The following is a 56,362-nucleotide window of genomic DNA, read 5'->3' as shown; positions in this document are numbered from 1 at the left end:
TCGGGTGGAGCCGGGATGCCCGGAGCGGGTCGGTCGTCCGCGCGGGTGCGGCGGCCGGGCCGGCGGCGAGTGCGCTGCCCGACAGCCAGGCGCGCCAGTCCAGGTTCCAGTCGCCGATGCCGTTGCTGAAGGGGGGCATCGCGTCGCCGCCGCTGTTGACGACCTCCACGATGTCGCCCTCGCGCACGGTCTCGAAGAACCAGGCGGCGTCCTCGGTGCTCATGCCCGTGCAGCCGTGGCTGACGTTCTCCTCCCCCTGCGACTCGACCGACCAGGGCGCGGCGTGGACGTACTCGCCGCTCCAGGTCACCCGGGTCGCGTAGTGGACGGGCAGGTCGTAGAACTCCTTGGTGCCGCGCCGGATCCCGACGGAGTCCCCGCGCATCCGGACCTTGCGTTCCTTGCCGAGGACGACCTTGATGCCGCTGCGGGTCAGGAAGCCCGCCTTGCCGGTGGTGACCGGGATCGTCCTGATGACCCGTCCGTTGCGGCGTACGGTCATCTCGTGCGCGGCCGAGTCGGTGACCGCCTCGATCCGGTCGCCGACGGTGAACTCGACCGGCTCGGACGGTCCTCCGTGGCCCTGCTCGCCGAGCTCCACCCCGTCGAGGCCGCTGCGGACGCGGACCACCGTGTGGGCGGGCCAGTACGCACGGGGGCGGAAGTGGAGCGTCGAGTCGTCGACCCAGTGCCAGGCGCCCTCGACGTGCGGCTCCGACGTCACCTGGAGGCCCTGCTCCAGCCGGCTGCGGGCCCTCGTGTCGTCCGACGGGACGGGCCGGCTGAGTTCGGCCGTGACGATCTCGCCCGCCCCGTACGTGCCGGGCCGGGGTCCGAAATCCACGGTGAGGGGGACGCCGTCGACGGCGGAGGCGGCGGGACGCGCGGTCCTGAACGCCATCGTCGCGGCGACCGGTGCGCCGGATCCGTCCTGGGCGCCGACGCGCACGGTGTAGTGCTCGCCCGCCCGTAGCGGCTCGGTGTTGCGCCAGTGCCCCGTGCCGGGGTCCGGTGCGCCGGCCAGGTGTCGGCCGCGGGAGTCGTGGACGGTCACGTCGGTGAGCCGTCCCGGGGCCTCGGCTGCGATCTCCAGCGGGCCGTCGGCGTCGGTCGGCAGCACGTCCCCCGCGACCGCGTACGGGCCGCGCAGCACGGCTCCCTCGCCGCGGGCGGTCGCCAGCACGCGCTGCTCCCGCCAGGCACCGCACAGGCCGGCCCGGAACGTCCCCGCGGTGCACCGCGCCCCGCCGGTCCCGGTACCGCGGCCCACGTCGAGCGCGCGCGACACCAGCAGTGTCACCGCCGCCCCGGGGGCCGTGCCCGCACCCTGTCGCGGAGTGCCCGCCGCCGGCGCCCCGCCCGGGGCCACCGCCGTGACCAGCACGGCGCCCGTCACCGCGGCCACGACGCTCCAGGCCTTCGTCCGCTTCTTCCGCGGCATCGCCACGCAGGCCTCCCAGATCTCGTACGCCGGATGGCAGCATCAAAACGATCGGGAGTCGAAACGATGATCACACACTCGGTCCTGGGGCCGAACGGGTTCCCCAAGTGAACCCGGACGGAGCACTTCTGGTTGCGGAACCGGTGGGTTCGCGCCGGCGCCGACCGCGCCCCCGGCCCGGTCGGCCGGCGACCGAACGGAAGGTTCCGGTCCCGTAGGCTCGGTGGATGGCGAAGTACTTCGACGTGCACCCCGAGAATCCTCAGCGGCGCACCATCAGCAGCGTGGCCGACAGCATCCGTTCCGGGGCGCTCATCGCGTACCCGACCGACTCCTGTTTCGCTCTCGGATGCCGACTGGGCAACCGGGAGGCACTCGGCCGGATCCGGTCCATCCGTGACCTCGACGACCGGCACCACTTCACCCTCGTGTGCCAGAACTTCGCACAGCTGGGCCAGTTCACGCACGTGGACAACGACGTCTTCCGCGCCATCAAGGCGGCGACGCCCGGCCCCTACACCTTCATCCTGAGAGCGACCTCCGAGGTGCCCCGCCAGCTGATGCACCCCAAGAAGAAGACGGTCGGCGTCCGGATCCCCGACCACATCGTGACGCAGGCACTGCTCGCGGAGCTCGGCGAGCCGCTGGTCTCCAGCACCCTGCTGCTGCCGGACGAGGAGGAGCCGATGACGCAGGGCTGGGACATCAAGGAGCGCCTCGACCACGAGGTGGACGCCGTCCTCGACTCGGGCGACTGCGGTACCCGCCCGACGACCGTGATCGATTTTTCGAGCGGCGAGGCCGAGATCGTGCGCCGGGGCGCGGGCGACACGACGCGATTCGAGTAACCGTCTCTCGTCCCCATCAGGGCGGATTCCGGTTCACGGGCCGGAATCCGCCGGGCGGAGTGCTTCGATCCGGTCACGGCGGAGTATGCGCAAGGCAAATTGCTCCATTGAAACTCAAGCGATCCGGCCATCGAAACTCGTTTACGTATGAACAGTCTTGGCTCATCGCCAGTAACTCGGTGAGGCGCCGGGGTTACCGAGGAGGGAAGTCCGTATGCAGGGTTCGAATTGAGCCGACCCACGACTCGACTTTCACAAGATCCGTTATGTAGGGTTCCAGTCATTCACCGCCCAACGGGGGGCGGCGAGCAACCCCATGCGCTGGTCCGGACTATTTCGGGAGTGTGTCAGGGCGGGGCTCGGCGACCACCACCCCCCGGCCACGCTCCATCGACACATTCGTGACCCGACACGGGGGACCATCATGCGGTTCCAGCTATTGGGGCCCCTGAGCATTGCGCACGGCCCCGAGACAGTAGTGCTCAAACCGTCCAAGCCGACCAGTTTGTTGGCCGCGCTCCTCCTTCATCCCGGTACGGTCGTTTCCACCGACTACCTGCTGCGCGCGGTATGGGACGAGGAACCGCCGGCCACGGCCCGAGCGGCCCTCCAGACCTGCGTGCTCCGCTTGCGACGGCTATTCGCGAAATACGGCATATCCGCGACCACCATCGAGGCCGTGCCCGGTGGATACCGCATGCACAACGACACGGGGACGTTGGACCTCGTGCTCTTCCGCTTACTGGCCGCCAAGGCACGGGCCGCCGCCGGGACCGACGAGGAGTTGTACCGGCTCAGGGAGTCCCTCTCCCTCTGGCAGGGCCAGCCGTTGGCCAACGTCGCCTCGCGCATGCTCCAGCGGGACGCGGTGCCCGCACTGGAACAGGAGCGGCTGCGCGTCCTGGAGCGGATATGCGACCTCGAACTCGCCGCCGGGAACTGCCATCAGGTCCTCGTGGACCTCTACGAGAGCGGCCGCCGACACCCCGTACGGGAACGGTTCACCGAGCAGCTCATCGAGGCCCTCTACCGCACCGGCCGGCAGGCGGAGGCGCTGGCCGAGTACCGCACGGTGCGCGACCGGCTCCGCGACGAGCTCGGCGTCGACCCCGGGCCGGGACTGCGTCGTCTGGAGCTGGCGATCCTGCGCTCCGAGGAACTGGGGCCGCCGCGCCCCGAGGAACCGGCGCCGACCCCGGCGACGCCCCCGCCCACCCTGCCTCCCGTACGCCCCCGGGGGCACGGCGGGCTGCCGTCGGTACCGGGCTTCGCCGGGCGGGCGTCGGACCTGCGGACGATGGCGCTGCGGCTCACCGACGCGGACGGACCCCGACTGCTCGTCGTCTCCGGCGCCCCCGGGATCGGCAAGTCGGCGCTGGCCCACCAGTGCGCCCACCAGGTCCAGGACGCCTTCCCCGGTGGGGTGTTCAGCATCGACCTGGGCGGGACCGAACGGGGCGGCGTCACGGCGGAGGAAGCCCGGGAACTGCTGCCCGAGCCGGGCGACGGGCGACGGCTGCTGATCCTCGACAACGCCACCGGCGCGGGGCAGGTGCTGCCACTGCTACCGGCCTCCGGTGACGTGTCCGTCCTCGTGACCAGCAGGCGCGGGCTCGCGGCGGTCGTCGCCACGCACGGCGGCGCGGTCCACCGGCTCGACGTGCTCGGCCCGTCCGAGGCGCACGGGCTGCTCGCCGGTCTCGTCGGGACCGACCGGATCGCCGCCGAGGAACACGCCGCCCGTGAACTGGCCTCGGTGTGCGGGTACTTCCCGCTGGCCCTGCGGATCGCCGCGGGGCGGCTGCTCACCCGTCCCGGGCTCTCCGTCGCGGACTGCGTCGCCTGGCTGTCGGAGGACGCACCGGGACGGCTGGCCCTCGCCGAGGACGCCCGGCTCTCCGTCCCGGAGGTCTTCGGGCAGGCCCTCAGCACCCTGGCACCCGAACTACGGGAGACCTTCCTGCGGTTCGGCTCCCTGGAGCCGGGCCCCGGGCCCTGTTCCGCGGGATCCGGGGTCGTGCTGGAACAACTCGTGGAGGCGGGGCTGCTGGAGGACGGTCCGCCCGGCCAGCCGTACCGGATCCATGCCTTCCTCCGGGTCTACGCGCGGTGGTTGTCCCGGGGACGGGACGGCGCGCCCGCGCTACCCGCCGCCCGCTGAACCCTTCCCGTTCCCCCTTCGGTTCCACCGCCCGCCGACCGCACCGCGTTCCTCCGCCCGCTCCGGGCGTCGGTCCCGCACACCCTCCCACGGCATTTCCCACCTCGCATCACCGTCCCGACAGACCGCAATCAGAGGTGTTCCATGTCTCAAGCCAGCTACGAAGCCGTCGCCACGTCCCGACCCCGGATCCGCCGGGACGTGCTCTTCACGCAGACACCCGAGGGTGTGCTGTTCCACAATTCCGACGGTGGGTTCCGTCTCAACGCCAAGGCGGCGTACCGGTTCGCCACGCTGATCGTCCCGCACCTGACCGGTGAGCACTCCGTCGCCGATCTCTGTCAGGGTTTGGGCGAACCCCAGCGCGCGATGGTCGGTGACCTCGTCAAAACCCTGTACGAGCGGGACTTCGCCAGATCGGTCGCGGAACCGGGGCCCGCGGCGGGGTCCGCCACCCCGGACCCGGACGTCGCCCGCCGGTTCGCGCCCCAGATCGCCTACGCCGACCACTACGCCGACGACGCCGAGGCCCGCTTCCTGCGGTTCCGCGGCACCCGCGTCGCCGTCCTCGGCGACGACCGGGTAGCCCACTGGTGCGCCCTGAGCCTGATCCGCAACGGATGCGCAGACATCGGCCTGCTGCCCGGACCGGACCCCGCCCGGATCCTCGCCGAGGCCGAGGAGGCCCGGGCGGACGGCGCCCCCGTGGAGGTCCGCACCCTGCCCGACGCGCGGGGCCCGCTCGACTGGGACGGATTGGAGGGGTACGACTTCGTCGTGGTGACCGGCGGGACGGCCGCTCCGGGCCGGCTCCTCCCCCTGCTGCGCGCCGGCATACCCGAGGGGCGCACCCTGCTCGCGGCCTGGTCGTACGGGGACGACTGCGTCGTCGGCCCGTTGATGACGCCGGGCACCGCAGGCTGCTGGGCCTGCGCGGCGCTGCGCCTCGGCGCGGCACGGGGCGGTAGGGGTGCGGCCGAGCTGTGGAGCTCCCTCGCGCTGCCGGACGCGGCACCGGACGCGGGTTCCGTGCCCGGGCGACCGCAGGCCGCGATGATCGGGAACCTGCTCGGGTACGAGGTGTTCCGCGCGACGTCGGGAGCGCTGCCGGCCGAGACCGCCGGCCGGCTCCTCATCCAGGACACGGACTCCCTGGACGTGGCGGCCGAGCCCCTGTTCCCGCACCCCCGTTGCCCGTTCTGCGCGGAGGGGGAACCGGCCGCGCCGATCGACCTCACCGCCGCCGGAACGACGGGCACGCCCGCGCTGCCGACGCTGGAGACCGCCCGCGACGCGGACGAGCTCGTCGCGGAACTCAACCGGCGCTCCGCCGTGGTGCAGCCGCTCGCCGGGGTGTTCACCCGGTACGCGGACGAGGAGCTCACGCAGATCCCGCTGAAGCTCGGGGTCGTGGAGCTGGGCATCGGGCACGCCGGACCGCGCTCGGTGGCCGCCTTCGACATCCACCACGTGGCCGGGGCCCGGATGCGCGCCCTGGACGCCGCGGCCCTGGTCCACGCCGAACACGTCGTGCCCGCGCGGGAACTCGTCACCGACGCCGGGGACGGGCCGGTCGTGCCCCCCTCGGCGCTCGCCACGTCCAGCGGGATACCCGGTGGGGCCGAAGTCCTCCAGCGGGCCTTCTCCCTGCTGACGAAGGAACCCGTACTGGTTCCGGCGGGAGCGGTGCGGCCGTTCGGGCCGCACAACGCCGAGCGGCTCTTCGAGCGGACCCGGGCCGGGGCGGGCGCGGGCCCCTCCCCCGCCGACGCCGCCGCCGCGGGCCTGCTGTCGGCGCTCGGACACGCCGCCCTGATCAGGGCGGTACGCGGCGGCGCCGCGACCCCGGTCGCGCTGCCGGATCCGGACGGCGATGACGCCGAACTCGGCTTCCTCGTACGGTCGGCGGACCGACTGGGGATGAAGCCGGAGCTGCTGGACCTGGGCGAGGGGGCGCGCAGCGGGGTGCAGGTGCTGCTGGCCCGGTCCGGCGGGCGTTGGGCGCTCGGGGAGGGTTTGGACCGGCGTACGGCGGCCGTCGCCGCCCTGCGGGAGCTGCTGGGCGTGGCGCAGTACCAGGCGGACGGTTCGCGCGGTGGCCTGCCGGCCGACACCGGGGATCCGCTGGTCCGCGACCTCGACGCCCGGGCCCTGGCGGTGACGGGTGCGGCCCGCCCCCTGGGCGGCGTGCCCCCGCTCGCGTGGGACGGGGTACTGGAACGGCTCGCGGCGACCGGGCTCGACGCGTACGTCGTCGTGACGGGCTCGCCGGAGTTGGTCGGCGTCGGCATCCACACGGTGCGGGTGCTGCTCGCGACGGTACGGGAGCCGGGCGATGACGCGTAACGGCCGCCGCCCGCTGGTGCGGGTCGGGGCCGGCGTCGCCGACGGGCTCGGGGCGGACGCCGCGGGGCGGTTCACCGCCCTGCTGGAGCGGTCCCTGTCGGCCCTCGACGGCCCGCCGGTCGCCCTGTCGGTGCTCGGTCTGCGGAACGCCTTCGCGGCCCCCGCGCCGGCCTCCGGGGCGGGCGACGGTGGGGTGCCGGTGGCGCTGTACGGCCACCAGGCGGTGGTCGGGCCGCTCGCGCCCGCGGCGGGCGGGCCCGGGTGCGCCCGGTGCCTGGAGCGGCGTTGGCAGGCCGTGCGGTCCGTCGCGCTGCGGGACGCCCTGGAGTTGGGAGGGGGGACCCTGCCGGCGGGCGAGTGGCCGTACGCGCACGCCTTCGCCGCCGACGCGCTGGCGGCGCTGGTCACGCTCGTCGTGTCCCGGGCCGACGGGGACGTCCCCGGGGGCTCCGGGCCGCACGGCGGGGTGTTCCCCGAGGTGCGGCTGTTGGACCTGCGGGGCGGCGCCGTTCGGCGCTACCCGCTGGTGCCCGACCCCGAGTGCCCCGGATGCGGCGCGCCCACGGTGGACGCGCCGGTCGAGTTCGCGCCGGAGCCCGCGCCCAAGTACCGGCCGGGGGCGTTCCGCACCCGTCCCGTGGAGGCGTACGCCATCGAGGTCGCCGCTTTCGCGAACCCGCTGTGCGGGGCACTGGGGCCCTCGCTCGTGCAGGACGTCTCCTCGACCTCCACCTCGGCGACCATCGGCTGCTTCTCGATGCGTTCGGGCGAGTACCTGCGCGAGACGTTCTGGGGCGGGCACACCGACACCTTCGACCGCAGTGCCCGCGTCGGGGTGTTGGAGGGGCTGGAGCGGTACGCGGGCATGCGCGCGCGGTCCCGTACGACCAGCGTGACCGGTTCCTTGCGGGAGTTCGGGGCCTCGGCGGTCGACCCGCGTCTGGTGGGTCTGTACAGCGAGGAGTTCCACCGGGACAACCCGAGGGTGCGCCCGTTCGATCCGGACCGGACGATCCCGTGGGTGTGGGGGTGGTCGCTGCGCGACCGGGAGCCGCGTCTGGTTCCGGAGGTGTTGACGTACTACCACGCGCCCGGCCTGGAGAACCGCTTCGTCCAGGAGAGTTCCAACGGGTGCGCCTCGGGCGGGAGCGCGGCCGAGGCCTGCTACTTCGGGCTGATGGAGGTCGTCGAGCGCGACGCCTTCCTGCTCGCCTGGTACGGGCGCCAGCCGCTGCCGGAGATCGATCCGACGACCAGTTCCCGGGCGTCGACCCGGGCCATGGTCGACCGGCTGGCGCTGTACGGGTACCGGGCCCGGTTCTTCGACACCCGGATCAGCTTCCCGATCCCGGTGGTGACCGCGGTCGCCGAACGGTTCGACGGCGGGCCGGGGCGGATGTGCTTCGGGGCCGGTGCCGGGCTGGATCCGGAATCGGCGCTGGATTCGGCGCTGTGCGAGATCGCGACGGACGCCGTGAACCTGGCCGGGCGCACCGAGCGGGACGAGGAGCGGCTGCGGGCCATGGCCGCCGATTTCGACCTGGTGACCGCGCTGCACGACCACCCGTTGGTGTACGGGGTGCCGGAGATGGGCGCCCACGCGGATTTCCTGCTGCGCGGCGCAACCGGTGGGCCGTTGCGGTCCGTGTCGGACCTGGCCGCCCCGGGGGGCGTGGCGTCCGACGTCCGGGAGGACCTGGACCGGTGCGTGGCGGCCGTCGCCGCCGCGGGGTTCGACGTGGTCGTCGTCGACCAGACGCTGCCGGAGCAGCGGGCGCTGGGCCTGCACACGGTGAGCGTCCTGGTGCCCGGTCTGCTGCCGATCGACTTCGGCTGGTCGCGGCAGCGGGCGCTCGGCATGCCGAGGCTGCGGACCGCGCTGCGCGAGGCGGGTCTGCGGGAGCGGGACCTGGAGCCCGCCGACCTGAACCCCGCCCCGCACCCCTTCCCCTGACCCGGCAGCCGTCGTGTCCGACATGAACCGAGGAGGACTTGTGGGCTACGCCCATGACTACGCCAGCGCCATCATGCACCGGGGCCGGATCCCGATGGAGCCCGTCGACTTCGTGCCCGACTGGTCCGATCGCCCCCGCAAGGCCAAGTTCTACCCGGAGGCGGAGACCCTGCCGCTGCCCGAGCCCGTCCGCGCGGTGGACCCCGCGGGGGCGGCCGATGGCTTCAGCCTGCCGCTGCTGTCCGGGATGCTCCAGGACTCGTACGGGCTGAGCGGGCGCCGGCTGGGGGTGCAGGCCAACACCGACCTCGCGGCGCTCCCCCACTACACGCAGGCGAACTGGTCACGGGGCACCTCCTCGGGGGGCGGGCTCTACCCGGTCGGGGTGTACTGGGCGGCCGGGCCGGGCGGGCCGCTGACGCCCGGGGTGTACCACTACGCGCCGCACCGGCACGGGCTGCGCCGGCTTCTGACAGGTGACGTGACCGGTGACGTCCGCGAGGCGCTCGGCGGGGGCCCTGACGGGGTCTCGCAGTACCTGGTGCTGAGCGTCAAGTACTGGCAGAACGCGTTCAAGTACAACAGCTTCTCCTTCCACGCGGTGAGCATGGACATCGGCACGGTGCTCCAGACCTGGCGGTTGTGGGCGCGGGAGCACGGGCTGCGGATCTCGCCCGTCCTCTGGTTCGACGAGGAGCGGCTGGCCCGATTGCTGGGCGTGGCCCCCGAGGAGGAGGGCGTCTTCGCGGTCGTCCCGCTGGAGTGGGAGGGCGGGGCGCCGGCCGTCCGGGCCGAGGGGGCGGCCGTCCCCGCCGAACGGCCGCGGGTGCGTCACCGGGACGCGGAACGCTCCCGTGAGGTGATCGCCTTCGAGACGCTGCGGCGGATCCACGGGGCGACCCTCGGGCACGCCGCCGACCGTCCGGCGCCCGGCGCCCTGGACGCGGCGGCCGCGTACCCGCCCCGTGGTACGGACCCGGTGGCGCTGCCGGCCCCGGCGTCGGCCGGACTGCCGGTGGCCGAGGCGCTGCGGGCCCGCCGCAGCAGTTTCGGCCGGTTCGACGCGACCCGGCCACTGCCGGCGGAAGGCTTGGCGGCCGTCCTCGCGGATTGCGCCGCGACCGTGGTGGGCAGCGAGGCGGAGGGCCCCGACGGGCCCCGGCTGACCTCCCTGTACGTGTTCGTCAACCACGTGGAGGGCATCGCGCCGGGCAGCTACGCCTACGACCCGCAGGCCCATGCCCTGCGCCTGGTGGTGCCGGGGGCGCCGGGCCCCTTCCTCCAGAGCAACTACTTCCTGTCCAACTACAACCTGGAGCAGGCGGGCGCGGTGCTCGTGCCCACCGTCCGTACGACCGCCGTCCTCGACGCCGTGGGCGACCGCGGCTACCGATGGGTGGGCGCCGCCGTCGGGGCCGTCGCGCAGACCTTCTACACCACCGCCTCCGGGCGGGGGCTCGGCGCGGGCGTGGCGCTCGGCTTCGACAACATCGCCTACCGCGAGCAGTTGGGGCTCACGGAGACCGACGAGGCGCCGCTACTGATCATGCTGCTGGGTCACGAGCGGCCGCAGCCCGCCGACTTCCGCCACGAGATCGCCTGAGCGGGCGACGAGAGAAGCAGGAAGACCAGGATGAACACCACCACCCCATGGCACACCGGCGAGCGTTTCATGCTGCGCGTGGCCGGTCTGCCCCTGTCCGCGGCCGACGCGCTGCGCTGTCCGGACACCGGCCGCTGGGCGGCCGACGTCCTCGCGGCGGAGGAGGTGCTGCGCGCGGACGCGCAGTGCCTGAGCGAGGCCCTGCACCGCGCGGTCGGCGCCACCGATCCGGAGCCCGGCGGGCCGGGCGCGGCCCTGCGCCGGGACCTGCTGACGCTGCGCCGGCAGATCCACAACGGCCGGCTGCCGGCCGACCCGGACGCCGCGCTGCGCACGGTGGCGGCCCTGAACGGTCCGGACGCGGACTCCGTCGGCGAGCGGCTGGCCGGCTGGCTGAACCGGCTGCGCGAGCTGGAGAAGCTGCTGGCCGAGGGCGAACCGCTGCTGGCGGCCGATCTGGGCCGGGGCCGGGAGGCGCTGCGGGGCCTCCTCGGTGACGAGCGGCTGCGCCACGGACTGCTGCTGGCCTCGCCGGTCCTGGAGGGGCAGCTCGACGCCTACGCGGCGGCCACCGCGGAGGGCCGCGTGCCCGGGGGCCGGGCGCGGAAGGCGGAACGGTCGGTGCTCTCGTACCTGTACCGCACCGCCTGCAAGACCAGCCCCTTCAGTACCTTCACCGGGGTGGCGACGGGCCGCTTCACGGACGGGGAGCCGGCGGCGGCGGACCGGGCGTACGGGATCCGGGTCGAGGACCGGTGGGAGAGCCACGTCCGGCTCAACGTGGTCGTGCTGGCGCGGCTCGCCGAGCTGATCCTCGCCGATCCGGTGCGCCGGCGGGACCTGCCGCTGCGGCCTGCCTCGGGCTGGGGCCGCGAGGACGATCGGATCCGGTACGTGCGCCGACAGGTTACGGCCGGGGACGACGCGGCCGCGGTCACCTTCGACGCCGTCAAGGACCGACTGTTCTTCCTGCGCCGCAGCGGCACCCTGGACCGGCTGCTGGCCCTGTTCGCGGAACGGGCCGAGGAGCCCGGCGGGGGCGACCTGCGCCACCAGGAGCTCGCCGACTGGCTGGCGCGGGAGCACGCCGCGGAACCGGCCGAGTGCGAGGCGTACGTGGGCGCCCTGCTGCAACTCGGCATGGTCCGGGTGCCCTGTCTGGACACGGAGGTGCACGGCGGCGATCCGCTGCGTGCCTTCCAGCGGTCGCTGACGGGGCTGGAGCGGCCCTGGGCCGACCGGCTCGCGGAGTTGCTGGAGGAGCCCGCCCGCGTGCTGGAGCGCTATCCGCGGGCGGACCGGGACGAGCGCGCGGCGCTCCTGCCGGCGCTGCGCGCGGGTCTGCGCCGGGCCCAGGAGGAGCTGGGAGCGGCGCCGGACACCCCGTTGCCCCAGACGTTGGTCTACGAGGACGTCAGCGCGGGCCGTGACCTCACCGCGCGGCGGCCGGCGTGGGCGGAGGCCGGGGGTGGGGCGCTGCGCTCGGTGGAGCGGATCCTGCCCGCGTTCGACCTGACCCTCGCGCAGCGGATCACCTTCGAGGGATTCTTCACCGCCCGCTACGGGCAGGGCGGTCGGTGCGAGGACCTGCTGGGTCTGGTCCACGACTTCCACGAGGACTTCTTCGACCAGTACCTGTCGTTCTCGGCCCGGCGCACCCCCTTCGACGCGCAGGGCGAGTACGTGCCGGAGGAGAACTGGCTCGGTCTGCCGGGCATCCGGGCCCTGGACGCGGCGCGGCGCGCCTTCGTCGGCCGGATGCGGGAGCACTGGGCGGCGTACGAGGAGCACGGCGGGGACGAACTCCGGCTTCTGGAAGTCGACATGGCGGCGGTCGCCGCCGAACTGGATCCGGTGGTGCCGGGGTTCGCACCGCGCTGCCACCACCTCCAGTTCGCCCGCGACCCGGGTACGGGCGAGCGGCTGACCGTGCTGAACCGCTCCTACGGCGGGCTGTCCTTCCCCTTCAGCCGGTTCACCCACGTCTACGAGGAGCGGGACGGACGGGCCGCGCTCGACGGACAGCTGCGCGCATCCGCTGCCGAGGTCACCCCTTCCGGAGCGGTGTTCGCCGAGGTCACCGGGGGTCCGGTCACCACCAACCTGAACCTGCACGGGCGCCTCACCGAGTACGAGATCGTCTGCCCGGGCGAGAGCGGCACCCTGCCCGAGGACCGGCTGCTGCGGCTCGACGACCTGTACGCGGAGCACGTGCCGGCCACGGGCCGGGTCGTGCTGCGCTCGCGTCGGCTCGGGGTGGAGGTGATCCCGGTCTACCTGGGCTACCTGGTGCCGTTGGCCCTGCCCGCCGTGCCGCGCACCCTGCTGCTGCTGTCGCCGTCGTCGATGTCGCCGCTCGACGTCTGGGCGGGAGTGCCCGAGGCCATGTCGCACGGCGGGGTGAGCGGGCGGCCCCGGGTCGTGCACGGCGACCTGGTCCTGAGCCGGCGCAGTTGGAGCACGACGGCCGGCGCGTTGCCGGCGCACGGCGCACGGGACGCGGCGCACTTCCTGGAGTGGCAGCGCTGGCGGCGTGCGCACGGGCTGCCGGAGCGCGTCTTCGCGACGGTGTCGGCCGGTCCGTCCGCGCTCGGTGCGAAGCCCCAGTACGTGGACTTCGCGAGCCTGCTGTCGTTGGCCGCCTTCGAGCCGCTGCTGCGGGAGCCCGAGCACCGGGTCGTCTTCCGCGAGATGCTCCCCGATCCCGGCGGCCTGCACACCCGTTCGGCGCGTGGGGAGCACGTCGCCGAACTCGCCGTGGAGACCTTCACGACGACCACGAACGCAATCATCCCGAGCCCGGAGGACGGTCCCCGATGTCAGAGATGACCCCGACGCGCGGCGCGTGGCAGGCGATGCACGTCTTCTACGCCGCCAACCCGCAGCCGCTGCTGGTCAACTGCGTGCGCCCGCTGATCGCCTCGCTCACCGAGGACGGGCTGTTGGCCGGGCACTTCTTCATCAACTACTGGTTGGAGGGGCCGCACGTACGGCTGCGGCTGCGTCCGGTGGGCCCGGAGGCGGAGCCGGAGGTGCGTCGCCGCGCGCAGGAGGCGGTGTCGGCGTTCCTGAAGGCCCGGCCGGCCCTCTACGAGGTGGATTCCGGCTTCCTCAACGAGTTCTACAACACCCTGTTCGACATCGAGTTCCCCGAGGGCGACCGCGCCGCCTTCATGGGCGCCGACGGCAGGATGAACCTGCGGCCCAACAACTCCTACAGTTGGGAGCCGTACGAACCGGAGTACGGGAAGTACGGCGGCCCGGCCGGGATCGAACTGGCCGAGTGGCACTTCGCGCACTCCAGCGACCTCGTCATGGAGGCGCTGGGCGGGATGAACCTGCACGTCCGCACGGTCCTGCTGGGGACCTCGGCCCAGTTGATGATGGTGATGGCCGGGGTGTTCCTGCCCGACCGCGAGGAACTGGATGGCTACCTCGACCGGTACTACCGGTTCTGGCACCAGGCCTTCCCCGGGACCGGGTTCATCGGGTCGGCCGAGTACGACCGCACCTACGCGCAGACGGGTCCGGGCCTCGGGCGTCGCTTCACCGCCGTGCTGGAGGCGGTCGGCTCCGGTGAGACCGGGCGGCTGCCGGGGTTCCTCGCGGGTTGGGCCGAGCACTGCCGGGAGTTGCGCCGGCGGGCCGAGGCCCTCGCCCTCTCGGGCGAGCTGGTGTTCCGCTCCTGGGACGGCTCCCGTGACGAGAAGGTGACCGACCCGGCGGTGGCGCTCCCGCTGCTGCTGTCCCCGTACATGCACATGACCAACAACCGGCTGCACGTGACCATCCGCGACGAGGCCTACCTGGCACACCTGCTGGGCCGGGTCCTGCGCGAGGGCGAGGCCGCGGCGGCCGGGGCGGTCGGGTCGTGACCTCCCCGTCGCCCGCGCCCTCCGGGATGCTGGGGCACCGGCCGGCGCTGCGGGCGGGGATCCTGCTGTCGCCGCCGCTGCTGAACGGCGCGGCGGTCGTCCATCTGGTCAAGGACCCGAGGTCCGGGGCATCGTTCGAGATCGGGCCGAAGGAGCACTTCCTGGTCTCGCGGCTGGACGGGTCACGCAGCCTGGCGGAGATCGGCGAGGCGTACGGGGAGGCCTTCGGGCGGCGCCTCGGCGAGGGCAACTGGAAGCAGTTGCTCGGGCTGCTCGGCAGCCGCCGGCTGCTCGCCGGCGGTCCGGACCCCGAGCCGGTGCCCGGACCGGGCCCGCAACGCACCGGAACCCTGCTGAAGGGCACCCTGCGGCTGGTCGCGGACGCCGACGCGACGACGGCCCGGCTGCACGCCTTCCTGCGGCCGGTGCTGCGGCCGGTCGTCCTGGGCCTCCTGCTGTTGGTGTGCCTGATCGTCGAGGGCGTCCTCGCGGCGTCCGCCGGCCGCCTCCTCGGTGACCTGTGGTGGCTGCTGGCCCGCCCGGTGCCGCTCGTGGCGGTGGCCACCCTGCTGTGGCTCAGTACGGCCGTGCACGAGTTCGCACACGGGGTCGCCGCCCGCCACGTCGGGGGGACGGTCGGGGAGATCGGGCTGCGCTGGCGGCTGCCCGTCGCGATCATGTACTGCACCGTGGACAACTACCGTTACCTGCGGCGCCGTCGGGACCAGCTGGCCGTGGCCGGGGCGGGCGCCTTCGCCAACCTCCTGTTCCTGCTGCCCTTCTTCGCCTGGTGGACGGCCCTGCCGCCGGGTGACGCGACCGGCCGGGTGCTGGGCGCTCTCCTGCTGCTAGGCAGCGCGCAGGCCCTGGTCAACCTGGTTCCGTTGCCGCCGCTCGACGGCTACACGATCCTCGGGCACGCCCTGCGCGTGACCCGGCTGGCCCCCGCGAGTTCGGTCTACCTCCGGCTGCGGCTGCGCGACCGGGCGGCGGCGGCCTCGTACCCGGCGCGGGCCCGCCGGCTCTACCTCGGCTACGGGATCGGCTCGGCCGTGCTCGTCCTGCTCCTCGCCGGGACGGTGGTGACCGCCGTGCTCCTCGCCATCGGCCGCGCGGGCCCCTGACCCCGCGGGCCGTCCACCGCCCCGCTCCCGTACCCGCTTCCGTCCGCCTCCCGTCCTCCTCCCCCGTCCTCGTCCCCCGTCACCGACCGCTCCACCGTCCCGACCTCCCGCCCGACACACGTCCCGACACCGAGGGAACCGCACCGCCCATGACGACTCACCACACCCCACCGCCCGAATCCCCCGCCGTCTCCGTCCACGAGGTCCGCAAGCGCTACGGCGACCGCCAGGCCGTGGACGGAATCTCCCTCGACGTGCACCGCGGCGAGTTCTTCGGCCTGCTCGGACCCAACGGTGCGGGCAAGACCACCCTCATCGAGATCATCGAGGGCCTGCGCCAGGCCGACTCGGGCACGGTCCAGGTGCTCGGCCACAGCCCCTGGCCCCGCGACACGGCGCTGCTGCCGCGCATCGGCGTCCAGACGCAGGCCTCGGCGTTCTTCGTCCGACAGTCGGCGCGCGAGCACCTGGCCACCGTCGCCGGGCTCTACCGCAAGGACGCCGCCGCCGCCGACCGCACCCTGGAAACGGTCGGACTGACCGAGCAGCGCGACGTGATGGTCGAGAACCTCTCGGGCGGGCAGCGCCAGCGGCTCGCCATCGCCTCGGCCCTCGTCCACGACCCCGAGCTGATCTTCCTCGACGAACCGACGGCGGCTCTCGACCCGCAGGCCCGTCGCGACCTGTGGGAGGTGCTGCGCGCCCTCAAGGGCGAGGGCCGCACCATCGTCTACACCACCCACCACCTCGACGAGGCCGAGGCCCTGTGCGACCGGGTGGCCATCCTGGTCGCCGGTCGCGTCGCCGCCCTCGACTCGCCCCACCAGTTGGTCAGTGCCGCGGGCGCGCCGGCCCGGCTGCTCGTTCCCGCCGGCCGGATCGCACCGGACGAGGCCGCCGCGCTGCCCGGCGTGGACCGCGTCACCGAACAGGGCGGTTCCATGGTGCTGGAGACCTCCGCACCCGGCCGCGTCCTCCAGGCCGTCGACGCCCTGACCGGGCTCGACGGGGTGATGACCCGGACGGCGACCCTGGAGGACGTCTACCTGGAACTCACCGGCCACACCACGGGCCCCACCACCGCACACACCACGGAGCACCGGGCATGAGCGCATACACGGCACTGACCGCCGCCGGCTACCGGGCCCAGGTCCGGGACAAGGCGACCCTCTTCTTCACCTTCGCCTTCCCCCTCCTCTTCCTCGTCGTCTTCGGCCTGATCTTCAGCGGGCAGGACGTGGAGGAGAGCGGCCGCCCGTACATCTCGTACATCGCGCCCGGCGTGATGTCGTGGGGCGTCGCCAACGCCGCCGTCTTCGGGATCGCCTTCACGCTGATGCAGTGGCGGCGCGACGACCTGCTGCGCCTGATCCGGCTCACACCCACGCCGCTGACGACCGTCCTGGCCTCGCGGTACGTCCTGGCCCTGGTGGTCGGCGTCGTGCAGGCCATGGTGTTCGTGGCCGTGGCGATGCTGCCCGGCTTCGGGCTGGTGCTGGACGGCCGTTGGCCGCTGGTGCTGCCCGCGCTGGTCCTGGGGATCACGGCGTTCATGGCCATCGGGGTGATCGTCGGAACGTACGCCAACACGCCCGAGGCCGTCGCCGCGATCGCCAACTGCATGATGGTGCCGATGGCGTTCCTCTCCGGGTCCTTCCTGCCCCTCGACATGATGCCGTCCTGGCTGCAGGGCGTCTCCCGGGTGCTGCCGCTGCGCTACCTCAACGACGCCGCCACCGGGGCCCTCACCGGCTCGGGCTCGATGTCCGCCATCGGCATCGGCTGCGCCGCGCTGCTCGGCTTCGCCCTGTTGTTCGGGGGCATCGGGCTGAAGACGTTCCGTTGGAGCAACTCGTCATGACGGCGACCGAGTCGAGGCCCGTCCGGGCCGAAGCGCCCGATGGCGCCCCCATGGAGACGGCCCGACGCCAACTGGAAGGGGCCCTGGCGGGCACCGGCCCGGGGGCGCCGCGTGTGGTCACCCTCGGCGTGCACGACGCCCTCGGGCCCCGCGCCTGCGACCCCTTCGCGGCGGTGCGGCCGGGCGCCACCGTCCACCTGACCGCCCGGGCCGTGCTGATCGGCCCGTGGGGCGGCGACGGCTCGGCTCCCGCCTGCGGGCAGTGCCTGGCCATGCGCTGGCAGCGGCTGCGCAGCCGCAGCGAACGGGACGCGCTGGAGACGGGCAGCGGTCCGGTCACCGCCGTCGCCGCGGACTGGCCCCGTCTCTCCCCGTACGCGCTGGACGCCACGGCGGCGCTGCACGCCGCCGTCCACGGGCCCGGCTCCCCCGTCCTCGCCCCCGGCCCGTCGGCCGCCGACCGGGCGCTGCCCCAGGTGTCCCGGCTGGACCTGGAAACCCTCCAGGTGCGGACATACCCGCTCGCAGCCGACCCGCTCTGCCCCGACTGCGGGCCGGGCGGCGCAGACGGCCCCGCTCCCTTCACGCCCGCGTCCCGGCCCAAGCCCGCCCCCGGCGCGCAGCGGCTGCGGAAGGCCTCCTCGTACCCGATGCCGCGGACGGCGCTGGCCAATCCGGTGACCGGGGTGCTCGGCGGGGGGACCTGGATCAACGTCACCTCGCCGACGACCGCGCCGGTCGCCGGGAGCGTCTTCATGCGCGGCTACGCCGGGCTGACGGACGTCACCTGGAGCGGGCAGGCCAACAGCTTCGCGGCCAGCCGTGACCTGGCCTTCCTCGAAGGACTGGAGCGGTACGCGGGCACCCACCGCCGCACCGGCGCCTCGGTGCTCACCGCTTCGTACGCGGAGCTGGGCGAGCGGGCGCTGGATCCGGCGGAGTGCGGCTTCTACTCCCGGGAGACCTACCGCGACGATCCGCTGGTCTCGCCGTTCGACCCGGATCGGCCGATCCCCTGGGTGTACGGGCACTCCCTGCGCGACGACCGCCCGGTGCTGGTGCCGGCCCGGCTGGCGTACTACAGCGCCGGGCTCGCGTCGGACAACTTCGTCTTCGAGTGTTCCAACGGCTGCGCCATCGGCAGCTGTCTGGAGGAGGCCCTGCTCGGCGCCCTGCTGGAACTGATCGAGCGGGACGCCTTCCTGCTCGCCTGGTACGGCGGACAGCGCCTGACGGAGATCGACCTGTCCTCGGTTCCGGGGCCGGCGGTGCGGATGATGGTGGACCGGGCGGCCCTTCAGGGATACGACGTCCACGCCTTCGACAACCGCATCGACCTGGCCGTCCCCGTGGTGACCGGCCTGGCCGTGCGGCGCGACGGCGGCCCGGGTCTGTACTCGTTCGGCGCGGGCGCGGCGCTGGATCCGGCGACGGCGGTGGAGGCGGCCCTCTCGGAGGTGTTGACCTACATCCCGCACCTGCCGGGCCAGGTCGCCGAACGACAGGGCGAGTTGGAGGCGATGAGCCGGGACTTCGGGCTGGTGAAGCACCTCAAGGACCACGCCCAGTTGTACGGACTGCCGGAGATGGCCCCACACGTGCGGACGTACCTGGAACCGACGGGCTTCGCGCCGATGGCGGACCTCTACCGGGAGTGGGAGTCGCGGCTCCGGCCCGCGGGCGGGGACCTGCGGGACGATCTGTTGTTGTGCGTGAAGCAGTTGACCGTTGCGGGGCACGACGTGATCGTGGTCGACCAGACGACGCCGGAGCAGCGCGCGATGGGGCTGCGGACGGTCTGCGCGGTCGTGCCGGGGTTGTTGCCGATCGACTTCGGCTGGTCGCGCCAACGGGCGCCGTTCATGCCGCGGCTGCGGACGGCCGCCCGGCGGGCGGGCCTGCGGGACTCCGATCTGACCCGGGAGGGGATCCGCCTGGTGCCGCACCCGTTCCCCTGACCGGGCACGAAACCGAATGCCCCGGACCCCCACCTGCGCGGGGTCCGGGGCATCGGTGTGGCGCTGGGGTCAGGCGCTGCAGGAGGTGGTGCTGGTGGTGGAGGAGCACGTCGAGGTGGAGCTGCAGCTCGTGGAACCGGCGAGCACGACCTCGCTGGCGTCCGAGTAGTCCGAGATCTCGAAGGTCTCCGACTCCAGCTCCAGGATCTCGTCGGCGAGCGAGGCCAGAGGCGACTTCTGCATGGGGACTCCTTGGGTTGGCGGTCACCGGGCGGTGCCCGTTGCCTTGGTGCTTCGGCGTGCCTCAAGCAAAGCCGGTCCGACCGTCACATCACCTGTCCCGTTCCTGTCACACCGCTGACATGAAGTGTCAGCACCCTGACGTCCGCGACCGGAACGGGTGTCCGAGGATGACCGTATGACCGTCACCTCCGCGTACGCCGGACTGCCCGCGCTCCTCAGGCCGCTGACGGCCTTCTACCTGGACCTGCACCGGCATCCCGAGCTGTCGGGCGAGGAGGCCCGCACGGCCGACCGGTTCGCCGGCCGGTTGGAGTCGGACGGGTACGAGACCGTCCGCGGGATCGGCGGCCACGGCGTGGCGGGGGTGCTGCGCCGGGGCGCGGGCCCGACGGTGATGCTGCGTGCGGAACTGGACGCGCTGCCCGTACGGGAGACGACCGGGCTGCCGTACGCGAGCGAGGGCGAGGTGGCGCACGCCTGCGGGCACGACCTGCACCTGGCCGCCGCCGCCGGGACGGCCTCGCTGCTGGCCGGGCCGGACGCCCCGCACTGGGAGGGCACCCTGATCGTGGTGGGCCAGCCCGCCGAGGAAACCCTGGAGGGTGCGCGGGCCATGCTCGCGGACGGGCTGTACGAGCGCGTCGGCCGCCCCGACACCGTCCTCGCGCAGCACGCGGCGCCGCTGCCGGCGGGCATGGTCGCGCACGGGTACGGGCCGATGACGGCCGGCAGCGTCACCTTCCGGGTCGTCGTCCACGGACGCGGCGGGCACGCGGGGGCGCCGCACCTGACGGTGGATCCGGTGGTGACGGCCGCGCACCTGGTGACGCGGCTCCAGACGGTGGTGGCGCGCGAGGCGGCCCCGTCCGAGCAGGTGGCCGTCACCGTGGGGTCGTTCCGGGCGGGTGAGCGGGCGAACATCGTGCCCGACCGGGCCGAACTGGGCATCACGGTACGGGCCGCCGGGGAGGCGGCCCTCGCACGGGCGGCCACGGCCGTGGAGCGGATCGTCCGCGCCGAGTGCGCCGCCTCGGACTGCCCCCGGGAGCCGGAGATCGTCCGTGAGCGCTCCTCGCCCGTCACCCACCCCGATCCGGCGACGACGGCGGCGGTCCGGGACGCCCACACGGCGCGGTTCGGGGCGCAGCGGGTGGCGATGTGGCCGCCGTCGCTCGCGACGGAGGACTTCGGGCTGTTCGGCGACGCCGGGCTGGAGGTGCACGGGGTCCGGGGCGTGCGGCTCGCCTACTGGATGCTCGGCTCGATCGGTCCGGCGGCCTGGGCCGCGGCGCCCGGGGAGGGCGCGGCGGGCAAGCTGGCGGCGCTGCCCGCCAACCACGCCCCGGACTTCGCCCCCGACGTCCGTACGGCGCTCCCGGCGGGGGTCACGGCGCTCACGGAGGCCGCACTGACCTGTCTGTCCCGGCGGGCTCGGGCCGGCCGGGACTGATCCGGAGGGCCCGGGTCGGCGGCGGGCCCGGAAGCAGGCCGCGCGAGACCTTCACGCCCGGGGTGTGGCGCCGGGTCAGTCCAGCCCGTACCGGCGTACCGACTCCTCCTGTTGCGCCAGCCGGTGCATGGCCTTGAGGGCGGGGTCGAAGAGCACGGCGGAGGCCACGGCGGCCTCCGCCCGGTCCGCGTCCGACGCACGGGTGTCGATGTGGTCCAGGTCCCTGACGGCCACTTCGTGCATGAGCCGGGCGTACGGGGCCATCCGCTCGGCGTCCCAGGAGTAGCCGAGCCGCAGCAGCGCGGCGACCGCCACGACGAGCGAGCGGTGGTCCGGCGAGAGGTCGGCGAGCTCACGGGCGGTGGACCAACCCAATGTCTCCAGCAGCCGGTCGACCTCGTGGCGAGCGGTGACGACGGACTCGTCCGACTCGTCCGGTTCGGGAACCTGCGGCAGCGCCCACAGGGCCGCGCCCATGCGCATGGTGCGGCCCAGGGACTCGTCGTCGATGTGTCGGAGCACCTCCCGGGCGCCGGCCACCGACACCTGGCCGACCTGGATGAGCGTGCGGACCAGGCGCAGCCGGTCCAGATGGCCCTCGCCGTAGTCGGCCGTGGTGGCGGTGACCCGGTGGCCGGGCTGCAACAGCCCTTCCCGCAGGTAGTACTTGATCGTCGCGGTGGACACCCCACTGCGCTCACTCAATTCGGCCAGCCGCACCCTTGTACCTTTCCTTGGAGAGCGTCACTATCTAACCACCGGCGCGTGGTCGATGTCGCCATCCAACCCTGCCACCTTCCCACCGGACCACCGGAGGTCGCGTGTTCGCCAAGCCGATTCCCGGCCGTACCACCGCCGCCCGCGAGGGCGACGCCGTGGTGCTGCTGATCGGGATGCGCATCAACCACTTCTGGGCGGCGCACCATTGGGTGCCGGTGCTCGCGGCCATGCCCCGGATGCTCCGGGAGCTGAAGCGCGACCGAAGCCGCGGCCTGCTGGGCCACGTCCTGCTGACCGCGTCGCCGCGCACGTACTACGTGGTCCAGTACTGGGAGTCCCGGGAGAAGTTGTACGCCTACGCCGCGGCTCCGGACGCCCTCCACCACCGGGTGTGGGCGGCCGTCAACCGCATGGAGCGCAAGGGCAAGGTGCGCGGGCACGTGGGCATCTGGCACGAGGCGTACATCTCGCCCGAGGGCTCGTACGAATCGATCTACGCCGACATGCCGCCCTTCGGTCTGGGCGCCGCCACGGGGGTGCTCCCCATCGAGCGCCGCGGCCGCCGGGCCGCCGACCGCTTCGCCCACCGCGCCACCACGGCCCCGGACGCCCCGTCCGCGACGGACGGCCCGCACGCCGATCGGTGATGGGTCGGGCGAGGTCGAGGGCGACCGCGTCGGCCCCCGTGCGGGCGGTCGCCCGGGTCGGCCCGGGTTCGGGGGGACGGTCCGCACCGCGGTGCGGACGGGGCCGGACCTGAGTACGGGGTCCTTCGCGGCAACCCGTGAGGCATCGCGAGGACCCGGAGACGTCAGGCGGGACGCTCGGGCAGCGGACGGGCCGTGACCCGGCGCGGCGGCGCCTGCTGGCCGCCCGACGCCAGCATCCGGACCTCGCCCCGGTCGCTGATCTCGGCGCGCACGATGCCGGTCGCGTCCGTGTAGACGGGATGACCGCCGGGACCCTTCGCCTGGGTGCGGTCCACGACCACGATGTCCTCGCCCGTCCCGTCGTGATCGGGAAACACCAGTTCGTACCGTTCCGCGCTCATCCACTCACTCCCGTCGCCGCCGGCCCTCCCATGCTGGCGGGCACCACCTGGCCGCGCACGGTGTGATGGGCCACGCGGGCGCCGCCGAAGGGGACGCCGGGGCCGGGAAGTGGTTCGAGGCGTTGGACGGGACGGGCCGCCGCCAGCTGATCCTGCCGCTGCTCCAGGCCCTGACAGCGAAGGCCGGGCGGGCCCCTCCCGGCCGGATCCTGCGCTCCCTGACGGAGGGCGCGGGGTCCCGGGGACCTCGCGCCCTCCCTCGGAACGTCACGCCCGGTCGGGTCCCGGTGGGGTCAGGCCGCGGAGCTTGTCGGGGTTCATCTGGAGGCGGAGGTTGCGGATCCTGCCGTCCTCCAGGTCGAAGGTGACCGCGCCCATGGGGGCGCCACCGGTGAGGGCGAGGAGGCCCAGTTCGCCGTTGACCGGGGTCGGGACGATGGTGATGGGCGTCTGGGTGGGCTTCGCCAGCACACCCAGCAGCCAGCGCGCCACCCGGTCGGGACCGTGCAGCGGACGGAGCGCGGCACGGACCTTGCCGCCGCCGTCGGACCACGCGGTGATGTCGGGGGCGAGCATTTCCATGACCTCGTTCAGGTCGCCGCCGGCGCAGGCGCTCAGGAAGCGCTCCGTGATCCGTGCGCGCTCCGCCGTGTCCGTGTCGTAGCGGGGACGGCCGGCCCGGACGTGCTTGCGGGCGCGGTGGGAGATCTGTCGGACCGTCGGCTCGGGGCGCTCCAACACCTCGGCGATCTCACCGTGGGAGTAGCCGAACACCTCGCGCAGGACGAACACCGCGCGCTCCACGGGCGCGAGGGTCTCCAGGACGACCAGCATCGCCGTCGACACGCTCTCGGCGAGTTCCTGTCCCTGCGTGGCGTCCGGCTCCGTCAGCAGGGGCTCGGGGAGCCAGGGGCCGACGTACTCCTCCCGGACGGCCCGGGCGGAGGTCAGCCGGTTCAGGGACAGGTTCGTCACGGTGCGCACCAGGTACGCCTTGGGGTGACGGACGTCCGAGCGGTCGGCCTTGTTCCACGTCAACCACGCGTCCTGGACGATGTCCTCGGCGTCGGCGACGCTGCCCAGCATCCGGTAGGCGGTGGCGAACAGGAGCCTGCGGTTCTCGGCGAAGTCGTCCTGGCCGGTTGGGGTTTCGATCACCGGGCGATTGTGCCCGCACGGTCCCCCACCGGCAACAACGACCCCCCTCCGCGCCCGGGCGCGGTCAGGCCCGCAGTCGTACCAGCGCCGCCCGGCCCGCGGTGCGCACGAGGGCGGTGAGGGGGCCGTCGGCCAGGAGCGCGTCGTACGGGCCGAGTCGGGAGGGCGGGCCGCCCCGCACGTCCGTACGGTCCACGGTCGCCGGGCCGTCGAGGGCGACGACGAGGACGCTCTCCCCGGCTACGGCGGTGAGCGCGAACTCGCCGCGCACGACGGTGGTCCGGGCTTCGGCGCGGTCCCGCCGGTACATCACGTTGAAGTTCACCACGGGGCCGTCGAGGAGCCGGCCGTGGGTCGGGCGGTCGCCGGGGAAGTCCCGTGGTGTCCAACGCTCGTCCACGAGGTGGCGTTCGCCGTCGACGGTGAGGTCCATGCCCGCGCCTTCGGCGAGGGTGAGCGTCCGGTCGACGCCGGGGAAGACGGAGAAGGGTCCGTCGGCGTCCACCTCGGCGAGGCTGACGCGCCAGGCGAAGTCGCCCGTCCCGGATGGAGCGGGCCGTGCGGCGATCTCGCGGGTGATTCCCCCGCCGTTCTTCCAGGGCTCGGCCGTACGGTCGGCGGCGCGCAGGATCCTGAGGCCGGCGGGGGTGCTCACGAGGGGGTTCCTTCTTTCGGGCGGGGCGCGTTCAGCGCAGGATGCCGGCCTGCCGGGCGGCGCGGAGCCACGACGGGAACTCGGACAGCAGCCGGTCGTACAGTTCCGGGTCGGAGACCTTGTCGATGTCGTCGACGGCGAAGAATCCGACGTTGTCGACGCGGCGGCCGGCCATGGTGTCGAAGCGTTCCAGCACGCCGAATCCGGCCCGTCCGAGGCCGACGAACTGCCAGAACACGGGTTCCTCGACGGCCGCGCGCAGTTCGCGTTCGATCTCGTCGTTGCGGTACACGCCACCGTCGGAGAAGAACAGCACCAGCGTCGGAACGGACGGCGACTGGGTACGGACGAAGGCCCGGACCTCGGCGATCACCTTCTGTTCCTCGTTCTGGAAGCCGACCGCGCGCATGTCGACCTGGCCGGGCTGGAGTCCCTTCGGCGGCTTCTTGCGACCGAAGAGGCTCATCTGGCCCACGCGTACGTGCAGGCGCAGCCAGTCCGGCAGGTCGCCGATCGCGAGGTCGGGCAACCGGGCCGGGTTCGTCGCGAAGGTCCACGCCTGCATCTCGCCGTCGTCGTCGAGTTGGGCCGCGACGGCCGCCATCCGTTCCACGACGTTCGCCACGGTGCCCCGCGAGTAGAGGGCGCTCATCGACCCGGACGCGTCGAGGACGAGGATCACCCGGGCGGTCACCCCGGTGGCACCCGCCTTGCTCAGGCTGACGGCGACCTGCTCCTTGCGGAGCGAGAGCCGCTTGCGCATGTCGACGGGCAGCCACTCCTCGCCCTTGACCAGCCGTACGGCGGCCTCGGTGGGCGGTCCACCGGGCAGGGTGGGCGGTCCGGCGGGTGAGGCCGGCGCGGCGGGCGCGTACGGGGACCGGGCCGGGGCGGGCGCGGGCCGGTGGACGGGGGCGGGTGCGGGGGCGGGGGCGACCGCGGCGGGCGGTTCATCGTCGACAGTGATCCCGAAATCGGTGGCGAGGCCCGCGAGGCCGCTCGCGTAGCCCTGGCCGACCGCCCGGAACTTCCACGCACCGGCCCGGCGGTAGAGCTCGCCGCTGACGAACGCGGTCTCGGGCCCGGCGGTCATGTCGAAGCGGGCCAGTTCGGCTCCGGAGGCCGCGTCGAGCAGCCTCAGGTGCAGCCCGGGCACCTGACCGAACACGCCGCCGTCGGCGGAGGCGCACAGGGCGACGCGCTCGATGTCGCCCTCCAGGGCGGTCAGGTCCACCTCCAGGGCGTCCGCGCCGGGTTGCTTGCCGAGGTGGCGGACGGATCCCGAGGAGTGTCTCGGCTGGTTGTAGAAGACGAAGTCGCCGTCGGAACGGACGCGCCCGCCGCTGGTCAACAGCAGCGCCGACGCGTCGACGTCCGGTACGCCCGGTCCGGCGGACCAGCCGAGGACGGCGCGGACGGAGGGTGCCGCGACGGGCAGGTTGGCGCCTTTGCTCAGTGTCGTCACGACGGACAGTCTGCCCGCAGGGTGCCGCTCCAGGTAGCGGTAGGGACTCAGGAGGCCCGTCGGGTGGTGTGCGGGAGCGAGATCCGGGCCGGCCGCTCGCGGGCCTCGCCCGCGCCGGGCGGGGCGTCGGTGTCGAGGAGCTGGACCTCCAGCGGTGAACTCCCGGTGGGCCCGCCGACCGTGGCGCGCAGCCGGAACCGCTCGGTGCGCACCGCGTCCCGGTCGAGGGGCGAGCCGCCCTCGTGGAGGTGGAAAGGGCGCAGGTCGTTGGCGATGCGCAGTTCCGCGGGGTTCCAGCGCCCCGTCGTCGGGTCCCGGTGTTCGAGCAGGACGGATCGGGTCGGGCCGGGACGGTCGCCGGGCGACGGGCCGAAGGCCTCCATCTGGAAGGTGAGCAACAGGTGGGCGTACGACCGGGTGTTGCCGTTGCGCAGGGTCAGTGTGAACTCCTGGGCCGGGCCGCCCCGTACGAGCCGGATCCGGCCGCCCGGCGTGTCGACGGACATGGTCAGGCGGGTGGCGGGGACCGGCGGCGGGACGGGCGGGCTCGTCGTCACGGGATCGCCGCCCGGTGGACGCGACGCCGGCGACGCGACGACCGGAACGGTCGCGGAGGCGGAGGCGGTGGGGCCGGTGGGGACGTCCGCCGAGGTGGCGGGGGACGGTGGTGCGGTCGGCGCCGGACCGGTGGTGCCCGCGGGCGGGGCCGGATCGGCGGGGGCCGGTGTCGTCGCCGATTCGGCGCACCCCATGAGCAGCACGGGCAGCAACACGAGCGAGGTCACGAGGAGACGGGGTCCTCCGTGCATGGGCTGCCTCCTGCGGGCTCCGGGTGCGGGAGAACGTAGCAAGGGCGCGGGGTGCCGGCGCGGGTCCGGGCGGTGACGCTTCGGTCACGGTACGGGAACGCGACGAGCCGGGGGCCCGCACCGATGATGCGGGCCCCCGGCCCTCGTCCTGCGCGTCCCGGAGGTCAGGCGGGAACGATGTTCTCCGCCTGCGGGCCCTTCTGGCCCTGCGTGACGTCGAAGTTGACCTTCTGGCCTTCCTGGAGCTCACGGAAGCCCTGGGTGGCGATGTTCGAGTAGTGGGCGAACACGTCGGCGCCGCCGCCGTCCTGCTCGATGAAGCCGAAACCCTTTTCCGCGTTGAACCACTTCACGGTGCCGGATGCCATTTGGATTCTCCTTCGGGGCTGTGCCGGGGGCCGCACCGTGCGGACACCGGAGTCGACGTGATGTTTGACCCGTCCGAAAAGCATCCGGAAATAAAAAGTGCGCCCCCCGGGCAATCCGGAAGGAGCACTTGAAATATTTGGGAACCACACCCGCAACTGGACTGCACCGTAGCACAGAGAGCCCTGGTGAAAACGGAGAGTTACCACGTCCGGAGTACGCCGTCCGGCTCAGGCTCGGAATTCCTCGCTGCGGGTCGGGGAGGCCTCGGCCAAGGCGGTGGCGACGTCATCCGTTCCCGCGCGCAGCCCGTAGACGGGGGTGTTGGGCTGCTGCCGCCAGGAGTCGTCGATCCCGCCGGCGTCGACGGTGTCGAAGCCGAGTTCGTCGATGAGGTTCCGGACGGTCTTCTTGGCGTCGTCGTCGTCCCCGGCGACGGGCAGGGCGATGCGCTCGGGGTCACCGGCGGGGCGGGGCCGCGTGAGGAGGTCCTCGGCATAGGTCCCGTTGAAGGCCTTGATCACCGGGTGGCCGAGGTGTCCCTCGGTCCAGCGGCTCTCGGTCAGCCCCTCGTCCTCGATGGCCGCGATGCGGCCGTCGCGCTGCTTCGGGTAATAGTTGCCGGTGTCGATGACGACGAAGCCCTCGGCGGCCGCGTCGAAGAGGCCGGACGGCAGGTCGGGAACGTTCCTGAGGGGGACGGTGACCACCACGACCTCGGCGTCGCGGGCCGCCTCGGCGACGGTGACCGGCGTGGCGCCGGTCTCCTCGGCCAGGGCGGTCAGGGTCTCGGGGCCCCGGGAGTTCGCGACCGCCACGTCGTGTCCGAGGGTGGTGAGCCTGCGGGTGAGATTGCCGCCGATGTTGCCGGCGCCGATGATGCCGATCTTCATGAGCTCTCCAGTGCGTACCGGTGTCACCATGACGTCCGTTCGAACCGTGCGAGCATCCCGCGCATTCCTTCCGGGGCGGCCTTCCTTTTCCCCGATCGCCCGAACGGGCGAATTTCGGCCATCTCCGGTGCGGCACGAACCGACGGATGCGGACCGACGGATGCGGACCGACGGATGCGGCCCCCCTTCTCCCTTTGGAGCTCCGCCGGCAGGAAAAGGATCGACGGGAGACGCCGACGACCCCGCACGGCGTGCCGCCCACGGGCAACCGACCGTCCACGGGACGTACGACAGTGGGGCCCGCCGTCGGCGGGCCCCACTGTCGTACGCCGGGCCCGGAGCCCGGCGGAGGTTACGCGCCGCTCGCGTCGAGCATGCCCTCGCGCTCCACGATCTTCACGCGCTCGCGGCCCTCGGCCTCACCGAGGGCCTTCTCGGCGGCGTCCAGCCGGTACCAACCCTCCCAGGTGGTGAAACGGACCTGGCGCTCCGTCAGGAAGGTCTCCACCGCGGCCGGTTCGGGCGTGGACGGGGTGAGCAACCGGCCTTCCGCGTGGTCGACCAGCAGGTTGGCGACGGTCTCGTTCGCATCACCCTTGGTGTGGCCGATCAGGCCGATCGGGCCGCGCCGGATCCAGCCGGTCACGTACGTGGAGGCGAGGTGGGCGCCGTTCTCGATGACCCGGCCGCCCTCGTCGGGGACGGTGCCCGACTCCACGTCCCAGGGGAGCTTGGGCAGCTCGTCCGAGAGGTAGCCCACCGCGCGGTACACCGACTGGACGTCCCAGGTGGTGAACTCGCCGGTGCCCTTGACGTTGCCCGTGCCGTCGAGCTCGGTGCGCTCGGTGCGCAGGCCCACGACCTTGCCGTCCTCGCCGACGATCTCGGCGGGGGACTCGAAGAAGTGCAGGAAGAGCTTGTGCGGGCGGTCGCCGATGTCGCGGATCGCCCAGTTCTCCAGGGTCTTGGCGACCATGTCCGCCTGCTTGTTGCCCCGGCGGGTGGTGATCGAGCCCTCGTCGTAGTCGATGTCCTCGGGGTTGACGATGACCTCGATGTTCGGCGAGTGGTCGAGCTCGCGCAGCTCCATCGGGCTGAACTTGGCCTGCGCCGGGCCGCGGCGGCCGAACACGTGCACTTCGAGGGCCTTGTTGGCCTTCAGGCCGTCGTGGACGTTGGCCGGGATCTCGGTGGGCAGCAGTTCGTCGGCGGTCTTCGCGAGGATGCGGGCCACGTCGAGGGCGACGTTGCCGACGCCGAGGACGGCGACCTTCTCGGCGTCCAGCGGCCAGGTGCGCGGGACGTCGGGGTGGCCGTCGTACCAGGAGACGAAGTCGGCGGCGCCGTAGGAGCCGTCGAGCTCGACGCCCGGGATGCTCAGGGCGCGGTCGGCGGTGGCACCGGTGGAGAAGATCACCGCGTCGTAGAACGAGTGCAGTTCGTCGAGCGAGATGTCGTTGGGGTAGTCGACGTTGCCGAACAGGCGGACCTGGGGCTTGTCGAGCACCTGGTGCAGGGCGGTGATGATGCCCTTGATGCGGGGGTGGTCGGGTGCCACTCCGTAGCGGATGAGGCCGAAGGGCGCCGGCATCCGCTCGAAGATGTCGATGGACACGCCGGGAGCGGCAGCCGCCTCGGACTTCAGCAGCGCGTCGGCGGCGTAGATGCCGGCGGGGCCGGCACCGACGATTGCTACCCGCAGGGAGCGAGGCATGACTGGGTTCCCTTCGACCGAAAATCAGACTGATCAAGGCAAACCCTAAACTAAGGCCACCCTAACCCAATACCCGCCCCCGGCTTATGACCCCATAAGCCAAACCTATGACTTACCAAAGCCTGACTTTGGGCTGACGCCCGCCGTCGACGGCGCCCCGGTTCAGAGCACCGCGATGCCCAGGGGACGGTCGCCCGCGGGCAGCCGTCGGGACTCCCCCGTGCCGAGGTCGACGACGGTGATGCCGTTCCAGTACCCGTCGCGGGTGAAGCCGCCGGTCACATAGGCGGTGCTCCCGTCCCGGGAGACGGCCACGTCCTCGTGCGGGCCCCGCAGCGGGTGGATCCGCTCGGTCCCGTCCGGGGACCGGACCGTGAGGGAGGGCCCCCGCCCCCCGGACGCATCGACCGCACCCGTGCCGACCACCAGGAGACGGCCGTCAGAGGTGACCGCGGCCCCGTGCTGGTGGGTGTCGGCCGTCATCGACTCGACCGTGACGCGACCCGTCCGGGGATCGACCACGGCCAGCCGCTCCCCCTCGAAGGGGAGGAGCAGCATCCCGTCCGACGGGCGGACCGCCGTGTAGTGCGGCTTGAGCCAGGACCCGAGGCCGCCCTCGGTGCCGTACGGGGCCACCTCGATCCGGCGCGGCCGCAGCGAGCCCACATCGACGACGGTCACGTCGAAGGAGTCGTGACCGGTGACGTAGACGGCTCCGCCGTCGCCGGAGACGTCCACGTCGAAGGGACGGCGGCCCACCGGGACGGCCGCGGTGACCTCGCCCGCGGCGGTGTCCACAACCTCCATGACGCCGGGACCGCCGGGCACGTTGACCCCCACGTACGCGTGCGCGCCGTCCGGGGACAGTGCGATGCCCATGCCGCCGCCGCGGTACTCGCCGTCGGTGACCGGGCCGGTTTCGGTCCGGTACGGGATCAGCGCGGTCCGGGTGCGGGCGCGGGTGTCGACCACGGCGACGCCCTCGGCGGTGGCCACCCAGGCCCGGCCGTCCGCCCCGACGGCCAGGCCGTACGGGGCCCGGCCCACGGGGACGGAGGCGATCGGGCCGCGCGCGGGGTCCACGAAGGTAACGCTTCCCGCGCCGAAGTCCGCCACGAGGAGGGTGCCCGGCGGCGACGGGGACCCGGCCGGGAGCGGGGCCGTCACCGGGTTCGGCGGGGCCGCGCTGCCGGGGTGGCGGCCCGGGTCCGCACCGGTGCAGCCGCCGAGCAGCAGCGCCGCGGCGAGCGCGGCGAGGACCGTGCGGGGGGTGCGTGCGGGGCGCTTCACCGGCCGGCCCCCGGCTCACGCACCGGATGCGGCCGGGTGGCGGGCGCGGCGGCCGCGGCGAGGAGACGCGCCATGCCGTCGAAGCCGCGCCGGACGGCGTGCTGGTGGGCGGTGACCCCGGCGAGGTCGGCGAGGTCGGGGTCCGCGCCCGCCGTGAGCAGCAGTCGGACGATCTCCTCGTGGCGCGGGCCTCCGTCGCCGAGGATGACCGCCTCCAGCAGGGCGGTCCAGCCGAGCCGGTTGACGTGGTTCACGTCGATGGACGTCTCCGCCAGCAGGGCCCGTACGTAGCCGGTGTGGCCGCGTTCGGCGGCCGGGATGAGGGAGATGCCGCCGAATCGGTTGGGTTGCTTCAGGTCGGGGTCCGCCGTCAGGAGCAGCCGCATCATGCGCACGCTGCCGGTGACCCCGGTGACCAGCCAGGGGCTGTCGGCGCGGGCGTCGGCCGCGTCCGGGTCGGCTCCGGCGGAGAGGAGCGCGCGGGCCGCTTCGAGGTGGTCGCCGATCACGGCGAGGAGCAGCGCGGTGCGTAGCTGGTCGTCCCGCGCGTCCACGGCGGCTCCGGCGGCGAGGGCGGCGCGCAGCGCGGCCGCGTCGCCGCGGGCGGCGGCGTCCAGCAACGTTCGGTCGTGCGGGTTCATGGTGTCCTTCCGGCTCCGGGGCGGGAGGTGCTCGTGTCCGTGCCCCGGTTCCATGCTGGTCCCGCTCCGCCGCCGCGACGGTCCGCCCGGTGGGGACGACCTCCCCGCTCTCCGGTGGACCCCCGGGTCGTCCGATCGGTCGATGCGCCGCCGGGCGGCTCAGGCCTCGTACTCGGTGAGGTCGATGCTGTGCAGGGTGAGCAGCGCGCCGGACTCGGGGTGGTGGAGGGTTCCGTCGTCGGCCATGCCGAGCTTGCGGATCACGTTCTCCGAGTCCTCGTTGCCCGCGCGGTTGACGCAGATCACCCGGTCGAGGCCGCGGTCCTGGAGGGCGAATTCGAGGGTGGCCTGGGCGGCCTCGGAGGCGTAGCCCTGGCCCCAGTAGGAGCGGCCGAGGCGCCAGGTGATCTCGACGGCGGGCATCACCGGGGGCAGGTGTTCGGGAACGGACAGGCCGACGGCCCCGATCAGTTCGCCGGAGGCGAGGAGCTCGACGGCGAAGAGCCCGAAGCCCTCCTCGTCCCACTCGTCCTCCCAGCGCTCGATGGCTTCGGCGGTCGCGTCCAGGTCGAGGGTGGAGCCGTCGTCGATCCAGCGCATCACCTCCGGGTCGGCGTGGATCTCCGAAAGCGGGACGAGGTCGTCGTCGCTCCAGCGGCGGAGGATGAGGCGGGGGGTGCGGATCTCGGTCATGCCCACATCCTGCCGAACGCGGCCGACCAGCGGTAATCGGGTCTTCCATTGCGGCCGTGTTGCGGGTTCGTGGCCATCCGCGGCTGTTCCCCCGAGGGCCCGTGCGGGGTCCTACGGTGCGTGGGAAACCCGTCACGAAGGAGTGTCCCGCCCATGTCCCTCGACGTCTCGGACGAGAGCCGGTACGACCGCACGCGCCTGCGGCAGTGGGCGCGCGGACGCGCCCGCTCCGCCGGAGTGGACCGCCGTCACCTGCTGAAGCTGTTCGCCGCCGGTGCCGCCGCCGCGGGACCGCTCGGACTCGGGGCCGGGGCGGGTACGGCCGGGGCCGCCGAGGCCGCGGGGTCGGCGGCCGGGGCGGCGGCGCCGGGCATCGTCAAGGCCTTGCCGCCCGAGCTGTTCACGGTGCGGGGCACCAACGCCGAGACGAACTTCGCGGCCCTGCGGGGTACCGGGCCGCTCACCCCGATCGACCGCTTCTTCGTCCGCAACCACACCTCCACGCCCCGCCTGGAGGCGCGTGACTGGACCTTGCGGGTGTGGGGCGACGGCCTCGCCGGCGGGCCGGTGGAGTTCTCGTACGAGCGGCTGCGCGCGCTCCCGGCGATCGAGCGGACCCTGTTCATCGAGTGCGCGGGCAACGGCCGCAGCTTCTACACCAGCCAGCAGGGCCGGCAGGTCAGCGGCACGGCTTGGACGCTCGGCGCGATCGGGGTCGCTCACTGGCGGGGCGCGCGGCTGTCCGACGTCCTGCGGCGGGCCGGCATACGCCGGGACGCGATCGACGTCCTGCCGCGCGGGCTGGACGACGAGGTGGTGACGAACGGGGTGAACCTGGGGCGGGTGCGGCGGCCGCTGCCCGTCGCGAAGGCGCTGGACGACGTGATCCTCGCGTACGAGATGAACGGACGGCCGCTGCCCGCGGACCACGGGGCACCCGTGCGCGTCGTCGTGCCGAACTGGATCGGGATCTCCTCGATCAAGTGGGTCGGGGACATCGAAGTCAGCGGTAGCCCGCTCTACACCCCGTGGAACATCGACTTGTACCGGCTGTTCGGGCCGGAACATCCTGCGGAGGGCAGTGCTCCACTGACCCGGCAGACCCTCAAGAGCGCCTTCGAACTGGAACTCGGCGCGAGCGTCCCGGCCCACCGGACGCGGCTGCTGACCGGCCGGTCCTGGTCGGGCGCCGCGCCCGTGCACCGGGTGGACGTGAGCACGGACGGCGGGGTCCGCTGGCAGCGCGCCCGACTGCACGACACCCCGCGCCGGGGCGGCTGGGTCCGCTGGTCGGTGCCGTGGACCCCGCGCGCCGCGGGGCCGACGGCCCTGCTGGCGCGGGCGACGGATGCCACGGGCCGTACGCAGCCGGCGACGGCGGTCCACAACACGCAGGGGTACCTGTTCGACGCGGTGGTGCGCCACCCCGTGACGGTGGTCTGACCGGGCCACGGCACGGTGCCCGGGGCCGGTCCGTGATCCGGTCCCGGGCCGGTGGAGGCGGTCAGGGGCGGTCAGGGCCGGTGGAAGCGGACCTCCGGGGCGTCGGTGGTCGGGCCGTCGAGGAGCGGCCGGGGCCGGCCCTTCAGGTGCTGGTCGAAGAAGGCGCCGACGTACCGCCGGGTCAGCTCGACCGACCGGGCGCCGGTCAGCGGCGCGCCGGGGTCGGGGATGCCCAACTCGTCGCCGAGTTGGGGGAAGTCGGTGAAGGTGAAGTGACCCGAGTCGGCGAAGGTGATCCAGCGCTTCCAGCCGTCGAGCAGGGGCCAGTCCCGGTCCCAGGTGGAGGCCGCGCCGGGTACTTGGTCCGCCTTGCCGATCAGCATGAAGGGCCGGCCGCCGAGCCCGGTGTCGGGTACGGGTGTCGCCAGGCCGCCGTCCAAGTCGACACCGGCGCGGACCCGGCCGTCGGCCGCCATGGCCGCCGCCGCGGAGGCGCCGCCGATGGAGTGGCCGGCCATGGCGATGCGGTGCGGGTCGATCAGCCCGGCGCGGCCCCAGGCCGGGTCGCGTCCGGTGAGCCGGTCCAGCAGGAAGGACACGTCGCGGGCGCGGCCGTCACTGACCGCCCGGTAGCCGGCGTCCCCGCCGGTCCTCTCGCAGGCGAGGCACTCCAGCACACGGCCTCCCGGGAAGGCCGTGCCCGCGCTCTCGTGGGCGTGGTCCACAGCGGCGACTACGTAGCCGCGTGAGGCCAGGTCCTCGGCGAGGGAGGTGAGGGTGGCCCGGTGTACGGAGAATCCCGGCGAGAGGACGATCAGCGGGTACCGGCCGGCCACTGGGCGGGCACCGGACCGGGAGTGCGACGCGGTGTCCGCGAGGGTCCGCGCGGACACCAGCCCGTCCAACCCCCGGTCGACGAGTAGCAGTCGGGCCTCCTCCTCGGTGAGGTAGCGCACCGGTCCGCCGGTGCCGGGCCGGGCCGGGTAGCGCATGGTCACCATCAGTTCGCGCGGTCCGGACCCCGACCAGTGGTCCGCGCGGGAGCGGTCGACGAGGTGGAGGGTGTCCTGGCCCACGGCGAACCGCCCCGTGGGGCTCGGTAGTTCGGGAACCTTCCGCGAGGTCTGGGCGGCGGCGGGCGCGGCGGCCACGGACGACCCGGCGGCGGCCGCGGTGCCGGCGGCGACCGGCAGCAGCGGGAGGACGAGGGTGAGGAGGAGCAGGGAGGCGGCGGTACGGCGGCGTGTCATACGGGCGAACCTATGCCGCGGGTCGGTCGCCGGTCGTCCGCTGCTCGGACGACCGGCGACGGGCCTCAAGTCGTAGGAACCGGACCGGAGATCATCCTTGTTGGGGACATCCTCCCCCGGTTCACCCGACGGTGATCGCGTCGAGTTTCTCGCGCAGGTAGGCGTGCGAGTCCACCGGCGGGTACGCCACCCGCCCGAGCGGGGCGGGCAGGGACTCCACCCGGGTTCCCGCGTCGCACTCGTAGAAGTAGACGAGCGAGACCAGTTCCTCGGCCGGGGCGTGGGCGGGCGGTGGCAGCACCCGGTGGCGGCCCGCCCGCCAGCGGTCCCCGGTCCAGCGGGCCAGCAGATCGCCGATGTTGACGGTCAGCGCCGCCGGGTCGTAGGGAGCGTCCTGCCAGCCGCCCGCGTCGGTGTGGATCTGCAGGCCGCCCGCTCCCGGCTCGCGGTCCAGGACGGTGACCGTCCCGAAGTCGGTGTGCGCCCCGATGCGGAACTGTCCGGGCAACGGCTGCCCGACGGTTTCGGTCCCGGGGTACCAGTTGAGGTTGAACCCCCAGGTGGGATGGCCGGTGTGCCGGGTGAAGTGGTCCGCGGGCAGGTCGAGGGCGGTCGCGAGCAGTTCCAGCAGTTCGTCGCTGAGCTCCCGCATCCGCGCCAGGTACCGGCGCGCCCGCGGTCCGAGTTCCGGGGTCTCGGCGGGCCAGACGTTCGGCCGGAACCACTCGGCGTCCACCGCGGGGTTTCCCGTCGGGTCCTCGGCCGCGCAGGACCAGGACTCCTTCAGGTCGGGCGGGGAAGCGGCACCCTCCGCGTAGCTGTTGGCCTCGGCACCCGGTCCGAGCCAGCCGCGCCCGCCGACGCGGACGGCGTACTGCTGTTTGACGGAGGCGGGCTGTCGGAAGAAGGAGCGGGCCTCCTCCCGGATCCGGGCGGGTAGCGCGGGATCCACGCCGTGGCCGGTGACGAGGAGGAACCCGGCTTCCCTGAGGGCCTCGTCGACACGGGCGGCGATGCGGGCCCGGGTGGCGGCGTCGCCCGCCCGCCACGCTCCGAGATCGATCACGGGGACGGGGGAACCGGTCATGCGGGACCTGCCTTCCGGACGGTGGAGGGGCATCCGGGACGAGCGTAGGGCCGGCCGGGGCCGGCGCGTGGGCGGGCCGGGCCGACGCCCCGGCCGGCGGGTCGGGAGGCCGGGCATCTCGGTCGGCGGGTCGGCGGTCCCCCGGCCGGCGGTCAGTCCGGGAGCTGCTCCCCGCAGCGCGAGCAGTATCGGGCGGCGGACTCGCCGGCGAGGCGCCCGCAGCCGGCGCAGACGCGGTGCAGCAGACAGGCCGTCTCCCCGCCCTCGGGCGCCGGGAGGGCCGCGGGCCGGGGATCGGGCCGGGCGGCGGGTTCGCCCGCGGCGGCGGTGCCGATTCCGAGGCCGGGGCGGCGGGTGTGGACGGTCAGGTACGTCAGCCCCTCCGGTCCGGCGGTCAGCGAGCGACGGGCGTTCCGCGCGAGCCACACCGCGGAGTGGGGCCGCAGGTCGAGCGGGCCGTCCTCGGTGTCCATCCGGCCGCCTCCCTCGACGACGACGAGGAGGACGTCGAGCGCCGGCTCCGCGTGTTCCCCGATGACCGCGCGGGGGCGCAACCGGATGAGGTTCGAGTCGAGGCCGCGCCCGGCGCCGGTCAGCCGCCACAGCGCCCCGGTCGCGTCGACCGGGGCCTCGGCGATCACCGCGTCGAGGTCCGTGAGGACCCCGGCGAGGTGGGGGTGCGTCGTCATGCTGGTCCTTCCCTGCCTGCTGCGCGTGCCCTCGCAGTCATACACGATCACGAGCGGTCGTTCGGGCCCGATCGGTTCATTGTTGCTCCACGGTCCCACCCCCACCACAGGGTTCGTACGCGTGCCCGATAAAGTCGTCGGCGGATCACGTCGGCCCGCCCCGGTACGGAGCGCGAAGTCCGGCAGGCGGTGACCACCGCCGCCGGCCCGTCCGCCCCGCCCTCCCGCCCGCTTCCCGTCCGCCCGCCGCTGTCCCGCACCCGCACCCGCACCCGCACCCGCACCGGAAACCTGCCCCCGTATGAGCCCCAGCACCACCACCGTCACCGCCCGTCCCCCGCACCCCGCCCCGAGTGCGCCGGGCCCGCGCCCCCGCTCCCGGCTGATGGCGGCCAAGGCCCCCGCCCGCCCCAGCGCGGCCGCCGCACTCCACAGCGTGAGCGCGGCGACGACCGTTCTGTTGGCCCTGGTCGGCATCGGCGCCATGATCCACGAGCCGGTCCTGATACCCCCGCTGGCCGCCAGCGCCGCCCTCGTGCACAGTGCGCCCACCCTGCCCCTCGCGCAGCCGCGCGGCGTCGTCGTCGGACACATGGTGGGCGCCGCCGTCGGATACGCGGCCCTCGCGGTGGCGGGCAGCAGTGCCTGGACGGCGGCCGTGGCGGCCGGACTGACCCTGGCGCTGCTCACCGTCGCCCGCACCCCGCACTCACCGGCCGTCGCCACCGCCGTCGTCACCGTGCTCCAGACCCCCGCGCCCGCCCGCTTCGTGCCGCTGCTCCTCGGCTCGACCGTGCTCCTCGTGCTCACCGGGTACGCCGGTTCCCGCATCCGCCGCAAGGCCCCGAGGTACCCCGCCTACTGGTGGTGACCTGCGGGCGCGCCTGCACTGGCCGAGGGGGCCCGGGCGCTACTTCTTGTCCTGGGACGGCGCAGTGGCGGCGGTGGTGGACGAGAGGCGGCACACATGGCGGAGACGACGACGAAGGACGTGTTCGGGGCACCCTGTTGGGTGAACCTCATGGCCCGTGACATGGCCGGCGCACAGCGCTTCTACGGCGCGGTCGTGGGCTGGGAGTTCCGGCCGGCCCGCCTCGGCGGCGAGTTCTCGGTGGCCGTGCTGGACGGGCTGCCGGTGGCGGGCATCGGGGCGCTCGCCTCCGACCTCGGGGTGGCTGTCGCCTGGACCCCGTACTTCGCCGTCGACGACGTCGACGTGGCGGCGAGCCGGATCCGCGAGCGCAGCGGCACCGTCGCCGTCGGCCCGGTCTCCTTCCCCTCGGGCGGGCGGGCCGCGCTCGTCGCCGATCTGGAGGGCGCGGTCTTCGGGATCTGGGACGGTCCCGTCTCCTCCGGTTGGCGCGTCGGCGTGGGCCCGGCGCCCGCCTGGCTCGAACTGCGCACCCGCAACGCGTTCGACGCGGCGCTCTTCTACGGCGAGGTGTTGGAGTGGGCGACCGGTCGCGCGGGCTGCTGCGAGGTCTCGTACGAGCAGGACCAGGTGGTGCTGCGGCAGGGCGGCGAGCCGGTGGCCCGCTTGAACAGCGGGCCCGTGGAGATGGCCGCCTACACCCCGCACACCCGGCCCCGCTGGCACGTGCACTTCCGCGTTCCCGTGCTGGAGCCGGCCGTGGAGGCGGCGGTCTCCCTCGGCGGGCGTGCCGTATCCGAGGTCGCCTCGACGGGCCACGAACGCTCGGTCACCCTGCGCGACCCGGACGGCGCGCTGTTCACGCTGACGACCACCGTTGCATGACGGCGGCCGTCACTCCCCGGCGGTGGCGACGGTGGGTGACCCGGGGCATCACGGCGGTTCGGGGAAGAACGGCAGGTAGTCCTGACCCGGATCCGAGGGGATGACGGCGTAGCTCGCCTCGGGCAGTTCGTTCCACACACCGGGCAGGTCCCCGAGCGGTTCGGACACCACCAGCCGGGAGGCGTCGGACAGGTCGCGCAGGAAGTCGATCTCCGGGTGGAGCTGGCGCACGGTCTCGGCCCTGGCGCTGTAGAACAGCGAGCGGGACCTGCCCTCGCTGGAGTAGCGGAACGCCCAGACGCGTTCCCCGTCGCTGACGGCGACGGTCATCTGGAGCGGATCGGGCACGCCGTGCTCCTTGCCGAGCCGTTCCACGAGGCCGGCCATCCGTGCCACCGCGCCGGGGACGTCCTGGTCGAGGCCGAAGGTGACGGCCAGGTAGAACATCACCTCCGAGTCGGTCGAGCCCTCGATCGACGGGAAGAGCGCGGGGTCGACGGCCATGCACAGGTCCCGTTGGAGGCGCTGGAAGTCGGTGATGGCCCCGTTGTGCATCCACAGCCAGCGTCCGTGCCGGAACGGGTGGCAGTTGGTCTGCTGGATCGCCGATCCGGTGGAGGCCCGGACGTGCGCGAAGAACAGCGACGAACGGACGTGGCCGGCCAGTTCCTGGAGGTTGCGGTTGTTCCAGGCCGGTCCGATGTCACGGAAGACCGCCGGCGTGCCGTCGCCGTCCGGGCTGTACCAGCCGATGCCGAATCCGTCGCCGTTGGTGGACTCCACCCCCATGCGGGCGTGCAGGCTCTGGTTGATGAGGGAGTGCTCGGGGCGGTAGAGAACGGCGTCGAGCAGCATGGGCGAGCCGGAATAGGCAAGCCAGCGACACATGGGCATCATCCCTTTCACAGCCAGTACCGAGCCTAACGCGGCAGCGGTCGCCGGGCCGCGGTGGCCTTGCGACACTGGGCCCGGGAGGAGGTACGCGCATGGACCCGGTGGCGGCGCTGGACCGGATCGCCTTCCTGCTGGAGCGGGCCCAGGCGCCCACGTACCGGGTCAAGGCCTTCCGTACGGCGTCGGCCGCGCTCGTGCGCCTGGGCGGGGCGGAGGTCGCCGAGCGGGCCGCGGCCGGCTCGCTGGAGGCGGTCAGGGGCATCGGCCCGAAGACGGCGCAGGTCGTCGTCGAAGCGCTCGGCGGGGCCGTTCCGCAGTACCTGAGCGCCTTGGAGGACGAGGCGGCCACGCTCCCCGAGGGTCCGCCGCCCTCCCCCGCGGCGGTCGCGCTCCGCGCCGCCCTCCGCGGGGACTGCCACCTGCATTCGGACTGGTCGGACGGGGGCAGCCCGATCGAGGCCATGGGGCGGGCGGCCGGCGCGCTGGGGCACGAGTGGGCGGTGCTCACCGACCATTCGCCCCGACTGACGGTCGCCCGGGGATTGTCGCCTGAGCGGCTGCGCGAGCAACTGCGGGTGGTGGCGGAACTGAACGCGGCGTGGGCGCCGTTCCGGCTGCTCACCGGCATCGAGTGCGACATCCTGGCGGACGGTTCGCTGGACCAGGAGCCGGAGCTGTTGGAGGAGCTCGATCTCGTCGTCGGCTCGGTCCATTCGAAGTTGCGGATGGAGTCGCCCGCGATGACGCGGCGGCTCCTGAAGGCGGTGGGCAACCCGTTGATGGACGTGCTCGGGCACTGCACGGGCCGGCTGGTGACCGGCCGGACGCGCCCGGAGTCCGAATTCGACTCCGACGCCGTCTTCGCTGCGTGCGCGGCGTCCGGGACCGCGGTGGAGATCAACAGCAGGCCGGAACGGTTGGACCCGCCCCGCCGGCTGCTGAGGGAAGCGGTGGCGGCGGGGGTGTTCTTCGCGATCGACACCGACGCACACGCGCCGGGCCAGCTCGACTGGCAGGTACTGGGCTGCGAACGGGCCGCGGAGTGCGGGGTGCCGCCCGAGCGGGTGATCAACACCTGGTCGGCGGAGGACCTCCTCGCCTGGACCGGGACCCGGCGCCCGCCCGCATAGCGGTCCGGGCGGGCGCCCGCGACGACTTGCCGGGACGGGCTCACGGTGGCCCCGCACCGTGCAGCAGGAGCAGCAGGACGTCGGCGCCCGCGACCGCCATCGCGCCCACGAAGGGGATCCGGCCGGGCGCGCGGGCCGTGGTGGCCAGCAGCCCGGCGGTCAGGACGAGCAGGGTCCAGCCGTGGAGGGTGATCCGTCCCGGGGGTCCGGCGACCAGGCACACCGTCGACGCGGCGACCAGCAGGCCGGCCGCCGCGGCCGACCACCGGGCACCGAGCCGTTGCGGCAGGCCGCGGATGCCGGTGGCCAGGTCGTCGGCGATGTCGGGCAGCACGTTGGCGAAGTGCGCCCCCGCGCCCAGCAGGGCGGCCGCGCAGGTCAGCCACGGCGGCGGCCAGGGCGCGCCGGGCAGGCCCAGCGTCACGAAGGCGGGGAGCAGGCCGAAGGCGAGGGCGTACGGGAGCCAGGACGCGGCCGTGGCCTTGAGACGGAGGTTGTACGCCCAGGCGGCCGCCACGCCGACGAGGTGTGCCGCGGCGGCCCCGGGCCCGCAGGCGACGGAGAGCACGACGCAGCCGAGCAGCGCGGCGAGCGCTGCGGCGCTCACCTCGCCGGGCCGTACCCGGCCGACCACCAGGGGTTTGTCGCGGCGGCCGGTGGCCAGATCGCGGCGCAGGTCGGCCCGGTCGTTGCACCAGCCCACCGACAGCTGTCCCGCGGCGACCGCGCCCGCGGTGAGCGCGGAGCCCGCCGCCCCGCGGCCGGAGGCCGCCGCGAGCGCGGCGGCGAACAGGGTCACGGCGGCGGCCGGCAGGGGATGGCAGGCACGCAGCAGCCCGCCCACCACGGCGCCGGGCGCGAACCCGGCCCGGACGGGCGCGGCACGGCCGGGACCGGCGGGTGCGGCAGGGGCGGCACCCTCCGGACCGGAAGGTGCGGCGGGATCGGGGCGGGCGGGATCGGGGCGGGCCGAGTCGACTCGGGCGGGTCGGGCGCGGGCGGACACCGTTTCACGCTACGCCGTGGCGGCACGTCGGGCCCGCACACACCGCGTCATTCGTGATGCGGCGTCAGTTCTTCCCTATGTTGGGCCAATGACACGTGTCCTGGCAGTGAGCAGCGTGTTCCCGCCGCACCTGTACCGGCAGTCGCAGATCACGGAGGCGCTCGCCGGGTTCCTTCCGCCGGGCGCCGACGCCGCGTTGCTGCGCCGGGTCCACGCATCGGTACGGGTGGGCTCCCGCCATCTGGCGCTCCCCCTGGAACGCTACGGCCCGAACCCCTCCTTCGGGGAGACCAACTCCCTCTTCGTCCGGACCGCCCTGGACCTCGGCGCCCGCGCCGTCTCCCGGGCCCTCACCCGGAGCACGCTCGGCGCCGGGGACCTCGATCTGGTCATGTCGACCACCGTGACCGGGCTCGCCACCCCGTCCCTGGAGGCCCGCCTCGCCTCCCGCGTCGGGCTGCGGCCCGACGTCCGGCGGGTGCCGCTCTTCGGGCTCGGCTGCGCGGCGGGCGCCGCCGGCCTGGCGCGGCTGCACGACCACCTGACGGGGCGCCCCGCCGAAGCGGCCCTGCTGCTGTCGACGGAGCTGTGCTCGCTCACCCTCCAGCCGACGGACACCTCGATGGCCAACCTGGTGGCCGGGGCGCTCTTCGGGGACGGGGCCGGGGCCCTGATCGCGGTGGGCCACGAGCATCCCCTGCACGGGACCGGCGGCGGACCGTCGGTGGTCGCCTCACGCAGCCGCCTCTACCCGGGCACCGAGCACCTGCTCGGGTGGGACATCGGCGACTGGGGGTTCCGCATGGTGCTGGGCCGTGAACTGCCCGAGCTGGTCCGGCTGCACGTGGCGGAGGAGATCGAGTCGTTCCTGGCCTGCCACGACCTCAAGCCCGCGGACGTCGACGCCTGGATCTGCCACCCGGGCGGTCCGAAGATCCTCGACGTCCTGAGCGGGGCCCTCGGCCTGCCGGAACGCGCCTTCGCGGCGAGCCGCCGCTCCCTGGCGGCCGTCGGCAACCTGTCCTCCGCGTCCGTGCTCCACATCCTCGGCGACGTGCCGGCCGCCGGGCCGCCCGCACCCGGATCGGTGGGCCTGATGCTGGCCTTCGGGCCGGGCTTCGCCTCCGAACTCGTCCTGCTGCGCTGGTGAGGTACCGATGCCGATGACCCCGTACACCCTGTACCTGATCCTCCTCGCGCTCGTGGCGGCCGAGCGGCTCGCCGAGCTCGTCACCGCCCGTCGCAACGCCGCGTGGAGCCTGGAGCGCGGCGGCCGGGAGTACGGCCGCGGCCACTATCCGGTCATGGTGGCCCTGCACACGGCCCTCTTGCTGGGGTGCGGGGTGGAGCCCTGGTGGGCCGACCGGCCCTTCCTCCCGGTCCTCGGCTGGACGGCCCTCGTGGCCGCCCTCGCCGCGCAGGGATTGCGCTGGTGGTGCGTCACCACGCTCGGCCCGCGCTGGAACACCCGGGTGATCGTGGTGCCGGAGCTGCCACTGGTGGCCTCGGGGCCGTACCGGCTGCTGCGCCACCCCAACTACGTGGCGGTGGTGGTCGAGGGGCTCGCCCTGCCGCTGGTGCACTCGGCGTGGTGGACGGCGGTCGCGTTCACCGCGGCGAACGCCGTGCTCCTGGGGGTGCGGATCCGCTGCGAGGACACGGCGCTCGCCGATTCCCGCACGGGAGCGGCGCTCGTGGGTACGGCCCCGTGATCGACCTGCTCGTCGCGGGCGGTGGTCCGGCCGGGCTGGCGACCGCGATCCATGCCGCGCTCGCCGGGTTGGAGGCCGTCGTCGTCGAGCCGCGCCCCACCCCCGTCGACAAGGCCTGCGGCGAGGGGCTGATGCCGGGCGCCGTGCGCCGCTTCGAGGAACTGGGCGTGAGGGTGGGCGGCCGGGAGTTCCGCGGGGTCGGGTACGTCGACGCCGGGACGGGGCTGCGGGCGCAGGGGCTGTTCCGGTCCGGTCCCGGGCGCGGCACCCGGCGCACCGATCTCCAGGAGGCGCTCGCGGACCGGGCGGCGGCGCTCGGCGTGCGGACCGTGGCGGGGCGCGTCGGCGAGGTCCACCAGGACGGCGACGGGGTCCGGGCGGCCGGGCTCACGGCCCGCTACCTCGTCGCGGCGGACGGTCTGCACTCACCGGTCCGGCGTGCGCTGGGCCTCTCCGCGCCGACCGTCCCGGGCGCGCCGGCCCGCTACGGGCTGCGCCGGCACTACGCCGTGGCGCCGTGGAGCGACCTGGTGGAGGTGCACTGGTCGCGCGGGTCGGAGGCCTACGTGACCCCGCTGGGGCCCGACCGGATCGGCGTGGCCGTGCTGACCTCGGAGCAGGGGCCGTACGACCTCCAGCTGGCCCGTTTCCCGCTGCTGGCCGAACGGTTGGCGGCCGGTCCGGCCGGCCCGGTGCGCGGGGCGGGTCCGCTGCGCCAGGGGGCGCGGACCCGGGTGGCGGGGCGGGTCCTGCTCGTGGGGGACGCCGCAGGGTACGTCGACGCGCTGACCGGTGAGGGGCTCACGCTGGCGGTGACGGCGGCCCGGGAGCTCGTCCGGTGCGTGTGCGCGGGCCGGCCACAGGAGTACGAACGGGCGTGGCGGCGGCTGTCGTTCGGCTACCGCACCCTGACGGGGTCGCTGTTGTGGGCCCGGCGCCGGGCGCCGCTCGCGGGGCGGATCGTCCCGGCGGCGGTCCGGCTGCCCCGGGTGTTCACGGGGGCGGTGAACCTGCTCGCGCGGTGAGCCGGGCGTGTTCGGCGGGGCGGGACGCGGGAGGGCCCCGGGCGCGTCCGAACGCGCCCGGGGCCCGAGGTGCTCCCGGTCAGGTGCCCGGCTCGGAACGGGCCCGGTCCGGCCGGTACCGCAGCGCCAGCCCGGCGAGGAGCGCTCCGGCGCCGGCGCAGAGCACCGTCGCGATGCCCGCCCAGGTGTGCGGCCCGCCGAGCGCGCCCTCCAGCGGGTCGTAGAGGACGACGCCCCCGACCACGTGGAGCGTGACCACGGTCAGCGCGGTCACGGCCGCGACCCGCCACACCAGGACGGTGTCGCGCACCGCCAGCAGGGCTCCGACGCCCAGGCAGAGCAGGGAGACCGCGAGGGGCAGCAGGTCGCCTGCGGCCGGGGTGGGCCGGTCCGCCAGGTCGCCCGGCAGGTGGACCACTCCGCACAGCAGCAGGGCGGCGGCGGCCGGCCAGCGGAGCAGGTGGCGAAGGGGCCCCTGCGGGCGCTCGGGGGCTCGGAGCGGCGCCGGGCGGGGGGCGGTGGGGCGCGGATTGCGTTCGCGCTTCACCTGTTCGTCCCACCCGCGCTCCTGCGGGGACGGCGGGGCCGCCTGCTGTGCACGGTCCGTCCGGGGGGTCCCGTCGGGGCCCATGATGCTGACCAGCAGGGCCACGTCCTCGATGGGTCGGCCGACTGCCGCGGCCCGCAGGGTGATGTCGGCCTCGCCCTCCTCGTGGGGGTGTTCGCCGAGGAGGGCGACCATGTGCCGGACCTCGTGGACGGGCCGGGACACGGCGGCCGCGCGGAGCGCCTCGTGTCCGGGGTTGGGGAGTTGACCGGTCTGCCTGAGGAGGTTCACCAGCGCGGTGACCTCTTCGACGGGTCGGCAGGTGGCCGCTGTCTCCAGCAGGGTCCGTATGGGTTCGGTGTGCGGATCGTCGGCGGGGGCGGCGGGATCACCGCTCGGCGGGGCGGGGGCGGCCGGTGTGGCCACGGTGACCGGTGCGACGCTCAGAGGCGTCCCGACCGGCGTGACGGGAGCCACCGGCACCGCCGGGGTGACCGGGGTGACGGGTGCGGGCGCCGTGGGTTGGGGGGTCGGCAGGGGCACCGGCGGTGCCGGCTGCGCCGTCGGCAGCGGGGCCGCCACCGCGTCGAGCGGCGGCATGGTGGCCGGGGCCGGATCGGCCGGCCCGGTCGGGGCCGCGGCAGCGGGTGGTCCGGTGGCCGGGATCGGTGCGGGGGGAGGCCCGTCGCGGTCGTCGTGTGCGGTCGTCGCGAGGGTGCTGGGGTCATTCATGGAAAGCTCCGTTCGCCGACGCGCGGGTCTGGACATCGCGCGCCGGTCATCGTGCGTCATGGGAAGCGCACGCTTTGTTACATTCAGCCGGACGTCAGCGCACTGCGCCATTCGGGGCGGGCAAACGGGGGGCCGGCGGCCCGCCGACGGGACACGCCACCGGCGACAGCGGGCCGGGGACGGTGCTCGCGCACAGTGGCGGAAGCACCAGCTCGGGAGGGAACCAGTCATGTCGCAGCCCGGAACCGTCCGATCGACGGCCGTCCGCCGGTCGGGGCCGGCGGCCGTGCTGCTGGCCGCGGCGCTGCTGCTCGGCGCCGGCGCGGCCGGTCCGTCCACCGCTCTGGCCCGGGCCGTGGACCGACCCGTCGTCGACACCGTCGAGGGGCCCGTTCGGGGGCGCGCCCACGGGACGTACGACACCTTCGAGGGAATCCCGTACGCCGCCCCGCCGACCGGCCCGCTGCGCTGGCGGCCACCGCGCCCGGCGGCCCGCAGAGCGGGCGTGTTCGATGCCGGGGCGCCCGGTTCGGCGTGCGTGCAACTCCCGCCGCTGGGCCCGGCGACGCCGATCGGCTCGGAGGACTGCCTGTTCCTGAACGTCACCGCCCCGGCGGGCCCGGGGCGGGAGCGGCCGGTCATGGTGTGGTTCCACCCCGGTGGTTTCCGCGACGGTTCGGGGGCGGCCCACCTGCCGGACCCGCTCGTCGTGCGGGGTGACGTGGTGGTGGTCACGGTCAACCACCGGCTCGGCGTCTTCGGTCTCTTCGGGCATCCGGAACTCGGCGGCGCCCCGAACTTCGCCCTCGCCGACCAGCAGGCCGCCCTGCGCTGGGTCCGGGCGAACGCGGGTGCCTTCGGTGGTGATCCGGACCGGGTCACCGTGTTCGGGGTGTCGGCGGGCGGTCTCGGCGTCTGCGCGCACCTGGTGTCGCCCGCCTCGGCCGGACTCTTCGCGCGGGCCGTCGCGCAGAGCGGGTCCTGCTCGACGACGATGCCCCCGTACGCGCTGCTGCCGACGCAGGGCGCCTACGAGCCGTTCGTCCCGGAGCGACGCACGGTCGAGGCCGGAGCCGCCGCGGCGCGGGAACTGGGCTGCGGCGCCGGGCCGTCGAGCACCGTGCTCGACTGCCTGCGCGCCCTGGACGCGAGCCGGCTGGCGACGCCCGCGCTGATGGAGCGGTTCTCCCTCCTGTCGTACGGAAACGGGTCGTTGCCCCGGTCTCCGCGCCGGGCGCTGGAGTCCGGACGGTTCCACCGGGTGCCGGTGGTGCAGGGGACCGCGCAGGACGAGATGCGGCTGTTCCTGTCCCAGGTCCTGCCGTCGTATCCGATCGCTGACGAACGGGCCTACCGGGAGCGGCTCGTGCGGTCCTTCGGCCCGTCGGCGCCTGCCGTCGGGGAGGCGTACCCGGCGGCCCGGTACCCGACGGCCGCGCTCGCCTGGGCGGCGCTGCTCTCGGACGCCTCGTTCACCTGCCCGGCGCTGCGGGACAGTCGGGCCCTGGCCCGGCACGTGCCGACGTACGGCTACCGCTTCAGCGACCGCGACGCACCGGTCTTCGTACCGTTGCCGCAGTCCCCGGAGTTCCCGTTCGGCGCGACCCACGGCTTCGAACTCCCCTATCTCTTCCGGGTCGTGGAGCTGGCTCCGGCGCAGCGGGCGCTGTCGGAACGGATGACGGAGTACTGGACGCGCTTCGCCCGCACCGGCTCGCCGAACGGGACCGTCGGGGCCTCCTCCGGCCCGTGGTGGCCCCGCGTCGCCCCCACCTCCTCCTCCGCTCCGGCGTCCGTGCTGTCCTTGGCCGCGGGACCGGGCGGAATCCGGCCGGTGGACGCGGGGGCCGAGCACCACTGCGCCCTGTGGGACTCCCTGCCGCCGTTCGGCGGCCCCGACGACGCGGAAGCTCCCCCGGTTCCCCCGGTTCCCGAAGTCTCCGACGGCCGCGGCGTTCCCGAGGTCCCCGAAGCCCCCCGAGGAAGGTGATCCGATGACCGGACTGCGCGAGGTCCTGGAGGCGCACGTGCGCGGCGGGGAAGTGCCGGGCGCGGTGGCGCTGGTGGCCGGGGCCGGCCGGACCGAATGCGTCGCGGTCGGTGACGCCCATGTCGGTGGCGGGACCCCGATGGCCCGGGACTCCCTCTTCCGGATCGCGTCGCTGACGAAGCCGGTGACGGCCGCGGCGGTCATGCTGCTCATCGAGGAGGGCCGGATGGCCCCGGCCGACGCGGTGCGGCGTTGGCTGCCCGAGCTCGCGTCACCGGTGGTCGTGCGCACGCCGCGGTCACCCGTCGACGACGTGGTGCCGGCCGTGCGTCCGATCACCGTGGAGGACCTGCTCAGCTTCCGCGCGGGATACGGGTTCCCGTCGGACTTCTCGCTGCCGGCGGTCGGCCCGCTGTTCGGCGAGCTGGGGCAGGGCCCTCCCCAACCGCAGCACGTCCCGCCGCCGGACGAGTGGATGGCCGCTCTGGCCCGTGTCCCGATGCTGTACCAACCGGGTGAGGCGTGGCTCTACCACACCTGCTCCGACATCCTCGGCGTACTGATCGCCCGGGTCTCGGGGCAGTCCCTGCCGGAGTTCCTGACCGAACGGATCTTCGCACCGCTGGGGATGGGCGACACCGGGTTCGTGGTGACCGGGGACCGACGGGACCGGTTCACGAGCTACTACCGCGGGGGCCCGGACGGCGGCCCGCCGGAGCTGGTCGACGCCCCGGACGGGCAGTGGAGCCGCCCCGTGGCGTTCCCGTCGGGCGGGGGCGGGTTGGTCTCCACCGCCGACGACTGGTGCGCGTTCGGGCGGATGCTCCTCGCCGGGGGCCGGGCCGCCGACGGGCGGGCGCTGCTGACGCCCGGCTCGGTGAGGCAGATGATGACCGACCGGCTGACGCCCGCTCAGCGGGCCGGCGCGGAACTGTTCCTGGAGGGGCAGGGCTGGGGGTTCGGCGGCTCGGTCGACGTCGAGCCGCGCGACGCGTGGAACGTGCCCGGGCGCTACGGCTGGATCGGTGGGACGGGTACGGCCGCGCACGTCGTCCCGTCCACCGGGACGGTCACCGTCCTGCTGACCGCGCTGGAGCTGGGCGGGCCGACCCCGCCCGCCCTGATGCGCGACTTCTGGGCCCACGCGGCCGGCGCCTGACGGTTCGGGCGGCGGTTCAGAGGCGTACGTCCCAGGTCGCGGTGGAGCTCAGGGTCCGCGCGATCGCGGGGTCGCGCACGGAGTCCGTGCGGTCCCGGGCGGTGACCGACAGCTTGTGTCCGCGCAGGTCGAACAGCCACAGTTCGGCGACCCGGACCTGGGTACGGCCTGCGAAGCGGCGCAGTTCCCGGCCGTCCAGGTACCAGCGGACCTCGATCCGACGGCCGTCGCCGGTGGTGAGCTCCGGCACGGAGACCCGTGCGGTGTGGCCCAGGCGCAGGGTGCGGCCGGTCGGCGTCAGCGGGGTGACGACGTTCGCGTGGCGGTGGAAGCCGGCGATCATCGCCTCGACGCCGGGCAGGTTGAAGGGCTTGCCGAGGATCCTCATCAGCGAGTTGTCGGTGGGGCGGTTGAGTCCGGTGGCGTAGTAGCCGCCGCCCTCGTACGTGCCGACGGTGCCGCCGTCGGGTGAGGTCTCGCCGAGCCAGCGGTACCACTTGGTTCGCCGGTCCTCCATGCGGGCGGCGTCGAGCGTGGAGGTGTTCGGGTCGGTGGGTTCGGGGCCGGTGTACCGCTCGTAGTCGGGGACGCCCGGGTAGAAGTACTCGTCGGCGAGCTTGCCGAGGGAGTGGCCGGTCTCGTGGATGGCGACCTGGCCGGACTTGGGGTGGCCGGCGGAGGCGGTGGAGATGCCCTCGTAGCCGAGGGTGGGGCTGGGTTCGTTGTAGCCGGCGCCGCCGTACTTGGCGCTGTTCGCGAGGACGATGACCAGGTCCGCCTCGGGCGCCGCGGCGACGTACGCGTCCACCTTCGGCTGGTCGACGCACAGCAGCCGTTCGATGTCCTCGCACCAGAAGTGGCTGCCGAGCGCGGTGTCGCGGACGGCGCCGGGGTCGGGGTCACCGGAGACGCCCGACTGGGCGGACACGGCGTCCACCGTCCACACGTTGAAGAGGGTCCGGTAGGTGGCGTAGGGCTCGACGGCCTCGACCTCGGCCCATTTGGCCCGGGCGTCGGCGTGGAACGCGTCGAGTTGGTCGGCGGTGTAGCCGTCGCCGACGACGACCACGTCGAGCCGGTCCGCGGTGGGGCCGTTGTCGATCATTTTGGTGACCCGGCCGTCCCCGTCGGCGGCCCGCCCCGACGGGGACCGCCGGGGCGCCGTCGGGGCGGATCCCGCGGTGGGTACGAGGACGTGCCCTGATCCGGCTTGGTCGCCGTGTTCGGGCCCGGGTATCTCGACCTCGACCCGTCCGGGTCGGGGCGGGTCGGCGGCCCGGGCGGGCGCCGGAGCGGTCAGCAGGACGGCACCGGCGCAGGCTGCCGCGAGGGCCGCCCGCAGGGTCGACCGGACGGCTGAGCTCATCAAGTCCTCCATGGAAAAAGGGAGTTAAACGCAACGGTAAATGGACTGAACCGGTTGCTTAAATTAGGTGGCGCGCGGGGCGTGCGCAATGGTCCGCCACGGCTGAATACTGGTGGTCGCACGACAACACGACGCACAGCAGGGGGCTTTCATGGACCAACCGGCCGAGATCGGACGCCGCGTACAGCGACTGCGCGCGGAACGCGGTTTGACACAGCGGCAGTTGGCGGAGCCTTCCTACACCCCTGCGTACGTGTCGACCCTGGAGGCCGGCAAGGTCCGGCCCTCGGAGACCGCCCTGCGCTTCCTCGCCGGGCGACTCGGCACCTCGTACGAGGAGTTGGCGACGGGGCGGCCGGCCCGACTGGCGACCGAACTGAGGCTGGCCCTCACCGACGCCCAGCGGACCCTGGCCACCGGGTCCGCGGAGGAGGCCGCCACCCACTACCGGCGGCTGCTGGCCGATGCGGAGGATCTGGACCTGGTCGACGAGCGGGCCGAGGCGCTGCTGGGGCTCGGGGACTGCGCGCTGGAGGCGGGCCGACTGCCGCAGGCCATCGCCCGGTTCGAGGAGGCGGAGGCGCTGCTGGCCGACCAGCCGCTCCCCCGCCGGGCCCGTCCGATCCGGGGCCGGGCCGTCGCGCACCTGCTGGCCGGGGAGCTGCGGTACGCCTGCTACCTGCTGGAGTCGGCCATCGACGCGTTGAACTCGGAGGGGCTCGCCGATCCCGAGGCGTTGCTGCTGCTCCACGCGGCGGTCATCGGGCCGTACATCGACATGGGTGCCCACGTCCGGGCGGCGCGCGCGGCCGAGTTGGCGCTGGCGTTGGCCCCCCAGGTCGGGGACCCGGCGTTGGTGGCGGGCCTGCACCGGCAGGTCGCGCGGACCTTGCTGGCGGAGGGGCGGGTGGCGGACGCGGACGCCTCCCTCGCGAAGGCCCAGGCGGTGTACCGGCAGCTGCGACTGCGGACCGATCTGGCGCACTGCCACTGGATGCGCGGTTACGTCCAGGCCCAGCACGGGGACCTGGAGTCGGCCGAGCGGGAGTTGCGGACGGCTCGGGAGATGCTCACGGCCAAGCGGGCGGCCCTGTACGCGTCGCAGGTGGAGGTCGAACTCGCCGACGTGCTGCGCCGGCTGGGCCGGTACGCGGAGGCGACCGAGCTGGTGTCGGCGCTGTTGGCGCCGGGCGGCGGGCCGGTGGCGGGGCCCGGGAGCGTGCACGCGGGCGGCGCGCACCGGCTGCTGGGTCTGATCGCGGAGGAGCGGGGGTTGACGGAGGAGGCGGAGGAACACTACGTGCGGGCGCTCGCCCTGCTGGAGCGCAGCGGGGCGGGCGGGGACCTCGCCGACCTGTGCCGTCTGTTGGGCGATCTGCTGCGGCGCACGGGGCGGACGGAGGCGGCCCTGGACGCGTACCGCACCGGTCTCGGGCACCGGGCGGCCCCGGGGACGACCACGCTGGGGCCGGCGCCGGCCACGCCCGCGTTCCGCCCGTCGACGACGACGCTCCCGGCGCCGCGCTGAGGCGGCGACGGGAGCGGGCGGGTTGGGCGGGGTCGGTCAGTGGTTGTCGGTGGGCCGCAGGTCGCGCGGGATCATCGCCCAGGTGGTGGCCGCCGCGGCGACGGCCAGGGTTCCGGCCATGAGGAACGCCGGGGTGATGGCCAGGGTGTAGGCCTGCGAGGCCGTGTTCAGGAGGGCCTCGCCGACGGCGCCGCCGAGCCGGTCGGCGGTGTGCGCCGCTTCGCCGACGGAGTCCCGTACGGCGCTCGCGGTGGGGCCGTCGAGGTCGAGGACGGGCAGGTTGCCGCGGTAGAGGGCGGCGGCCGTGCTGCCGAGGACGGCGACGCCCATCGCGGAGCCCAGTTCGTAGCAGGTCTCCTCGATGGCCGCGGCGCTGGAGACCTGGTCGGCCGGGGCGGCGGAGACCAGGGTGACGGAGGCGACGGTGGTGGCGACGCCCGCGCCGATCCCCATCACGGTCAGCGCCACCGCGAAGGCGGGGTAGCCGAGGCCGGTGAACTGCTGGACGGTCCAGGGCAGGGCCATGCCCGCCGCCAGGACGAGCAGTCCGGCGCCGAGCACGTGCCGGATCGGGAAGCGCTGCATGAGGGTGGGGGCCACCATCGAGGCGCAGATCAGCGCGAGGGGGGCGGGCAGGAGGCGCAGTCCGGCCTCCAGCGGGGTGTAGCCCTGCCCGTACTGGAACCACTGGGTGACCAGGAACAGGATCGCGCCCATGCCCACCATCGGCAGGAAGATCGCGGTCGCGGCGACGCTGAAGGCGGGCTTGGCGAACAGCCGGACCTGGAGCAGCGGGTCGTCCAGCCGGAGCTGGCGGCGCACGAACACGGTGAGCGCGACGGCGGCGAGGATCAGCAGGGCCCAGGGCAGCGGGTCGCCGACGCCGCTCTTGCCGAGCTGCTTGATGCCGCCCGCGAGGGCGAGCATGCCGACGATCGACTGGCCGACGCCCCACCAGTCCCAGCGGCCCGCTCCGCGCGGAGCGCGGGATTCGGGGAGGTAGCGCAGTCCGGCGGCGACGATGACGGCGGCGACGGGCAGGTTGAGGAGGAACGCGGAGTGCCAGCCGTGGTCCTGGACCAGGAAGCCGCCGACGACGGGCCCGAAGGCCATGCCGCCACCGAACACGGCGGCCCAGACGGCGAGGGCGAAGGCACGTTCCCTGGCGTCGGTGAAGACGCTGCGCAGGATGGAGAGCGTGGACGGCATGATGGCCGCGCCGCCCACGCCGAGCAGGGCGCGGGCCGCGATGACGTGCCATGCCTCGGTGGAGAACACGGCGATGAGCGAGGCCGCGGAGAAGATGCCGAAGCCCGCCATCAGCAGTCGCTTGCGTCCCCAACGGTCACCGAGGGCGCCCGCGGTGACGAGCAGTCCGGACAGGGCCAGCGCGTAGATGTCGATGATCCACAGCTGCTGGACGGCGCCGGGCCGGAGGTCGGCGACCAGCGAGGGGAAGGCCACGTTGAGGATCGTGGTGTCCATCGAGATGAGCAGGAGACTGCCGGAGAGGATCGCCAGGACGATCCAGCGACGCGGGTCCGGCGTGGGGGTGCGCATGGGGTTCCGTTCGGTGTGGTGCACGGTTCGGCGGCGGGCGGTGCGGGAGGCGGGTTCGGGGCCCGGGCCGGGGGTGTGGTCGCTCGCGAATGCTCGCGCCGGAGCGCCCCCCGGTAGCCGTTCGCCCTTCACCATGATGAGCCTCCCTCGCCTCGAATGATACAAATTTGTCTCACTCGATGCAAAGGAGGCTCAATTTTATTGGTTTATTGAAAACGACACCCATTGCCATATACTCGTGGCATGGCTCGCAACGACATTCGCCCGATCATCAAACTGCGCTCGACCGCGGGGACCGGCTTCACCTACGTCACCCGCAAGAACCGCCGCAACGACCCCGACCGGATGACCCTGCGCAAGTACGACCCCGTGACCCGCCGGCACGTCGACTTCCGCGAGGAACGCTGACCTCCCGGTTCCCTTCGAGGCTCCCCCCGGGCCGGCGCCGATGGTTTGCGCGCCTCCCCGACGGGCAAAAGCCGACTGCCGCCCCGCGCATTCGCGGGGCGGACCAGTTTCCGCTCAGTCCTCCGCGGTCCGGGCCCGGGCGCCGGAGCGGGTGCGGCCCGCGGTCGGAGCGCGCAGCGGATGACGGCGCAGGTACTCCTCCTCCAGCTCCTTGAGCCGCTGCGTGTGCGTGGCGAGGGCGTCGTCCGACCCGTGCAGCAGCGTCTCGTGGCGCGTGCGGTGGATCGTCTCCAGCTCCTTCAACAGCCTGCCGTCCTCCAGCTCGCGTGCCGCGGGACCACCGCCGTGCTCGGCCATCACGACCACCTCCACGTCTTACGGTAGGGAGTCCCCCGCCCCCGCGCGCGCGGGCCCGGGCCCCGTTCAGCCGCCCTTCCCCGCCGTCGGGGCCGGATCGAGCGCGGCGTGGGCGCGCAGGGCCGTACGCACCGACCAGAGCACGGAGACCAGCGGAACGGCGACCACCGCGCCGACCACCCCGGCGGCGATGGCCCCGGCGACCACGGAGACGGCGACCACCAGCGGATGCAGCCGGACCGCCCGGCTCATGACGAGCGGGTGCAGCAGGTGGCCCTCGATCTGGCCGATGACCACGATCAGGGCGACCACCAGCGCCGCGACGAACGGACCCTTCGCCGCCAGGGCGACCACCGCGGCGACCCCGAGCGCGACCGGCGATCCGACGAGGGGGATGAACGCGGCGAAGAACTCCAGCAGCGCGAGCGGTACCGCCAGCGGAACACCCAGGAAGTACAGCGCCACCCCGACGAGCACCGCGTTCGTCGCGGCGACCAGCACGATCCCGTGGGTGTATCCGGTGAAGGTCCGCCAGGCGGCGCGCCCGGCGACACCCACGCGTTCGCGCGCCGGCTCGGGGAGCTGCGAACAGAACCACGACCACTGCCGGTCCCCGCCGTGCAGGAAGAACACCGACGAGAACGCGGCGAGGGCCAGCACCGTCAGCACCTGCACCAGGTGCCCGGCTCCGCTCACGGCGGTGCTGAGCAGGGTCGATCGGTGGCTGGACAGGAACGCGCCGACCTTGGACTGGATGTCGGAGAGCGCCTCGGGGTTCAGTCGGAACGGTGGCCGCTCCAGCCACTCCTCGATGCTGTCGAGGCCGTCGCGGAACTCCCGGACCAAGGTGGTGCTCTCCCCCGCCACCGCCTCGCCGACCAGGGCGAGCACCCCCATGAGGAGCACGAAGGTACCGACCAGCGTGACGGCGACGGCGACCGGGCCGGGCAGGAAGCGCGTGAGGCCGCGGGTGGGCGGCCCGAGCAGCGCGGTGAGGATCAGCCCGAGGAACAGCGCCACGGCGATCTCGTGGAAACGGCCCAGCAGGGCGAAGACGGCGTACACGGCCGCGCCGACGACCAGCAGGCGCCAGGCGTAGGACGCGACCGTACGCAGGAGCGGGGACACCGTCGGCATGGTTGATGGGTGCCACGTCGGAAGGACGCTGCCACGCGGAGGAGTCCGATTTCGCCCGTCCGGGGAGAAAATGCGTTGCCGGGTCGCCTCCGGGCACGGACGATGGCACGTCGTGAGTACTTCCCGTCTGACCGCCGTGTTGCCCGATCTCGCCCCCTGGCGGTCCAGCCGCGACTTCCGGCTGCTGTTCTACCAGGGCACCGTCACGTTCTTCGGTTCGTTCATGGCGATGATCGCGCTGCCGCTCCAGATCAAGCACCTGACGGACTCGCCGCTCGCGGTCGGTGCCATGGGCGCGGTCGAGCTGGTTCCGCTGGTGGTCTGCGGCCTGTACGGGGGCGCCCTGGCCGACGCGGTCGACCGGCGGCGGCTGATCCTGCTGACCGAGGCCGGACTGGGGCTGCTGGCGCTGATCCTGCTGGTCAACGCACTGCTGCCGGATCCGCTGCTGTGGCCGCTGTACGTGGTGGCGGCCGGCGTGTCGGCGCTGACGGGGCTCCAGCGGCCGGCGTTGGACTCGTTGATGGCACGGATCGTGCCCCACGACCAGTTGTCCGCCGCCGCCGCGCTCAACGGGCTCCGCTACCAGTTCGGGGCGATCGCCGGGCCGGCGCTGGCCGGTGTGGTCGTCGCCTGGGCCGGCTACGCCCCCGCGTACGCGGTCACGGTGGCGGGCTTCCTCGTCTCCGTGCTGCTGTGCCTGCGGCTGCGGCCGGCGCCCCCGGTGGGGAGCGCCGTACGGCCGTCCCTGCGGGCCATCGGGGAGGGCGCGCGGTACGCGTGGAGCCGGCCGGTGCTGCTCGGCACGTACGCGGTGGACCTGGCCGCGATGTTCTTCGCCTTCCCGAACGCGATCCTCCCCTTCCTCGCCGACGAGCTCGACGCGGTCTGGGCGCTCGGCCTGATGTACGCGGCCGGGGCCGTGGGCTCGCTGCTGCTGGGCATGACCAGCGGTTGGGTCTCGCGGGTGCGTCGGCACGGGCTCCTGGTGGTCTTCGGGGCCGCCGTCTGGGGACTGGCGATCGCCGCGGCGGGCTGGTTCTCCGGCATCTGGATCGTGCTGGCCTGCCTGGCGGTGGCCGGCGCGGGCGACATGCTGAGCGGGCTGGGCCGGGCCACGATCTGGAACCAGACGATCCCCGAGGAGCTGCGGGGGCGGCTCGCCGGCATCGAGGTGCTCTCCTACAGCGTCGGCCCGCAGCTCGGCCAGGTCCGGGCGGGCACCATGGCCGGCTGGACCGGGACCCGGCCCGCCTTCTGGAGCGGC

At 73.9% G+C, this 56,362-nt stretch carries 49 protein-coding genes (2 of these 49 only partly in view); 25 read left to right on the top strand and 24 right to left on the bottom strand.

Annotation, left to right across the window (positions count from 1 at the left end; all coding sequences use genetic code 11):
- Positions 1 to 1,441, bottom strand: partial view of a L,D-transpeptidase gene (locus ACZ58N_RS16755; protein ID WP_471160135.1) — the 5' portion only. It extends 8 nt beyond the left edge of the window; 1,441 of the gene's 1,449 nt are visible here — the first part of the coding sequence; the start codon lies at positions 1,439 to 1,441; its stop codon lies off the left edge, out of view.
- A gap of 227 nt (positions 1,442 to 1,668) precedes the next feature.
- Between ACZ58N_RS16755 and ACZ58N_RS16750 the strand changes: the two genes are divergently transcribed.
- The 11 genes from ACZ58N_RS16750 to ACZ58N_RS16700 all read left to right on the top strand — a co-directional run bounded on the left by ACZ58N_RS16750 (position 1,669) and on the right by ACZ58N_RS16700 (position 19,171).
- Positions 1,669 to 2,289, top strand: coding sequence for an L-threonylcarbamoyladenylate synthase (locus ACZ58N_RS16750; RefSeq protein ID WP_471159799.1), 621 nt, complete (start codon positions 1,669 to 1,671; stop codon positions 2,287 to 2,289).
- A 424-nt stretch (positions 2,290 to 2,713) separates the two neighbouring features.
- The gene (locus ACZ58N_RS16745) at positions 2,714 to 4,450 is read left to right on the top strand and encodes an AfsR/SARP family transcriptional regulator (RefSeq protein WP_471159797.1); all 1,737 of its coding nucleotides are present in this window, start codon (positions 2,714 to 2,716) and stop codon (positions 4,448 to 4,450) included.
- 144 nt (positions 4,451 to 4,594) lie between these two features.
- Entirely contained in the window at positions 4,595 to 6,796 is a 2,202-nt protein-coding gene (locus tag ACZ58N_RS16740; RefSeq protein ID WP_471159795.1) for a TOMM precursor leader peptide-binding protein, read from the top strand.
- Positions 6,786 to 8,750 (top strand): TOMM precursor leader peptide-binding protein, encoded by a 1,965-nt coding sequence (locus ACZ58N_RS16735; protein ID WP_471159794.1) that lies wholly within the window; start codon positions 6,786 to 6,788, stop codon positions 8,748 to 8,750. Before ACZ58N_RS16740 ends, ACZ58N_RS16735 begins: the two co-directional genes overlap by 11 nt.
- A gap of 40 nt (positions 8,751 to 8,790) precedes the next feature.
- Positions 8,791 to 10,353, top strand: coding sequence for a SagB family peptide dehydrogenase (locus ACZ58N_RS16730; protein ID WP_471159793.1), 1,563 nt, complete (start codon positions 8,791 to 8,793; stop codon positions 10,351 to 10,353).
- A gap of 30 nt (positions 10,354 to 10,383) precedes the next feature.
- The gene (locus ACZ58N_RS16725; RefSeq protein ID WP_471159791.1) at positions 10,384 to 13,182 is read left to right on the top strand and encodes a lantibiotic dehydratase; all 2,799 of its coding nucleotides are present in this window, start codon (positions 10,384 to 10,386) and stop codon (positions 13,180 to 13,182) included.
- A complete protein-coding gene (locus ACZ58N_RS16720) occupies positions 13,179 to 14,228 on the top strand; it encodes a lantibiotic dehydratase C-terminal domain-containing protein (RefSeq protein ID WP_471160132.1) in 1,050 nt (349 codons plus the stop codon). The genes ACZ58N_RS16725 and ACZ58N_RS16720 overlap by 4 nt, the downstream gene beginning before the upstream one ends.
- Positions 14,229 to 14,254: 26 nt before the next feature.
- Entirely contained in the window at positions 14,255 to 15,352 is a 1,098-nt protein-coding gene (locus tag ACZ58N_RS16715) for a peptidase M50 (RefSeq protein WP_471160129.1), read from the top strand.
- Between the two features lie 149 nt (positions 15,353 to 15,501).
- On the top strand, positions 15,502 to 16,461 hold the full coding sequence (locus tag ACZ58N_RS16710) for an ABC transporter ATP-binding protein (protein ID WP_471159789.1): 960 nt from the start codon (positions 15,502 to 15,504) through the stop codon (positions 16,459 to 16,461).
- A complete protein-coding gene (locus ACZ58N_RS16705) occupies positions 16,458 to 17,213 on the top strand; it encodes an ABC transporter permease (protein ID WP_471159786.1) in 756 nt (251 codons plus the stop codon). Before ACZ58N_RS16710 ends, ACZ58N_RS16705 begins: the two co-directional genes overlap by 4 nt.
- Complete coding sequence (locus ACZ58N_RS16700; protein ID WP_471159783.1) at positions 17,210 to 19,171, top strand: TOMM precursor leader peptide-binding protein; 1,962 nt, start codon at positions 17,210 to 17,212, stop codon at positions 19,169 to 19,171. The genes ACZ58N_RS16705 and ACZ58N_RS16700 overlap by 4 nt, the downstream gene beginning before the upstream one ends.
- 69 nt (positions 19,172 to 19,240) lie before the next feature.
- Here ACZ58N_RS16700 and ACZ58N_RS16695 read toward each other — a convergent pair whose 3' ends face one another.
- Complete coding sequence (locus ACZ58N_RS16695; protein ID WP_037917023.1) at positions 19,241 to 19,414, bottom strand: thiazolylpeptide-type bacteriocin; 174 nt, start codon at positions 19,412 to 19,414, stop codon at positions 19,241 to 19,243.
- A gap of 175 nt (positions 19,415 to 19,589) precedes the next feature.
- Between ACZ58N_RS16695 and ACZ58N_RS16690 the strand changes: the two genes are divergently transcribed.
- Entirely contained in the window at positions 19,590 to 20,864 is a 1,275-nt protein-coding gene (locus tag ACZ58N_RS16690) for an amidohydrolase (protein ID WP_471159778.1), read from the top strand.
- A 75-nt stretch (positions 20,865 to 20,939) separates the two neighbouring features.
- Here the strand turns inward: ACZ58N_RS16690 and ACZ58N_RS16685 are convergent, their stop codons facing one another.
- On the bottom strand, positions 20,940 to 21,584 hold the full coding sequence (locus ACZ58N_RS16685; RefSeq protein ID WP_471159775.1) for a MerR family transcriptional regulator: 645 nt from the start codon (positions 21,582 to 21,584) through the stop codon (positions 20,940 to 20,942).
- Positions 21,585 to 21,685: 101 nt separating this feature from the next.
- Here ACZ58N_RS16685 and ACZ58N_RS16680 point away from each other — a divergent pair, with 101 nt between their 5' ends.
- A complete protein-coding gene (locus ACZ58N_RS16680; protein WP_471159772.1) occupies positions 21,686 to 22,231 on the top strand; it encodes a DUF4188 domain-containing protein in 546 nt (181 codons plus the stop codon).
- 164 nt (positions 22,232 to 22,395) lie between these two features.
- Here the strand turns inward: ACZ58N_RS16680 and ACZ58N_RS16675 are convergent, their stop codons facing one another.
- From ACZ58N_RS16675 to ACZ58N_RS16625, 11 genes are all read right to left on the bottom strand, one after another.
- Complete coding sequence (locus ACZ58N_RS16675) at positions 22,396 to 22,635, bottom strand: DUF6296 family protein (RefSeq protein ID WP_471159769.1); 240 nt, start codon at positions 22,633 to 22,635, stop codon at positions 22,396 to 22,398.
- A 267-nt stretch (positions 22,636 to 22,902) separates the two neighbouring features.
- A complete protein-coding gene (locus tag ACZ58N_RS16670; RefSeq protein WP_471159766.1) occupies positions 22,903 to 23,793 on the bottom strand; it encodes an RNA polymerase sigma-70 factor in 891 nt (296 codons plus the stop codon).
- Positions 23,794 to 23,857: 64 nt separating this feature from the next.
- Positions 23,858 to 24,448, bottom strand: coding sequence for a HutD/Ves family protein (locus ACZ58N_RS16665; RefSeq protein ID WP_471159764.1), 591 nt, complete (start codon positions 24,446 to 24,448; stop codon positions 23,858 to 23,860).
- Between the two features lie 31 nt (positions 24,449 to 24,479).
- The gene (locus ACZ58N_RS16660; RefSeq protein ID WP_471159761.1) at positions 24,480 to 25,913 is read right to left on the bottom strand and encodes a VWA domain-containing protein; all 1,434 of its coding nucleotides are present in this window, start codon (positions 25,911 to 25,913) and stop codon (positions 24,480 to 24,482) included.
- 47 nt (positions 25,914 to 25,960) lie between these two features.
- Complete coding sequence (locus ACZ58N_RS16655; RefSeq protein WP_471159758.1) at positions 25,961 to 26,722, bottom strand: hypothetical protein; 762 nt, start codon at positions 26,720 to 26,722, stop codon at positions 25,961 to 25,963.
- Positions 26,723 to 26,886: 164 nt separating this feature from the next.
- A complete protein-coding gene (locus ACZ58N_RS16650) occupies positions 26,887 to 27,090 on the bottom strand; it encodes a cold-shock protein (RefSeq protein WP_030228921.1) in 204 nt (67 codons plus the stop codon).
- Positions 27,091 to 27,318: 228 nt separating this feature from the next.
- Positions 27,319 to 27,981 (bottom strand): NADPH-dependent F420 reductase, encoded by a 663-nt coding sequence (locus ACZ58N_RS16645; protein WP_471159755.1) that lies wholly within the window; start codon positions 27,979 to 27,981, stop codon positions 27,319 to 27,321.
- A gap of 352 nt (positions 27,982 to 28,333) precedes the next feature.
- Positions 28,334 to 29,695, bottom strand: coding sequence for an FAD-dependent oxidoreductase (locus ACZ58N_RS16640; protein ID WP_471159752.1), 1,362 nt, complete (start codon positions 29,693 to 29,695; stop codon positions 28,334 to 28,336).
- Between the two features lie 162 nt (positions 29,696 to 29,857).
- Complete coding sequence (locus ACZ58N_RS16635) at positions 29,858 to 30,985, bottom strand: YncE family protein (protein ID WP_471159749.1); 1,128 nt, start codon at positions 30,983 to 30,985, stop codon at positions 29,858 to 29,860.
- Entirely contained in the window at positions 30,982 to 31,626 is a 645-nt protein-coding gene (locus tag ACZ58N_RS16630) for an ankyrin repeat domain-containing protein (RefSeq protein WP_471159747.1), read from the bottom strand. The genes ACZ58N_RS16635 and ACZ58N_RS16630 overlap by 4 nt, the downstream gene beginning before the upstream one ends.
- Before the next feature lie 159 nt (positions 31,627 to 31,785).
- Entirely contained in the window at positions 31,786 to 32,319 is a 534-nt protein-coding gene (locus ACZ58N_RS16625) for a GNAT family N-acetyltransferase (protein ID WP_471159744.1), read from the bottom strand.
- A 153-nt stretch (positions 32,320 to 32,472) separates the two neighbouring features.
- Here ACZ58N_RS16625 and ACZ58N_RS16620 point away from each other — a divergent pair, with 153 nt between their 5' ends.
- Positions 32,473 to 33,762: a sulfite oxidase gene (locus ACZ58N_RS16620; RefSeq protein WP_471159742.1), complete on the top strand. Its 1,290-nt coding sequence runs from the start codon at positions 32,473 to 32,475 to the stop codon at positions 33,760 to 33,762.
- A gap of 71 nt (positions 33,763 to 33,833) precedes the next feature.
- On the opposite strand, the gene ACZ58N_RS16615 is transcribed toward ACZ58N_RS16620, so the two are convergent.
- The 3 genes from ACZ58N_RS16615 to ACZ58N_RS16605 all read right to left on the bottom strand — a co-directional run bounded on the left by ACZ58N_RS16615 (position 33,834) and on the right by ACZ58N_RS16605 (position 36,788).
- Entirely contained in the window at positions 33,834 to 35,012 is a 1,179-nt protein-coding gene (locus ACZ58N_RS16615; protein ID WP_471159740.1) for an alpha/beta hydrolase family protein, read from the bottom strand.
- 121 nt (positions 35,013 to 35,133) lie between these two features.
- Positions 35,134 to 36,099, bottom strand: coding sequence for an isopenicillin N synthase family dioxygenase (locus ACZ58N_RS16610; RefSeq protein WP_471159737.1), 966 nt, complete (start codon positions 36,097 to 36,099; stop codon positions 35,134 to 35,136).
- A gap of 152 nt (positions 36,100 to 36,251) precedes the next feature.
- Positions 36,252 to 36,788: a cupin domain-containing protein gene (locus ACZ58N_RS16605; RefSeq protein WP_471159734.1), complete on the bottom strand. Its 537-nt coding sequence runs from the start codon at positions 36,786 to 36,788 to the stop codon at positions 36,252 to 36,254.
- 301 nt (positions 36,789 to 37,089) lie between these two features.
- Here ACZ58N_RS16605 and ACZ58N_RS16600 point away from each other — a divergent pair, with 301 nt between their 5' ends.
- A complete protein-coding gene (locus tag ACZ58N_RS16600) occupies positions 37,090 to 37,659 on the top strand; it encodes an HPP family protein (RefSeq protein WP_471159731.1) in 570 nt (189 codons plus the stop codon).
- A gap of 96 nt (positions 37,660 to 37,755) precedes the next feature.
- The gene (locus tag ACZ58N_RS16595) at positions 37,756 to 38,544 is read left to right on the top strand and encodes a VOC family protein (protein WP_471159729.1); all 789 of its coding nucleotides are present in this window, start codon (positions 37,756 to 37,758) and stop codon (positions 38,542 to 38,544) included.
- A 48-nt stretch (positions 38,545 to 38,592) separates the two neighbouring features.
- Here the strand turns inward: ACZ58N_RS16595 and ACZ58N_RS16590 are convergent, their stop codons facing one another.
- Positions 38,593 to 39,432, bottom strand: coding sequence for a class II glutamine amidotransferase (locus tag ACZ58N_RS16590; protein WP_385691140.1), 840 nt, complete (start codon positions 39,430 to 39,432; stop codon positions 38,593 to 38,595).
- A gap of 98 nt (positions 39,433 to 39,530) precedes the next feature.
- On the opposite strand from ACZ58N_RS16590, the gene ACZ58N_RS16585 reads away from it, so the two are divergent.
- Positions 39,531 to 40,568 carry a PHP domain-containing protein gene (locus ACZ58N_RS16585; protein WP_471159725.1) on the top strand — a complete coding sequence of 346 codons (1,038 nt, stop codon included), beginning with the start codon at positions 39,531 to 39,533 and terminating at the stop codon, positions 40,566 to 40,568.
- A 40-nt stretch (positions 40,569 to 40,608) separates the two neighbouring features.
- On the opposite strand, the gene ACZ58N_RS16580 is transcribed toward ACZ58N_RS16585, so the two are convergent.
- A complete protein-coding gene (locus ACZ58N_RS16580) occupies positions 40,609 to 41,574 on the bottom strand; it encodes a UbiA family prenyltransferase (protein WP_471159722.1) in 966 nt (321 codons plus the stop codon).
- An 88-nt stretch (positions 41,575 to 41,662) separates the two neighbouring features.
- Between ACZ58N_RS16580 and ACZ58N_RS16575 the strand changes: the two genes are divergently transcribed.
- From ACZ58N_RS16575 to ACZ58N_RS16565, 3 genes are read left to right on the top strand one after another with little or no spacing between them, the layout of a single operon-like run.
- Positions 41,663 to 42,724 (top strand): type III polyketide synthase, encoded by a 1,062-nt coding sequence (locus ACZ58N_RS16575; protein WP_471159719.1) that lies wholly within the window; start codon positions 41,663 to 41,665, stop codon positions 42,722 to 42,724.
- A gap of 13 nt (positions 42,725 to 42,737) precedes the next feature.
- A complete protein-coding gene (locus ACZ58N_RS16570) occupies positions 42,738 to 43,286 on the top strand; it encodes an isoprenylcysteine carboxyl methyltransferase family protein (RefSeq protein ID WP_471159717.1) in 549 nt (182 codons plus the stop codon).
- Complete coding sequence (locus tag ACZ58N_RS16565; RefSeq protein WP_471159714.1) at positions 43,283 to 44,311, top strand: NAD(P)/FAD-dependent oxidoreductase; 1,029 nt, start codon at positions 43,283 to 43,285, stop codon at positions 44,309 to 44,311. The genes ACZ58N_RS16570 and ACZ58N_RS16565 overlap by 4 nt, the downstream gene beginning before the upstream one ends.
- 79 nt (positions 44,312 to 44,390) lie before the next feature.
- Here ACZ58N_RS16565 and ACZ58N_RS16560 read toward each other — a convergent pair whose 3' ends face one another.
- Positions 44,391 to 45,590 (bottom strand): hypothetical protein, encoded by a 1,200-nt coding sequence (locus tag ACZ58N_RS16560; protein ID WP_471159712.1) that lies wholly within the window; start codon positions 45,588 to 45,590, stop codon positions 44,391 to 44,393.
- 229 nt (positions 45,591 to 45,819) lie between these two features.
- Here ACZ58N_RS16560 and ACZ58N_RS16555 point away from each other — a divergent pair, with 229 nt between their 5' ends.
- Both ACZ58N_RS16555 and ACZ58N_RS16550 read left to right on the top strand, forming a co-directional pair.
- Positions 45,820 to 47,580: a carboxylesterase/lipase family protein gene (locus ACZ58N_RS16555; RefSeq protein WP_471159709.1), complete on the top strand. Its 1,761-nt coding sequence runs from the start codon at positions 45,820 to 45,822 to the stop codon at positions 47,578 to 47,580.
- Positions 47,581 to 47,584: 4 nt separating this feature from the next.
- Positions 47,585 to 48,739 (top strand): serine hydrolase domain-containing protein, encoded by a 1,155-nt coding sequence (locus tag ACZ58N_RS16550; RefSeq protein ID WP_471159707.1) that lies wholly within the window; start codon positions 47,585 to 47,587, stop codon positions 48,737 to 48,739.
- A 16-nt stretch (positions 48,740 to 48,755) separates the two neighbouring features.
- Here ACZ58N_RS16550 and ACZ58N_RS16545 read toward each other — a convergent pair whose 3' ends face one another.
- Positions 48,756 to 50,105: a M64 family metallopeptidase gene (locus ACZ58N_RS16545; protein ID WP_471159705.1), complete on the bottom strand. Its 1,350-nt coding sequence runs from the start codon at positions 50,103 to 50,105 to the stop codon at positions 48,756 to 48,758.
- Between the two features lie 151 nt (positions 50,106 to 50,256).
- Here ACZ58N_RS16545 and ACZ58N_RS16540 point away from each other — a divergent pair, with 151 nt between their 5' ends.
- The gene (locus ACZ58N_RS16540) at positions 50,257 to 51,633 is read left to right on the top strand and encodes a helix-turn-helix domain-containing protein (RefSeq protein ID WP_471159703.1); all 1,377 of its coding nucleotides are present in this window, start codon (positions 50,257 to 50,259) and stop codon (positions 51,631 to 51,633) included.
- Positions 51,634 to 51,669: 36 nt separating this feature from the next.
- Here ACZ58N_RS16540 and ACZ58N_RS16535 read toward each other — a convergent pair whose 3' ends face one another.
- Positions 51,670 to 53,193: an MFS transporter gene (locus tag ACZ58N_RS16535; protein WP_471159701.1), complete on the bottom strand. Its 1,524-nt coding sequence runs from the start codon at positions 53,191 to 53,193 to the stop codon at positions 51,670 to 51,672.
- Positions 53,194 to 53,436: 243 nt separating this feature from the next.
- Between ACZ58N_RS16535 and rpmG the strand changes: the two genes are divergently transcribed.
- Complete coding sequence (gene rpmG / locus ACZ58N_RS16530) at positions 53,437 to 53,601, top strand: 50S ribosomal protein L33 (RefSeq protein ID WP_471159699.1); 165 nt, start codon at positions 53,437 to 53,439, stop codon at positions 53,599 to 53,601.
- A gap of 114 nt (positions 53,602 to 53,715) precedes the next feature.
- On the opposite strand, the gene ACZ58N_RS16525 is transcribed toward rpmG, so the two are convergent.
- Both ACZ58N_RS16525 and ACZ58N_RS16520 read right to left on the bottom strand, forming a co-directional pair.
- On the bottom strand, positions 53,716 to 53,958 hold the full coding sequence (locus ACZ58N_RS16525; protein WP_471159698.1) for a DUF6158 family protein: 243 nt from the start codon (positions 53,956 to 53,958) through the stop codon (positions 53,716 to 53,718).
- A gap of 66 nt (positions 53,959 to 54,024) precedes the next feature.
- Complete coding sequence (locus tag ACZ58N_RS16520; protein WP_471159696.1) at positions 54,025 to 55,095, bottom strand: AI-2E family transporter; 1,071 nt, start codon at positions 55,093 to 55,095, stop codon at positions 54,025 to 54,027.
- 112 nt (positions 55,096 to 55,207) lie between these two features.
- Between ACZ58N_RS16520 and ACZ58N_RS16515 the strand changes: the two genes are divergently transcribed.
- A protein-coding gene (locus tag ACZ58N_RS16515) for an MFS transporter (protein ID WP_471159694.1) crosses the window boundary here: on the top strand, positions 55,208 to 56,362 show its 5' portion. Its footprint extends 153 nt past the window's final position; only the first 1,155 of its 1,308 coding nucleotides appear in the window; its start codon is at positions 55,208 to 55,210; its stop codon lies off the right edge, out of view.

The sequence above is a fragment of the Streptomyces sp. NPDC040432 genome (assembly GCF_055595445.1).
This window is presented reverse-complemented; position numbering and strand designations above follow the sequence as displayed.

Coding starts and splice junctions, on each gene's coding strand:
- ACZ58N_RS16655 (WP_471159758.1), bottom strand. CDS start 26,722: ATGCACGGAGGACCCCGTCTCCTCGTGACCTCGCTCGTGTTGCTGCCC.
- ACZ58N_RS16550 (WP_471159707.1), top strand. CDS start 47,585: ATGACCGGACTGCGCGAGGTCCTGGAGGCGCACGTGCGCGGCGGGGAA.
- ACZ58N_RS16595 (WP_471159729.1), top strand. CDS start 37,756: ATGGCGGAGACGACGACGAAGGACGTGTTCGGGGCACCCTGTTGGGTG.
- ACZ58N_RS16615 (WP_471159740.1), bottom strand. CDS start 35,012: ATGACACGCCGCCGTACCGCCGCCTCCCTGCTCCTCCTCACCCTCGTC.
- ACZ58N_RS16600 (WP_471159731.1), top strand. CDS start 37,090: ATGAGCCCCAGCACCACCACCGTCACCGCCCGTCCCCCGCACCCCGCC.
- ACZ58N_RS16525 (WP_471159698.1), bottom strand. CDS start 53,958: ATGGCCGAGCACGGCGGTGGTCCCGCGGCACGCGAGCTGGAGGACGGC.
- ACZ58N_RS16725 (WP_471159791.1), top strand. CDS start 10,384: ATGAACACCACCACCCCATGGCACACCGGCGAGCGTTTCATGCTGCGC.
- ACZ58N_RS16555 (WP_471159709.1), top strand. CDS start 45,820: ATGTCGCAGCCCGGAACCGTCCGATCGACGGCCGTCCGCCGGTCGGGG.
- ACZ58N_RS16695 (WP_037917023.1), bottom strand. CDS start 19,414: ATGCAGAAGTCGCCTCTGGCCTCGCTCGCCGACGAGATCCTGGAGCTG.
- ACZ58N_RS16620 (WP_471159742.1), top strand. CDS start 32,473: ATGTCCCTCGACGTCTCGGACGAGAGCCGGTACGACCGCACGCGCCTG.
- ACZ58N_RS16590 (WP_385691140.1), bottom strand. CDS start 39,432: ATGTGTCGCTGGCTTGCCTATTCCGGCTCGCCCATGCTGCTCGACGCC.
- ACZ58N_RS16540 (WP_471159703.1), top strand. CDS start 50,257: ATGGACCAACCGGCCGAGATCGGACGCCGCGTACAGCGACTGCGCGCG.
- ACZ58N_RS16720 (WP_471160132.1), top strand. CDS start 13,179: ATGACCCCGACGCGCGGCGCGTGGCAGGCGATGCACGTCTTCTACGCC.
- ACZ58N_RS16605 (WP_471159734.1), bottom strand. CDS start 36,788: ATGACGACGCACCCCCACCTCGCCGGGGTCCTCACGGACCTCGACGCG.
- ACZ58N_RS16705 (WP_471159786.1), top strand. CDS start 16,458: ATGAGCGCATACACGGCACTGACCGCCGCCGGCTACCGGGCCCAGGTC.
- ACZ58N_RS16585 (WP_471159725.1), top strand. CDS start 39,531: ATGGACCCGGTGGCGGCGCTGGACCGGATCGCCTTCCTGCTGGAGCGG.
- ACZ58N_RS16700 (WP_471159783.1), top strand. CDS start 17,210: ATGACGGCGACCGAGTCGAGGCCCGTCCGGGCCGAAGCGCCCGATGGC.
- ACZ58N_RS16630 (WP_471159747.1), bottom strand. CDS start 31,626: ATGAACCCGCACGACCGAACGTTGCTGGACGCCGCCGCCCGCGGCGAC.
- ACZ58N_RS16560 (WP_471159712.1), bottom strand. CDS start 45,590: ATGAATGACCCCAGCACCCTCGCGACGACCGCACACGACGACCGCGAC.
- ACZ58N_RS16575 (WP_471159719.1), top strand. CDS start 41,663: ATGACACGTGTCCTGGCAGTGAGCAGCGTGTTCCCGCCGCACCTGTAC.
- ACZ58N_RS16715 (WP_471160129.1), top strand. CDS start 14,255: ATGCTGGGGCACCGGCCGGCGCTGCGGGCGGGGATCCTGCTGTCGCCG.
- ACZ58N_RS16690 (WP_471159778.1), top strand. CDS start 19,590: ATGACCGTCACCTCCGCGTACGCCGGACTGCCCGCGCTCCTCAGGCCG.
- ACZ58N_RS16650 (WP_030228921.1), bottom strand. CDS start 27,090: ATGGCATCCGGCACCGTGAAGTGGTTCAACGCGGAAAAGGGTTTCGGC.
- rpmG (WP_471159699.1), top strand. CDS start 53,437: ATGGCTCGCAACGACATTCGCCCGATCATCAAACTGCGCTCGACCGCG.
- ACZ58N_RS16535 (WP_471159701.1), bottom strand. CDS start 53,193: ATGCGCACCCCCACGCCGGACCCGCGTCGCTGGATCGTCCTGGCGATC.
- ACZ58N_RS16745 (WP_471159797.1), top strand. CDS start 2,714: ATGCGGTTCCAGCTATTGGGGCCCCTGAGCATTGCGCACGGCCCCGAG.
- ACZ58N_RS16625 (WP_471159744.1), bottom strand. CDS start 32,319: ATGACCGAGATCCGCACCCCCCGCCTCATCCTCCGCCGCTGGAGCGAC.
- ACZ58N_RS16545 (WP_471159705.1), bottom strand. CDS start 50,105: ATGAGCTCAGCCGTCCGGTCGACCCTGCGGGCGGCCCTCGCGGCAGCC.
- ACZ58N_RS16610 (WP_471159737.1), bottom strand. CDS start 36,099: ATGACCGGTTCCCCCGTCCCCGTGATCGATCTCGGAGCGTGGCGGGCG.
- ACZ58N_RS16675 (WP_471159769.1), bottom strand. CDS start 22,635: ATGAGCGCGGAACGGTACGAACTGGTGTTTCCCGATCACGACGGGACG.
- ACZ58N_RS16520 (WP_471159696.1), bottom strand. CDS start 55,095: ATGCCGACGGTGTCCCCGCTCCTGCGTACGGTCGCGTCCTACGCCTGG.
- ACZ58N_RS16735 (WP_471159794.1), top strand. CDS start 6,786: ATGACGCGTAACGGCCGCCGCCCGCTGGTGCGGGTCGGGGCCGGCGTC.
- ACZ58N_RS16645 (WP_471159755.1), bottom strand. CDS start 27,981: ATGAAGATCGGCATCATCGGCGCCGGCAACATCGGCGGCAATCTCACC.
- ACZ58N_RS16740 (WP_471159795.1), top strand. CDS start 4,595: ATGTCTCAAGCCAGCTACGAAGCCGTCGCCACGTCCCGACCCCGGATC.
- ACZ58N_RS16640 (WP_471159752.1), bottom strand. CDS start 29,695: ATGCCTCGCTCCCTGCGGGTAGCAATCGTCGGTGCCGGCCCCGCCGGC.
- ACZ58N_RS16750 (WP_471159799.1), top strand. CDS start 1,669: ATGGCGAAGTACTTCGACGTGCACCCCGAGAATCCTCAGCGGCGCACC.
- ACZ58N_RS16710 (WP_471159789.1), top strand. CDS start 15,502: ATGACGACTCACCACACCCCACCGCCCGAATCCCCCGCCGTCTCCGTC.
- ACZ58N_RS16570 (WP_471159717.1), top strand. CDS start 42,738: ATGACCCCGTACACCCTGTACCTGATCCTCCTCGCGCTCGTGGCGGCC.